This is a genomic window from Thioclava arctica (assembly GCF_040892615.1).
GTDB classification, from domain to species: Bacteria; Pseudomonadota; Alphaproteobacteria; order Rhodobacterales; family Rhodobacteraceae; genus Thioclava; species Thioclava arctica.
This window is the reverse complement of record NZ_JBFRYC010000014.1, coordinates 1-56,329: the sequence shown is the minus strand read 5'-3', so window position 1 is coordinate 56,329 and position 56,329 is coordinate 1. Positions and strand designations below refer to the sequence as shown.

The 56,329-nt window shown below is 61.0% G+C and carries 54 protein-coding genes and 3 pseudogenes (1 of these 57 cut by a window edge); 27 read left to right on the top strand and 30 right to left on the bottom strand.

What is annotated here, in order from left to right:
* The 3 genes and pseudogenes from AB4874_RS17060 to AB4874_RS17050 all read left to right on the top strand — a co-directional run.
* Window positions 1-421: the 3' end of an MFS transporter gene (locus tag AB4874_RS17060; protein WP_295529947.1), read on the top strand. The gene continues 818 nt to the left of window position 1, outside the view; 421 of the gene's 1,239 nt are visible here — the last part of the coding sequence; its start codon lies beyond the left edge, outside the window; it ends in the stop codon at window positions 419-421.
* Window positions 422-512: 91 nt separating this feature from the next.
* Window positions 513-783: pseudogene (locus AB4874_RS17055) on the top strand (transposase); the annotation flags it as partial.
* A gap of 27 nt (window positions 784-810) precedes the next feature.
* A complete protein-coding gene (locus AB4874_RS17050; RefSeq protein ID WP_295530229.1) occupies window positions 811-945 on the top strand; it encodes a hypothetical protein in 135 nt (44 codons plus the stop codon).
* Here AB4874_RS17050 and AB4874_RS17045 read toward each other — a convergent pair.
* A complete protein-coding gene (locus tag AB4874_RS17045) occupies window positions 942-1,736 on the bottom strand; it encodes an inositol monophosphatase family protein (protein WP_368392879.1) in 795 nt (264 codons plus the stop codon). The two genes, AB4874_RS17050 and AB4874_RS17045, sit on opposite strands and share 4 nt — an antisense overlap.
* A 60-nt stretch (window positions 1,737-1,796) precedes the next feature.
* Between AB4874_RS17045 and AB4874_RS17040 the strand changes: the two genes are divergently transcribed.
* Entirely contained in the window at window positions 1,797-2,462 is a 666-nt protein-coding gene (locus tag AB4874_RS17040; RefSeq protein ID WP_368392878.1) for an HAD family hydrolase, read from the top strand.
* Window positions 2,463-2,532: 70 nt separating this feature from the next.
* Here AB4874_RS17040 and AB4874_RS17035 read toward each other — a convergent pair whose 3' ends face one another.
* From AB4874_RS17035 to AB4874_RS17005, 7 genes are all read right to left on the bottom strand, one after another.
* Window positions 2,533-4,584: a CDP-glycerol glycerophosphotransferase family protein gene (locus AB4874_RS17035; RefSeq protein ID WP_368392877.1), complete on the bottom strand. Its 2,052-nt coding sequence runs from the start codon at window positions 4,582-4,584 to the stop codon at window positions 2,533-2,535.
* Between the two features lie 154 nt (window positions 4,585-4,738).
* Window positions 4,739-5,458 carry a phosphocholine cytidylyltransferase family protein gene (locus tag AB4874_RS17030; protein ID WP_368392876.1) on the bottom strand — a complete coding sequence of 240 codons (720 nt, stop codon included), beginning with the start codon at window positions 5,456-5,458 and terminating at the stop codon, window positions 4,739-4,741.
* A gap of 17 nt (window positions 5,459-5,475) precedes the next feature.
* Entirely contained in the window at window positions 5,476-6,630 is a 1,155-nt protein-coding gene (locus tag AB4874_RS17025) for an iron-containing alcohol dehydrogenase family protein (RefSeq protein ID WP_368392875.1), read from the bottom strand.
* Window positions 6,630-8,171 carry a xylulokinase gene (locus AB4874_RS17020; RefSeq protein ID WP_368392874.1) on the bottom strand — a complete coding sequence of 514 codons (1,542 nt, stop codon included), beginning with the start codon at window positions 8,169-8,171 and terminating at the stop codon, window positions 6,630-6,632. Before AB4874_RS17020 ends, AB4874_RS17025 begins: the two co-directional genes overlap by 1 nt.
* The gene (locus AB4874_RS17015; protein WP_368392873.1) at window positions 8,171-9,010 is read right to left on the bottom strand and encodes a class II fructose-bisphosphate aldolase; all 840 of its coding nucleotides are present in this window, start codon (window positions 9,008-9,010) and stop codon (window positions 8,171-8,173) included. Before AB4874_RS17015 ends, AB4874_RS17020 begins: the two co-directional genes overlap by 1 nt.
* Window positions 9,010-9,582: a hypothetical protein gene (locus AB4874_RS17010; RefSeq protein ID WP_368392872.1), complete on the bottom strand. Its 573-nt coding sequence runs from the start codon at window positions 9,580-9,582 to the stop codon at window positions 9,010-9,012. The genes AB4874_RS17015 and AB4874_RS17010 overlap by 1 nt, the downstream gene beginning before the upstream one ends.
* Before the next feature lie 12 nt (window positions 9,583-9,594).
* Window positions 9,595-11,523: a glycosyltransferase family 2 protein gene (locus AB4874_RS17005; RefSeq protein WP_368392871.1), complete on the bottom strand. Its 1,929-nt coding sequence runs from the start codon at window positions 11,521-11,523 to the stop codon at window positions 9,595-9,597.
* 512 nt (window positions 11,524-12,035) lie between these two features.
* Between AB4874_RS17005 and AB4874_RS17000 the strand changes: the two are divergent.
* A pseudogene (locus tag AB4874_RS17000) lies at window positions 12,036-12,179 on the top strand (transposase); the annotation flags it as partial.
* A gap of 152 nt (window positions 12,180-12,331) precedes the next feature.
* Here the strand turns inward: AB4874_RS17000 and AB4874_RS16995 are convergent.
* On the bottom strand, window positions 12,332-13,549 hold the full coding sequence (locus AB4874_RS16995; protein WP_368392870.1) for a response regulator: 1,218 nt from the start codon (window positions 13,547-13,549) through the stop codon (window positions 12,332-12,334).
* A 378-nt stretch (window positions 13,550-13,927) separates the two neighbouring features.
* Between AB4874_RS16995 and AB4874_RS16990 the strand changes: the two genes are divergently transcribed.
* Window positions 13,928-14,893, top strand: a complete 966-nt coding sequence (locus tag AB4874_RS16990; RefSeq protein WP_368392869.1) for a response regulator — start codon at window positions 13,928-13,930, stop codon at window positions 14,891-14,893.
* Between the two features lie 13 nt (window positions 14,894-14,906).
* Window positions 14,907-15,284 (top strand): Hpt domain-containing protein, encoded by a 378-nt coding sequence (locus AB4874_RS16985; protein WP_368392868.1) that lies wholly within the window; start codon window positions 14,907-14,909, stop codon window positions 15,282-15,284.
* Window positions 15,285-15,298: 14 nt separating this feature from the next.
* On the opposite strand, the gene AB4874_RS16980 is transcribed toward AB4874_RS16985, so the two are convergent.
* From AB4874_RS16980 to AB4874_RS16970, 3 genes and pseudogenes are all read right to left on the bottom strand, one after another.
* Entirely contained in the window at window positions 15,299-18,442 is a 3,144-nt protein-coding gene (locus AB4874_RS16980) for a PAS domain-containing protein (protein ID WP_368392867.1), read from the bottom strand.
* Between the two features lie 177 nt (window positions 18,443-18,619).
* The gene (locus AB4874_RS16975; RefSeq protein WP_368392866.1) at window positions 18,620-19,015 is read right to left on the bottom strand and encodes a response regulator; all 396 of its coding nucleotides are present in this window, start codon (window positions 19,013-19,015) and stop codon (window positions 18,620-18,622) included.
* 565 nt (window positions 19,016-19,580) lie between these two features.
* Window positions 19,581-20,489, bottom strand: a pseudogene (locus tag AB4874_RS16970) (IS5 family transposase).
* Window positions 20,490-20,680: 191 nt separating this feature from the next.
* On the opposite strand from AB4874_RS16970, the gene AB4874_RS16965 reads away from it, so the two are divergent.
* The 5 genes from AB4874_RS16965 (at window position 20,681) to AB4874_RS16945 (ending at window position 24,756) form a co-directional block, all read left to right on the top strand.
* Window positions 20,681-22,105 (top strand): flagellin N-terminal helical domain-containing protein, encoded by a 1,425-nt coding sequence (locus AB4874_RS16965; protein WP_368392865.1) that lies wholly within the window; start codon window positions 20,681-20,683, stop codon window positions 22,103-22,105.
* Between the two features lie 111 nt (window positions 22,106-22,216).
* Window positions 22,217-23,620: a flagellar filament capping protein FliD gene (fliD, locus tag AB4874_RS16960; protein ID WP_368392864.1), complete on the top strand. Its 1,404-nt coding sequence runs from the start codon at window positions 22,217-22,219 to the stop codon at window positions 23,618-23,620.
* 2 nt (window positions 23,621-23,622) lie between these two features.
* Window positions 23,623-23,994 (top strand): flagellar protein FliS, encoded by a 372-nt coding sequence (locus AB4874_RS16955; RefSeq protein ID WP_295529843.1) that lies wholly within the window; start codon window positions 23,623-23,625, stop codon window positions 23,992-23,994.
* A 2-nt stretch (window positions 23,995-23,996) separates the two neighbouring features.
* A complete protein-coding gene (locus AB4874_RS16950; RefSeq protein WP_368392863.1) occupies window positions 23,997-24,329 on the top strand; it encodes a flagellar biosynthesis anti-sigma factor FlgM in 333 nt (110 codons plus the stop codon).
* The gene (locus AB4874_RS16945; RefSeq protein WP_368392862.1) at window positions 24,322-24,756 is read left to right on the top strand and encodes a hypothetical protein; all 435 of its coding nucleotides are present in this window, start codon (window positions 24,322-24,324) and stop codon (window positions 24,754-24,756) included. The genes AB4874_RS16950 and AB4874_RS16945 overlap by 8 nt, the downstream gene beginning before the upstream one ends.
* A gap of 15 nt (window positions 24,757-24,771) precedes the next feature.
* Here AB4874_RS16945 and fliP read toward each other — a convergent pair whose 3' ends face one another.
* From fliP to AB4874_RS16870, 15 genes are all read right to left on the bottom strand, one after another.
* On the bottom strand, window positions 24,772-25,458 hold the full coding sequence (gene fliP, locus AB4874_RS16940; RefSeq protein ID WP_295529834.1) for a flagellar type III secretion system pore protein FliP: 687 nt from the start codon (window positions 25,456-25,458) through the stop codon (window positions 24,772-24,774).
* Between the two features lie 3 nt (window positions 25,459-25,461).
* The gene (locus tag AB4874_RS16935; protein ID WP_368392861.1) at window positions 25,462-25,977 is read right to left on the bottom strand and encodes a flagellar basal body-associated FliL family protein; all 516 of its coding nucleotides are present in this window, start codon (window positions 25,975-25,977) and stop codon (window positions 25,462-25,464) included.
* A 63-nt stretch (window positions 25,978-26,040) separates the two neighbouring features.
* Window positions 26,041-26,721 carry a flagellar basal body P-ring formation chaperone FlgA gene (gene flgA, locus AB4874_RS16930; protein ID WP_368392860.1) on the bottom strand — a complete coding sequence of 227 codons (681 nt, stop codon included), beginning with the start codon at window positions 26,719-26,721 and terminating at the stop codon, window positions 26,041-26,043.
* Window positions 26,711-30,181 carry a hypothetical protein gene (locus tag AB4874_RS16925; protein ID WP_368392858.1) on the bottom strand — a complete coding sequence of 1,157 codons (3,471 nt, stop codon included), beginning with the start codon at window positions 30,179-30,181 and terminating at the stop codon, window positions 26,711-26,713. Before AB4874_RS16925 ends, flgA begins: the two co-directional genes overlap by 11 nt.
* Before the next feature lie 13 nt (window positions 30,182-30,194).
* Window positions 30,195-31,415 (bottom strand): flagellar hook-associated protein FlgL, encoded by a 1,221-nt coding sequence (flgL, locus tag AB4874_RS16920; RefSeq protein ID WP_368392857.1) that lies wholly within the window; start codon window positions 31,413-31,415, stop codon window positions 30,195-30,197.
* A 13-nt stretch (window positions 31,416-31,428) separates the two neighbouring features.
* Entirely contained in the window at window positions 31,429-33,369 is a 1,941-nt protein-coding gene (locus tag AB4874_RS16915; protein ID WP_368392856.1) for a FlgK family flagellar hook-associated protein, read from the bottom strand.
* On the bottom strand, window positions 33,366-34,175 hold the full coding sequence (locus AB4874_RS16910; RefSeq protein WP_368392855.1) for a glycoside hydrolase family 73 protein: 810 nt from the start codon (window positions 34,173-34,175) through the stop codon (window positions 33,366-33,368). Before AB4874_RS16910 ends, AB4874_RS16915 begins: the two co-directional genes overlap by 4 nt.
* Window positions 34,175-35,287: a flagellar basal body P-ring protein FlgI gene (locus AB4874_RS16905; RefSeq protein WP_295529819.1), complete on the bottom strand. Its 1,113-nt coding sequence runs from the start codon at window positions 35,285-35,287 to the stop codon at window positions 34,175-34,177. The genes AB4874_RS16910 and AB4874_RS16905 overlap by 1 nt, the downstream gene beginning before the upstream one ends.
* Entirely contained in the window at window positions 35,248-35,919 is a 672-nt protein-coding gene (locus tag AB4874_RS16900; protein ID WP_295529817.1) for a flagellar basal body L-ring protein FlgH, read from the bottom strand. Before AB4874_RS16900 ends, AB4874_RS16905 begins: the two co-directional genes overlap by 40 nt.
* Complete coding sequence (flgG, locus tag AB4874_RS16895) at window positions 35,916-36,710, bottom strand: flagellar basal-body rod protein FlgG (RefSeq protein WP_295529815.1); 795 nt, start codon at window positions 36,708-36,710, stop codon at window positions 35,916-35,918. The genes AB4874_RS16900 and flgG overlap by 4 nt, the downstream gene beginning before the upstream one ends.
* 10 nt (window positions 36,711-36,720) lie before the next feature.
* Entirely contained in the window at window positions 36,721-37,464 is a 744-nt protein-coding gene (locus AB4874_RS16890; RefSeq protein ID WP_295529813.1) for a flagellar hook-basal body complex protein, read from the bottom strand.
* Window positions 37,465-37,466: 2 nt separating this feature from the next.
* Entirely contained in the window at window positions 37,467-38,693 is a 1,227-nt protein-coding gene (locus AB4874_RS16885) for a flagellar hook protein FlgE (RefSeq protein ID WP_295529810.1), read from the bottom strand.
* 5 nt (window positions 38,694-38,698) lie between these two features.
* A complete protein-coding gene (locus tag AB4874_RS16880; protein WP_295529807.1) occupies window positions 38,699-39,373 on the bottom strand; it encodes a flagellar hook assembly protein FlgD in 675 nt (224 codons plus the stop codon).
* A 19-nt stretch (window positions 39,374-39,392) separates the two neighbouring features.
* A complete protein-coding gene (gene flgC, locus AB4874_RS16875) occupies window positions 39,393-39,809 on the bottom strand; it encodes a flagellar basal body rod protein FlgC (protein ID WP_295529804.1) in 417 nt (138 codons plus the stop codon).
* Between the two features lie 4 nt (window positions 39,810-39,813).
* Window positions 39,814-40,173: a flagellar basal body rod protein FlgB gene (locus tag AB4874_RS16870; protein WP_368392853.1), complete on the bottom strand. Its 360-nt coding sequence runs from the start codon at window positions 40,171-40,173 to the stop codon at window positions 39,814-39,816.
* A 275-nt stretch (window positions 40,174-40,448) separates the two neighbouring features.
* On the opposite strand from AB4874_RS16870, the gene fliE reads away from it, so the two are divergent.
* From fliE to AB4874_RS16795, 15 genes are read left to right on the top strand one after another with little or no spacing between them, the layout of a single operon-like run.
* Entirely contained in the window at window positions 40,449-40,751 is a 303-nt protein-coding gene (gene fliE, locus AB4874_RS16865; RefSeq protein WP_368392852.1) for a flagellar hook-basal body complex protein FliE, read from the top strand.
* 8 nt (window positions 40,752-40,759) lie between these two features.
* Window positions 40,760-42,316, top strand: coding sequence for a flagellar basal-body MS-ring/collar protein FliF (fliF, locus tag AB4874_RS16860; protein ID WP_368392851.1), 1,557 nt, complete (start codon window positions 40,760-40,762; stop codon window positions 42,314-42,316).
* Complete coding sequence (locus tag AB4874_RS16855) at window positions 42,313-43,314, top strand: flagellar motor switch protein FliG (RefSeq protein WP_368392850.1); 1,002 nt, start codon at window positions 42,313-42,315, stop codon at window positions 43,312-43,314. The genes fliF and AB4874_RS16855 overlap by 4 nt, the downstream gene beginning before the upstream one ends.
* The gene (locus AB4874_RS16850; RefSeq protein WP_368392849.1) at window positions 43,311-44,690 is read left to right on the top strand and encodes a flagellar hook-length control protein FliK; all 1,380 of its coding nucleotides are present in this window, start codon (window positions 43,311-43,313) and stop codon (window positions 44,688-44,690) included. The genes AB4874_RS16855 and AB4874_RS16850 overlap by 4 nt, the downstream gene beginning before the upstream one ends.
* Window positions 44,683-45,573, top strand: a complete 891-nt coding sequence (locus AB4874_RS16845) for a FliM/FliN family flagellar motor switch protein (protein ID WP_368392848.1) — start codon at window positions 44,683-44,685, stop codon at window positions 45,571-45,573. The genes AB4874_RS16850 and AB4874_RS16845 overlap by 8 nt, the downstream gene beginning before the upstream one ends.
* Complete coding sequence (locus tag AB4874_RS16840; protein WP_368392847.1) at window positions 45,554-45,904, top strand: FliM/FliN family flagellar motor switch protein; 351 nt, start codon at window positions 45,554-45,556, stop codon at window positions 45,902-45,904. The genes AB4874_RS16845 and AB4874_RS16840 overlap by 20 nt, the downstream gene beginning before the upstream one ends.
* A complete protein-coding gene (locus AB4874_RS16835; protein ID WP_295529779.1) occupies window positions 45,901-46,179 on the top strand; it encodes a flagellar biosynthetic protein FliQ in 279 nt (92 codons plus the stop codon). Before AB4874_RS16840 ends, AB4874_RS16835 begins: the two co-directional genes overlap by 4 nt.
* The gene (locus AB4874_RS16830) at window positions 46,130-48,274 is read left to right on the top strand and encodes a flagellar biosynthesis protein FlhA (protein ID WP_368392846.1); all 2,145 of its coding nucleotides are present in this window, start codon (window positions 46,130-46,132) and stop codon (window positions 48,272-48,274) included. The genes AB4874_RS16835 and AB4874_RS16830 overlap by 50 nt, the downstream gene beginning before the upstream one ends.
* Window positions 48,271-48,858 (top strand): sigma-70 family RNA polymerase sigma factor, encoded by a 588-nt coding sequence (locus tag AB4874_RS16825; RefSeq protein ID WP_295529771.1) that lies wholly within the window; start codon window positions 48,271-48,273, stop codon window positions 48,856-48,858. Before AB4874_RS16830 ends, AB4874_RS16825 begins: the two co-directional genes overlap by 4 nt.
* Window positions 48,855-49,664: a flagellar motor protein gene (locus AB4874_RS16820; RefSeq protein WP_295529766.1), complete on the top strand. Its 810-nt coding sequence runs from the start codon at window positions 48,855-48,857 to the stop codon at window positions 49,662-49,664. The genes AB4874_RS16825 and AB4874_RS16820 overlap by 4 nt, the downstream gene beginning before the upstream one ends.
* The gene (locus tag AB4874_RS16815; protein ID WP_368392845.1) at window positions 49,664-50,782 is read left to right on the top strand and encodes a flagellar motor protein MotB; all 1,119 of its coding nucleotides are present in this window, start codon (window positions 49,664-49,666) and stop codon (window positions 50,780-50,782) included. Before AB4874_RS16820 ends, AB4874_RS16815 begins: the two co-directional genes overlap by 1 nt.
* Window positions 50,775-51,053, top strand: a complete 279-nt coding sequence (locus AB4874_RS16810; protein ID WP_295529760.1) for a hypothetical protein — start codon at window positions 50,775-50,777, stop codon at window positions 51,051-51,053. The genes AB4874_RS16815 and AB4874_RS16810 overlap by 8 nt, the downstream gene beginning before the upstream one ends.
* The gene (locus AB4874_RS16805; RefSeq protein ID WP_368392844.1) at window positions 51,050-51,688 is read left to right on the top strand and encodes a FliH/SctL family protein; all 639 of its coding nucleotides are present in this window, start codon (window positions 51,050-51,052) and stop codon (window positions 51,686-51,688) included. The genes AB4874_RS16810 and AB4874_RS16805 overlap by 4 nt, the downstream gene beginning before the upstream one ends.
* A complete protein-coding gene (locus AB4874_RS16800) occupies window positions 51,681-53,015 on the top strand; it encodes a FliI/YscN family ATPase (RefSeq protein WP_295529754.1) in 1,335 nt (444 codons plus the stop codon). The genes AB4874_RS16805 and AB4874_RS16800 overlap by 8 nt, the downstream gene beginning before the upstream one ends.
* A complete protein-coding gene (locus AB4874_RS16795) occupies window positions 53,012-53,413 on the top strand; it encodes a hypothetical protein (RefSeq protein WP_368392843.1) in 402 nt (133 codons plus the stop codon). Before AB4874_RS16800 ends, AB4874_RS16795 begins: the two co-directional genes overlap by 4 nt.
* 4 nt (window positions 53,414-53,417) lie before the next feature.
* On the opposite strand, the gene AB4874_RS16790 is transcribed toward AB4874_RS16795, so the two are convergent.
* Genes AB4874_RS16790 through AB4874_RS16780 form a run of 3 tightly spaced genes read right to left on the bottom strand, consistent with a single transcriptional unit; the run spans window position 53,418 to window position 55,606 of the window.
* Entirely contained in the window at window positions 53,418-54,533 is a 1,116-nt protein-coding gene (locus AB4874_RS16790; protein ID WP_368392842.1) for an EscU/YscU/HrcU family type III secretion system export apparatus switch protein, read from the bottom strand.
* Between the two features lies 1 nt (window position 54,534).
* Window positions 54,535-55,284, bottom strand: coding sequence for a flagellar biosynthetic protein FliR (locus AB4874_RS16785; protein WP_295529745.1), 750 nt, complete (start codon window positions 55,282-55,284; stop codon window positions 54,535-54,537).
* Between the two features lie 28 nt (window positions 55,285-55,312).
* Window positions 55,313-55,606 (bottom strand): flagellar biosynthetic protein FliQ, encoded by a 294-nt coding sequence (locus tag AB4874_RS16780; RefSeq protein WP_295529742.1) that lies wholly within the window; start codon window positions 55,604-55,606, stop codon window positions 55,313-55,315.
* Window positions 55,607-56,329 lie beyond the last annotated feature (723 nt).

Here is a 56,329-nt window from a genome sequence, read left to right as displayed (position 1 = left end):
GACCGTCTTCTCGGGTATTTTATGCGGGTTTCTGGTGGACCGTATCGGGGCGCTGAAACTGTTGCCGTTCTTTCTGGCACCGCTGGCCGTGGCCGCTGCGGCGGTTGCGCTGGTGACGCCTGTTTGGGGGGTCTATGTCTTCATGCTGCTGCTCGGGATCAGCAATGGGTTTACCTCGACGCTGCTGGGAGCCCTTTGGCCCGAGGTTTATGGCGTCGCAAATCTGGGTGGCATTCGAGCGATTGTGGTTGCCGCGATGGTTCTTTCGACCGCGATTGGGCCGGGGTTAAGCGGTCTTCTGATCGATATGGGTATCGGGCTTGCGACGCAGATGCTCTGGATGTCGGGTTGGTGCGTGCTGGCATCGATCGCGCTGACGCTTGCCTCTGGGATCGTGCGCAGACGGGAAATCTTGCGCTAAGGCGCACCAGATGCATGCCAACCCAGCGGCTCTGCTGCACAAATCATGTGAGGGGATTCATCTTGTGAATCCAGCATGACAGCTGGGTCGCATGAACAGGCCGACACCCCCCGACCTACAAGACCCTGAACTGGCCGGCCTACAATGAAGCGCTCCAGCGCCGCCGCGATTTAGACCTGTCTTTCGATGAAAATGCTGTTCGGCATGGCGCTTTGGCAGACGACCGGGTTTGTCGAGAGCCTGCTACGGCTGGTCGGCCTCGACGGGGCGGTGCCCGACTTCAACACGCTCAGCCGCCACCAGAAGACCTTGGCGGTGAATATCCCCATCGTGGTTCTTACGGCCCGCTGCACCTGCTGATCGCCAAGGCAACCTATGTCGGGACTCGGATGGAATATACGGTCACCGCGGCTTTCGGCACGGCTTTCGCCACCGCAGAGGATGTGGGCACCCCCTTCTCAGTCGGCGAGGAGGTCACCATTTCATTCGCAGTTTCAGGCCCGGTTCTGATCTCGAACGATTAAGAAAAAGCCGCCTCGGCCAATGCTTTTGTGGCGTCATAGACGCCGGCCCCGGCCACCACTACCCGGCCTCCATGTACAAGCGCATGCTCGATGTCGACAGGCTCTCTAATGCCCCCGGCTTCTGAAACAAGCAGATGCCCGGCCATGAAATCCCACGCGTTCATATGCTCTTCTACATAGCCAAGAATACGCCCGGAGGCGACATAAGCCAGCGACAGCCCGCCCGAGCCATTGCGCCAAAACATAGTGCCCGCCGCACTGCACAGCGCCACAAGCCGCTGAATGCCGTCGCCATGCGTGCGACCGGAAAAGCCCACGCCCAACGACCCCTCTTGCAGGCTGGTTTTGAGCGAACATCGGATCGCGCGGTCGTTGCAAAAGGCGCCACCCCCCAAAACCGCGTGATGCAGTTCGTTATGCACCGGGTCATGCACGACCCCGATCACCACCTGACCTTGAAAGACGCAGGCCAGGATGACGCACCATTGCGCAATCCCGTTGATAAAATTCGTGGTGCCATCCACGGGATCAATCACCCAAGTGTAGCCGCTCGTTCCAAGAACCGCCGCGCCCTCTTCGCCAACGATGCCATCATCGGGAAAGGCGCTTGCCAATTTCGCCCGCACCGCAAGTTCGACGTTCTTGTCGGCTTCGGAGACGAAATCCTGATGTCCCTTGATCTCAACCGTCAGGTCTGCCCAACTGCGAAAGTAGTCCAGCGCCATTTCCCCGACCTCCTGGGCGATCGCACGGGCGGCAATATAGCGGGTTTCAAGGTCTTGGGACGGCATGGCATTTCCCTTTGAATGCTTTTCTGAACAGACCCTACCATCCAAGGCTTGGGACAAGAAATGACAACTCGAAGCCTTTTGCAGTTTCGCGCCGCGATCTTCGATCTGGACGGCACGCTGGTGGTGTCAGAACCCGCATGGGAATTGGCGAAACGCCGCGTTGTTGCGTCTTTGGGCATTGAGGTAGCGCAATCGGTTTACGACGCTTTCGTGGGGCGCGGCCTGCGTGGGTTTCTAAACCATGTCCTTGGCCCCGATCTGAGTGCGTCTCGCCTTGGCGCGTTGGCCCATCAGATCGGTGCCGAGGCAGACATCCTTTTGCCGCTGATGCGTCAGCCTCTGCCCGGTGCATCACAGGCCGTGCAGCACCTTGCAGATGCCGGGTTGCAGGTCGCGGTTTGTTCATCCTCCCCCCGGCGCCATATCCATGAGGCGCTCGAACAATTAGGGCTGAGTCGTTGCGTTTCGGTCGTCGTGTCTGGGGCCGAACTGGCCAAGGGAAAACCTGACCCTTTGCCCTATCAAGACGCGCTGCGACAGCTTGCGCTTGAATCGCGCGACGCCTTTGCGGTCGAAGATGCGCTTCCGGGCGTGAGGTCGGCGCATGGGGCGGGGTTGATGACGATAGGGATCGGCGCAGAATGTCTGAAACCTGACTTTGAGGCATATTGCAGCTACCGGGTGCCGAACTATCAGGAATTCAACCGGCTATTCCTGACGGGCTGAAAAGCGCAGCAGGGTCACGCCGTCGCGCCGCTGTACACGACGTCGGGCTGGTTGCTGCTTGACCGCGCTGTCAGCCGCCAGTGATGCGCTGCGCCACAACATCCGCGATCCGCTCGCATGATGAGCCTTCCGGGAACAGGTTGTTCTCGGAAATGAGCCGCTGCATGTTTTGCATTTTCGGGTGCTTTCGCTCAGCGACGATTGTTGAGAGCATCGCCAGCAACTCATTTTCAGAGTCGACGGTATAGCAGCCCTCATTGATGAGCGTCTTGCCAAACGGGCCGATCCATTTGCCGTTGTTCCAGACATCGTCTGTCCGGCAGAAAATGATCGGGCGTTCTGTAATGAAAAACTCGGGCACGAGAGAGCTGAAATCAGAAATCAGCACATCAGCCGACATGAGCGCTTCAACATATGAAACACCTTCATTGGCCGGATAGACAACAGCACCGTTCTTTTCAAACGTATCCATGATCGCGTCAAATTCATCGAAGTCATACATGCCGAGAACTTTGAGCCGCGGCCGCAAAAGCGGGTGCGGACGGACGTGCAAAACTACATCATCGCGCTCTGAAAGCTTGAGCATGGTGTCAACATAGCGCGTGAAGTTTGAGGTATGCGTGCCACCGGTCGGGTCTTCCGCCATCTGCCAGTGCGGCGTCCAAATGACATCCAGCTTGTCTTTGCCTTTTACGCGCTCTTCAAACGGCACGGTCTCGAGGCAGGCGCGGAATCTGTCGAATTTAGGGTAGCCGGTTTTGTGCACCCGCTCATCACCGAAGCTGGCGCGAAAAACCCTGTCGCTCACATCACTTTCACTGAACACCATGTCAGCGACTTGAATTTGCGGGTTGTCATAAATGTGCTTTTCCGTGCCTTCGAGCGTAAGCAGGAAGTAGCCATAGTTTACGTGGGCAACGCGGGTGTGACGGGCCACAAATCCGGCCCACAAAAAGAACGGATAGCTCGGCCCGTGCGAATACGGCGTGTGAAAGAATACAACGTCAGCACCTAGCTCATAGGGGCTGATGTTTTCGTTAACATGCGCGCCACCGTCGATGACCGTGATGCGCGGGTTATGTGAATAGGTCTTTGAGAAAAACGCGTAGCTGTCGTCGTAGTCGTTGGCCCGGTTGCGTGAACACAAAATGATCGGCTCAAAGCGCGGGTCTTGCGCCATTTTCTCCAGCAGCGGTGTCAGGTTGTCTGTCTGCGTGATTATCGGAAAAAAGAACAATGGCTTGATCGGACGATCAGCACTGTAGGTGGGCGGCGCAATTGTTTCGCCCGCAAGAACCTTGGCGAGGTTTTTATCCGTTTCCGCAAGCTGGAAGAGGCGTTGCGCGCCTCTGGTTTGCGGCGAGACAGCGCGGCAGCGCACGATCCAGCCAGCAGCGTCTATCATGTCTTGCAGGCCAAAGCTTATGTCGCGCATTTCGCGGTACAGAGCGTCAAATTCTTGCATCAAAGAGCGCGGCTTTTCGGCGTATTGGCTGTCGTGCGCTGCGTTCTTTTCGTGCTGAAACGCGCTCATCACACGCGCACCGGCTACATAGGCGCTCGGCTCTTTCGGGAACGCCTTCTGCATTTGTTCCAACCGGTCGGCGGCAAGCTCCCACTCGCCACGGTCGATGGCAGAGTCTGCCCATAGGTTAAAGTCTGGCGCCTCAGGCTTCATCCGCGACATCTTTTCTTCCAGCAGCCTGTCACAGTCCTCGAGCTGCCCCATCTCGCGATGTGCAACGGCGGCGCGGAAATAGCCCTTCTGGTGTGCGGGAAAGGCCATGCGAAGGTCTTTCCAACGGCGTAAGGCCTCGTCCCAATCCTTGAAGTCCATTGCCGTGTCGGCCATCGTTATAAGGTGCCACGGGCGCAGACCAATGGCTTTGACCGATTTCCAAACCATTGCGTTGGATGCGTCTACTTGTCCGAGCCTGCGCAAGGCCACTGCGGCAAGCCCATAGCCATGTGCAGATTTCGGATAGGCTGCACGAAGCGTTTCACACACAGTCAAGACTTCATCATTCGCTTGGCGCGCCGAGGCGTCATGGGCTTTTTGAACAAGCTCTTCTTCTGAAAATTCAGGATCTGAAGCCATTTCAACGCCACCATAATAAGTCATGCTCGTCAAAGCTATCTCGCAGCGGTTCTGTGTGCAAAAACAATAACGATAAGCAACGCAAGCAGATGCGATTGCGGCGAAAATCGGCTGTATTTCCCAAACCTCGTGCTTCGGGAAGGGGGGTGCAATTAACGTGCATGATAGGGACGTTTGATCATCCGAAGAAACCGCGGGCGGCTTCGTAATCTTCCGGGAAGTCGACCTCGCGCCAAGACAATCCTGTGACGTCACAAACTTCGACCTGAAGCCCATCTTCGTCGATCATGCGTTGTACGGCCATTTCAAAAAAGGACTGCATTGCGCCTTCTTCAAACAGGCGCTCTGCATGGCGGCGCAAACCTTTTGTCTGCTCGCCAGACACACGCGCAAGCCCGAGGAACTCACCATTGCAGGTGCTTGGCTCCATTTGCTTGTTCACATCTGTCACCAAGTTACTCTTGGTTAGAACCTTCATCTCTTCTTCTTCGCACGGGTGATCGTCAACGGCGAAGACCATCTGAGCGGAGCTTGGATGTGCAACTACGCGGGCGATGACTTCGTCGGAGAAGACAGTGTCTGCGTGCAGAAACAGAAAGTCGTCGTCGCCCAAATAGGGCATCGCCAGCCAGAAAGAATAGAGCACATTTGTGCGCTCGAAGTGAGGGTTATAGACCACCTCAAGTGCGCCGTCCCAGTGTTGGCGCGTATAGTCAGCGACCATGTCACGCTTGTAGCCTGTAACGATAACAAGCTCGGTGACACCATGTGCTTTGAAGTGGCCAAGGGATTGGCCCAGCAATGTCGTGTCGCCAAGCGGAAGCAAGCTTTTGGGTGTTTCGACCGCAACATCTGCAATACGGCTGCCTTTTCCCGCGGCAAGAATGACGGCTTTCATAGACTTCTCCTAATGGGTTACAGACCCGCGCCAGACCAAGCGTCTTGATATATTTTGGCGAGATCGTCTCGTGCTTTAAAGCTGGGGTCGGTTTCGAGTTTGCCACTCACTTCCGATGCAAAACGGCCAACCGCTTCTTCGGTTACGCCCAGCTCTTGCAACGTCGGCGTAAGCTCGATCCGCTCCAAAAGCGCAACCGTGGCCCGTGCAAAGTTGCGCGCGCTTTCAGCTTGGTTTTTGCCGCCAACGCCGATCCAGTCGGCACATTGCGCGAGCTTCTCTTCCGCATGCGGGACAAGATGCTTCAACCAAGCGGGGTAAATCGCCGCGAGGCCAGCTGCGTGCGCCGTGTCGGTTTCTGCGCCAATCGGGTATTGCAGGCGGTGCGGCATGCATGTCGTCGAGAGGGCAAGGTTGATGCCCATCATCATGCTGGCATACGAAAGTTCTGCGCGGGCTTCGATGTTGCTGCCATCATCAAACAGCACTGGCAGGTGCTTGAAGACACGTTCAACCGCGCCTCTGGAGAGATCAGTCGTGTAGGGCGTGGCCGCTGTTGAAATGAAGGTTTCAAGCGCGTGCGTGAGCACATCAAAGCCGGTGATCATGGCTTCTGAACGCGGCAAGGAATATGTCAGCTCTGGGTCGACGATCGCGTAGTCGGCCGCTTGGTTGGCCCCGCGCAAGCCCAGCTTTTCTCCGCTCACGGTGTCGGTGAGAATAGCACCATAGCTTAGCTCGGCGCCCGTGCCGCTGGTCGTGGGCATCAAGATTAGTGTGTTGCGGCGCACGGGCAGGCCCGGCTTCAACTTCAAAAGCTCTGCGATGGTCAGCCCCGTGTCGAGCGCCATTGCCGTGGCTTTCGCCTGATCAAGCGCGCTGCCACCGCCGATGCCGACAATATGAGAAATGCCGCTGTCTTTATGGGCTTCCAAGCAGGCGTCGATGTCAGAAACACGCGGGTTCGGCTGCACCTTGTCCCAGATCACAACGGGTCCCTGCGCCTTAAGCGTTGCCACGATGCTTTGCGTCATGTCCCGCTTGAGGGCGCCTGCAGAGGCAACAACCAGCGTTGTTGAGCCAGCCGTCTCGCCAATCAATCCGCCAAGCTCGGCGCGCCTGCCTTCGCCAAAAATGGCTTTGGTGCGTGTCGCAATGTCAAAACTGGCCATCAAAGGTTCTCCACAAACTCACCGACACTGATGCGGTGCTTTTCCATGATCACCTTGCGCTTCTGGAACAGCGGATCCGCTTGAATGCTGAGTTCTGTATAGAGGCCATACATGTCGTCATAGTATTGTTTGTCCTGAGCACGCGGCAAGAATATCTGCTTGGTCGCAACGATCTGCTCACAGGCCTGCTGGTAGCTTTCAAACCGGCCCTGCGAACACATCACAATGATCGCGGCACCAAGGCTGGTGGATTCAAACTCAGCCATGAAGTGATAGGGCAAGCCCGTGATCGAAGCTTTGATCTCGTTTGCGATCCTGATTGTTGCAAGGCCGCCGCTGGCAGTGATCATCTCAGGAGATGTTTCACTTTCATGGAAGATTTCCAGAAAATCGCGGATCGAGAATGCGACGCTTTCAAAGATTGAGCGCATCAAGTCGCCGCGTGTGTGATGGCGTTCAAGCCCGAAGAAGATCCCTCTGGCATCCGAGTTCCAGCTTGGAGCGCGTGCGCCGAGCAAATGCGGCAAGAACACAAGCCCGGTGCGGTTGGAACCAAATGACCCGTCGCCTTCGGTTTCAATTTGCATCTTCTCGTAGGGGTTCTCGTCGCCGGTGTAGAGGCATGTCTTCGCCCACTCGATAAGCCCGCCGCCAAGGTTATTTGACCCGCCAAAAAGGTAGCCGTTGCTAGGTGGAAAATGCTGGCACATGATCCGACCCTTGTCATCATGGAAGGGCTTGTCGGAATACATCCGCACGGACGTCACGGTGCCTGACACGTCGCAAACCTGGCCCGGCGCGCTGACGCCAGTGCCAAAGACAGAGCAGATAGCGTCATAGGTGCCGACTATCATGTCCGGGTCGCTGGTGATCCCCGCTTCCGCGAGCAAGGTTTTGTCGAGCTTGCCAACATTGGTGCCGATGTCGACACGCTCGGGAAGCTTGTCAGTGTCGAGGCCAAACTCGTCATAGAGCGCGTCCGGGTAGCTGCCCGCTTCGGTATCAAAGAAGTTCTTCTCGGCGTTCAGCTGGTCCGTTACGGCCTGCCCGCCCGTCAAGACTGCGGTCAGGTAGTCGTTTGGCGCTAGGAACTTCCAAGTGCCTTCGTAAGCGGCTGGGTCGTTTTCCTTGAGCCACAACATGCGGGAAATCTGGCTGTATTCAGAAGCTTTATAGCCGTATTTCTGCGCCAGTTTCACCATGTTTTCCGATTGCGAGATGCGCGCAGCTTGGTCGCGTGCGCGCTTGTCTGACACCATGATAACCCGGCATTTTGGCACTAGGTTTCTGTCGACAGGGACAAGGCAGCTCGCCGAGCATGCAACGGTGACATATTTGATCTTCCCGCCAAGGCCCGAAACGTCGACCGATTCACGCAGAACTTCCATCAGCTTGGTGCGCCATTCGTGCGCATCCTGCTCAACAAGTTCCCCGTTCAAACGCGAGTTCACTCTGCGGCCCGCATTCGCAATTCGCATACCTTGTTCGTTGTAGATAATGGACCGAACGCTCTTTAGACCAAGGTTTAAAACGATAATCATCAGAGTGTTCCTTCGGTAGGGTTGAATTTATTGATGTAAGTTCCAGCGACGTCGAAGCAGGACTCGAAAATGGCGTCATGCACGGCTGATGGAGCGCTTAGAATTTTTCCCTTCATCTCCGCAGACTCGAGCGCCTGAACATATGCTTTCTTCAAATCAGTCGAGATATTCACCTTGGCTGATTTGGCACGAATAGCGCGGGCGAACTCCGCGTCTGTCAGGCCCGAGCCGCCGTGCAGCACCAAGGGCAAACCCGTCACGTCATAGGCTGCTTCGTAAATATCCCAGCGCAGGTTGGCTTTGGTTTCGTAGTCGCCGTGAACATTCCCAAACCCAACAGCGATGCAATCGAGCCCGCCTTCTGCCACCAAACGTGCGGTTTCGTCTGGGTTGGCGTAGTTGGCATCGGCTGACAGCCCGTCTTCTTCTCCGCCGATACAGCCAATCTCACCCTCAACGGCAACGCCCTTGCGGTGCGCCATCGCGCTGACTTGCTGGCTGAGGTCAATGTTCTTGCCGATCTCAAAGTGAGAACCGTCAAACATAACCATGTCCCAGCCCGCATCAATGCAGTCCGATATCAAGGCGAGGTCCACGCAGTGATCTAGATGAAGGTAGCACTGTGCGCCCCAGATTTTCTTCGCGGTTCGAAACCATTGCCCGACAGCATCAGCTGTGTGCTGTTTCACCAAGCGGGCGGATGTCTGGATAATAACCGGTTTGTCTTGCACCTTGGCCGCCTTTGCGATTGCGGACATCGCGTCAAAACTTGGCGCGTTAAAGGCGGCGAGCGCATAGCCTTTCTCAACGGCATCTTTCATGTGATCGGAAATTTGCATTACATCACTTTCCTTTTGATCCGTCCAAGCAGGCGGCGGACGCGTCCGGGAAGTGATGGCGGCGCAGTCTCTCTCTCAACCATTGGCTTGGCGCCTACGGGGCGTTCAATCTTCCAGAGGCTTGTCTTGGGGATTTCTGCTGAAAAGGTTTCGAGCGACAGTTCGCCCTCTACGAGTGTAAGCCAGGCTTCCTCTTGCGGGCGCAACGCATAGGTGCCGCTGTCTTTGTGCTCATAAAGCCCCCAGCTAGCGCCCTTGTCTTTCTTGGTCGCCGTCTCGCCAAACAGGTGAACGGCCCCGCGTGCGCCGCCGAGCAAATGTGCGGCCTGTCCTTGGTTGTAGATGCGCCATGAGCCGTCTTGCTGAGGGTCAAGATACCAGTAAACACCGGTCCGCCAGTCTTCTGCGGCCTGCTCACGCGTCACCAGCGAGAACGTGCGCTCGCTGCAATTTGCGTCGATCGCTTGCTCTGATTGAGCATTTATCAACAAAACCGGCTCGTGCTTGGATAGATCATCGCCTTTGATCTTCAAAAGGTGCCGTTTGGGAAATAATTTGCGTGCTGTTTCCATTCTGCTCGCATCCTATTCCGCAGCTGCGAGGAACTCAGATCTGGTCAAGATCCGAAGATCGCCTTTCGACACCTCCATCTCGTCCAGCCAGAATGTGCGCCCTGTGGAACGTTCGACCCGCTCACCGTAATGCGCCTTGATCGCGTCATACTCGGCGTCAAATTGGGCTAGGGCCGCATAGAAGGCGCTCAGGGCTTTGGTGAGGGCGGTGAGGTTCTCTTTGTCTTTCGAGCGATAGAGTCTCACTGTCTCTGTATGCGGATTTTCTAGCATAACCTGAGCAATTTCGGACTGGGCTGCGACGGGCATATAGAGAAAGCCGCTCCGAACGATTGGTTGCCCACGCTTCTCGGCCTTCGTAATAACGTCGCGCTGCACTTCCGCAGGCAGGTGCTCATACTCGGCATCAAACTTTTTGAAGAAGCCAAGCTTTTGCACGTAGTGGTCTTTGAAGTTGTGTTCGAGGAACACATCGCGGCTGTTCAGATCACGCAGGACTTCCGTGTAAAGCTCGATCCCGCGCACATCGGAGACGCTTGTGTGCGCAAGCGCTCGCTTTTGGAAGAACGACACGAAGTCATCAGCCATATCCTGCCCGTAGGCCATGTTGATGATGATGCCGTGCGAGATCGACATATACTCTTGCCCGTAGGAATGCGCGGGCTCATGCCAAGCAGTTAGGTTCGGGTTTGACATGATCTTGCCGCCCGAGCGGTTGTGCCGGAGGCTGTATTCGATGTCGTCACCGCGCAAGAAAAACGCGAGCGGAAAGCCGAGCTTTTTAAACTGCGTATAGGGCAGGCTCAAAAAGATGAACGTGCAATATTCCGGGTAGTTCGGCACGGCCAGCTCATCAAGGTGCTTGTAGCCTTCAAACTGGTAGTTGTGGCGGATCAGGCGCGGCGCGATAGACTTTCGGTCGGGCTGGCAATCCGCGTCCAGAAAGCGGCCCCAAAATGCGCCGTCTTCCCACATGCGGCGTGGCTCTGACTTGGTGAACACTGGCAAGGTGAACAGCGTGTTGTCGGTCCGAAACAGCACGCTGGCCCAATGACGGTAGAGCGTTTCCATCGAAATCGACAGGTCGTCATCAAGCAACAGCATTTCGTCGATGCTGACACCCGACCGCTCAACGGCGTCTTCGATCACCAGCAAAATCTGGCTCATATTGCCGCCACCGCCCATGTTCGGGCCTTCAAACGCAAAGCTATCAACATGCTCGAAAGACGAGCACAGGCTATATGATTCGGGTGTCAGACCAGCTGAGGTGTCGAGCACCACGAACTTGATGTTGCGCAGCGCGCGCTGATACGCGGGGTTGCCTTGCGACTGCTCTTCAAAGCTCGTCAGCAAGTCGAGAATGTCTAAGGTGCGCCCAAAGGTGCGCAGCACGACCAGCATTTTGCCATCAACCGTGCTTGGCGCTATCGCATCCCACGATGTGTCAAGGATTTGGGCGTTGTCATGCAGCGCCACACCCGACCAGAACAGACGCGCGTTCTTGCCTGCTTCCCCTTCCAGCCGCACGCGGGCTGTCGTTGTCACTGGCTCGCCGTCTTCACTGCTTTTAATCGTCAGCTTTTTCAGGTTCTTAACGCCAGAATTTGTCGCGCTGCTGAAGAGGGTGACTTCAAAATCACCCCGAGTCACAATGCGAAACTGCACGTCGCGCACATCGGTGTGGCGCGCAAATATAGAGGTGTAGAACGAGTTTCTCAGCGTGCCTGTTTGCAGCTCTTGATAGCCGGCCATTGTAAGAGTGTCTTTGCCACTAAGGCTGGTCAGGTCCAGCCCGCGAGCAAAGAAGATATCATCAATCTGCTCGTTAGAGTTGCTACGATCCGGCATGCTAATCGGAATAGCCTCACGCGCTTGGATAGCTTGGCATCCTTCCGCCCACACCTTCAGGCTCGTCGCAAGCTCCTCAACAATCATTTGCATAACCGTCTTCAAAATAGTTCTAGGCCATCGTCCGAAATTTCTGATCGTATAGCGTCAGATCGTCAGTGACGCTAGTAAGATACAACCAAGGGTTGCTTTTTGCCGCTGAGAGGTGGGATTTCCTGGAACGGCGGAGACGGGTGGAGCGGGTCGTCGCCAAACCGCATCGGCGACGCTCATCTTGCTCTTGAAGCGTTCAATGGCGAGCCAGATTGAACGGCGCTCTCAATGCTCATGAGGCCTTTTTGGCCTATAATTTCTTCGCGTTCGTCCGCCAAAGTGGTCTTCGACAGGCCGCGCCGATCCAGTCAACCAAGAGATCGGTCCAGTTGCGCCTAGAAGTAGGTTTGCGCTTTCTCACGTATCTCGTTTTGTGTTATTTCGGCCACTATCTTGTTCTCGTGGGGAAATCGCCCATAGGTTGCAGTACGGAGGACCAAATGGCGATCCTCCCCAAACCTAAGGGCATGCGGATGCTGAATTTTCTCAGCAAGATACCGGCAGAGATTCTGATGAAGATGACGAGATTTAACGAACCCCAGATCCTTGCGATCCTGCATCAGGCGGAAGGCGCCGTGCCGGTGGCTGAATTGTGCCGCGAACGCGGCATGAGCACTGGGTCGTTTTACAAATGGCGTTTGAAGTGCGGTGCGATGCCCTCTCGGGCTTTTGCTTTGAAAAAGCCTGCCGGGTAAGTTCTAAGACCATGCTCCGTTTAAAACGGGAGGATCACCCAGTGACGCCGCACTCCTCATGAGGTCCCTCCAGATCGCGATAGAAAACGGCGTAGCGAACATGGAGAATACGCCTATCCCAGCAAGCGAAGCGCCGGGGGCGTCCGGTCCGCGCATTTGGAGGCGAACCGCGCCTCGACATTGCCAATTGCCTGCTTGATTGCCATTTCGGCGCGATCAATTGCGCGGGCTTGGGGGTGAACCGACGCACCCACCGAAACATCGAACGCGATCCCAAGATCCGCCCCGAGCTTTGAGAGCTTGTGGTTCAGCATGCGTCCGGTCTCTTGCTCGAAATCGAGCGAAGCGATGTCTCGGGTCTGGCTGGTGACCGTCACGAACGTCCCATTGCCGGAATATGCCATGATGAAACCGTTCGACGCAAAAACTTCGGCGGTTTCGGAGAGAAGCGACATGAACTGCGCCGAGGATGATTTCTGATAGATCAGATCGAGTTGGTCGATCTTGAAGGCCGTCACGCGCGCTTGCGTGGTGGCCGAGACCGACATTTGCCGCAGGTGGTTTTGCAGGGACTGGTGGTCGATAAGGTTCGGCAGGGCGCCATGAACAAGCGTGTCGTAAAGCCCAGCTTTGCCCTTGCTGCCCTGGCGGGAAATGCCGTGGGCTTGCGCGGCCAACTGGTCGTTGCGACGCAAAGTGCAGTGTTTATGTGCAGATTTGAGCCGGTCTTCGAAGGCCGCGATCTCGAAGGGTTTGGTCAGGAAATCGGTTGCGCCCGCCTTGTAGGCGCGACCGAGGCTCTCGATGTCGCGCATGCCGGTCAGCATGATGATCGGGGCGTCGCTATAGGCGGAATTCGTGCGAACACGCGCGCACAGTTCGATCCCGTCCATGCCCGGCATCCGGATATCAAGCAGCAGGCAGTCGAAGGGGGCCGGGCTTGCGGCGATCAGATCAAGCGCCTCTTCGGCGCTCGAAGCTACGGTGATATCCGCAAAGCCAGCCTTGCCTGCGATGACGGGCACGAAATCAAGAATGAAGGGGTCGTCGTCGACGGCCAGAATGCGAATCGCGTCATTGGTACCAAGCCCGTTCATCGGGTCGGTCCCGGTGATCTCGGTGGCTTCCGACGCCGCCTGTTTCGCGTTTCTGCCCAGACCGAATCGGCGCATCACGCTATCAGTCACGAAGAATAGCAGCGCTGCGCTGAGCACAGCGGATGAACCGATCAACATGTAGATGCCAATGGCCGACAGGAAAGAATATCCACGCGCCAATGCTACGAAGAAAGCAATGAGCCCCGCAGCAACGCCAGCAATAATATAGCCCAAAATCAATTTCCTGCTCCTACCATCGACTTCACTGCCTCTAGTCTCTCGCTGCGGTGCAGAACGCGGCACTTTCACTTGCGCCATTCTTGTTTTCAGCCCTGCCCACAAGATTTTGGTAGGGTCGAAATGTGTTCGAAATTGGGCAAAAGGCTTGCAACTCTTGCGTGCGGAGTTATTTTTTCGCATGTGTTGCCATTTTCGGCAAAGCACAGCACGGCGATGAGGCTGTGCCACCGGATTAATGCGCTGGTCGACACAATTCTGCAAATGCGCCACGAATTGACCACATTCGTGGAGCAAAAACACCTCAAGGTTTTAGAGGACATCTTTGATCCACCCTTGTATTGATCGGGTCAAAGCTGAGCGAAAGGTTCAGGCATGCAGATCCTGGTTGTAGACGACGAGCCACTCTTCCTGCGGCTGCTTAGTGCGCAACTGAAAGATCTTGGCTATTGCGACGTCAATACGGCAGGCTCCGGACGTGAGGCGCTTGCGCGTCTTAAGTCGCCACGCGCGCGCTACGATTTGATCATGCTGGATATTCGGATGCCCGAAATGGATGGCGTTACATTGTGCCGCCATATTCGAACCCTTCCAGCTTATCGCGAGACGCCGATCGTCATGGTTACGGCGATGTCGGATAAATCCTTTATCGACGATGCCTTTGCTGCCGGCGCGCTGGATTATATCACCAAGCCGCTTGACCGGGTCGAACTCAAGGCGCGCCTTGGAATGGTCGCGCGCTTGCGGATGCAGGAAAAGGCCGCTGCCGCCGCGAGTGCGTCGCTGTCGTCCTATGCGATCGCTCCGCCCTTTGCCTTCGACGATCCAATTACCCTGCCCAATGTCGATCGCCTTCTAAGTCCGACCGCTTTGGAGAACTACCTGCTGACGCTGGGCCTGGGGCGTATGCATGGCCTGCGCGCCTGTGCCGTGGCTATCGAAAACGCCGATCAGATATTTATGACGAAAACTCCTGGCAATTTCGTGGACATGATTGGCGATGTTGCCACAATCGTTCAGGACTGCCTGAAGACCGAAGATGCCATGATATCCTACACGGGCGGTGGCATATTCTCTTGCGTCTTGCGCGGGGAGAACGGCTATGACGCGGAATTAATGACAGCGACTGCGAATTTCAGCATGAGCGATTTCGAACCGATCTATAGCGATGCAAACATGTCCCTGCCTGTCATCCGATTTGGTACCCTCGCGCGCATGCCGTCGCTGGCCATCGGGCGGCCGACGCGTCTGTTGCAATTGGCCAAGATGCAGATCTATCCTGCCGAATCCCATTCGCCGTTGAAAGACCGGCTGAAGCGCCGGCTCATTGGCAGCCTGTGACGGGAGAGGAGACATGATGGCTATCTCGCAAGCAGACGATTCCTCCGAAAACACCGGCATCGATTTGGTGATTGCGCGTATCCGTAAGGACTTCATCGCGAGGCTCATAGAGCGCAGTCTCATGCTGGAATCCCTCAAGGCAGAGGTGACGTCATCTCAACAGCCAGAGCGCGCGATCTCCGCGATAGGGGAGATGGCCCACAAAATGGCCGGTGTCGCCGCGACCTTGGGGCTTCAACGGCTTGGCAAGTTGTCGATGCAGCTCGACGATCTCATCGGATCGGCGCGCTCCAGCGGACAGGCCGCGTCACAGACATGGCTCATTGCCGAAGGCGCCGTCGAGGATCTGCTCGACGAGATGGAAGCGCTGCTGGATCAATCCGAAAGCTGAGCTGAGGCGCTCTTTCAGGCCTCATCCAGCAGTGCCGCCGCGGCACGACAAACCTGTTTTGCTGAAATAGGTTTGGCGATGGTCACGTCGAACCCGGCTTCGATATATTCGCTGATCTGGTAGGGCATGACATTCGCCGTCACTGCGATTGCATTCGTGTAGGGCCGGCCGCTGCTGGCTTCGGCCTCGCGGATTGTCTGAAGCGCCGTTTTCCCATCCATGACCGGCATGGCGATATCCAGAAGCAGAAGATCGAAATCCTCCTGTTCCCACGCCTGAACCGCCTCCAACCCGTTCACCGTCACGACACTGGTTGCGCCCAGCTGGTGAACGAGATGCTCCAGAACGGTGCAGTTGGTCGGGTTGTCATCCGCGATGAGAATATGGCGCCCCTTGAGGCACAGATCAGACGTTTCAACCTGCTTCGGCGGTACGGGCAGGGCATCATCAACCGGGAGCGGCAGCGCCACCGTGATCTTCGTTCCAGCCCCGACTTCGGACTGGACGGTGATTGTCCCGTGCATCATCTCCACCAAGCTCTTGGTGATCGACATGCCCAGACCCGTGCCGCCAAAGCGGCGCGTGATCGAGGGATCCGCCTGCGTGAAATCGTCGTGGATCTCGGAGATATGTTTCTCGTTCATCCCGATGCCGGTATCGGAAACTTCGATGACGAATGGACGGCCCGGTCTCCCTTTCAGGCTGACGCTCACTTCTCCCTTGTCGGTGAATTTGATCGCATTGCTGATCAGGTTGTTCATAATCTGTCGTATGCGATGGCAATCCCCGATGCGGGGTTTCTGCGCTCCCATGGCAATGCTGACTTCGAAATCAAGGCCTTTTTCGTCGGCGCGCAATTGATGCAGTTCTTCGACACGTGTCGCAAGTTCCGTGGGATCGAACGAGAGGAGCTCCAACTCAAGTTTACGCGCCTCGATCTTGGACATGTCCAGAATGTCGTTGAGAATGTTGAGCAGAGATTCCCCGGAATTCCGAATGGTTCGGATCATCTTTTTCTTGGTGGGGTCCGTCAGCGTATTGTCCAGAACTTCGGCCATCCCAAGCACGCCGTTCAACGGCGTCCTGATTTCATGGCTCATATTCGCTAGGAAAAGGGTCTTGGATTTGCTGGCTTCTTCGGCCTTCAACTTAGCACGATAGAGCTGCGTCACATCCGACCCGACGCCCCTGTAGCCCTGAAACTCTCCGTCAGCGTTGAAGACAGGCGCGCCGTTAAACCGCAGCCAACGCGGTTCTCCATGTGCCTCGGAGTAGAATCCGGAAACGAAATCGCGAAATGGTTTGTGGTCTTCCATCTTCGCCAGCAAGCCATCCCAATCTGCGCTTGCACGCAAGCCTGGACGATCCGCAAGCCATTCCGTCAAGGTGCTGCCCAGCAGCTCGGTCTTGTTCTCGCCTGACATTTCACGAAACTTGCGGTGCGACAGGAATTGAAAGCGCATCTCGCTGTCCTGTTCCCAAAACAAATCGTCACTGACCGCCGCGATATCTGCCAGGCGTTTTTCAGCCGTGTTACGATCATTGAAGGCGCGTTCCAGCTCGGATTTGGCGGCCTGAAGCGCTTCTTCGCGGGCCTTCTGTTCGCTGATATCTATCTGGATCCCTGCGATATACGCCGCGCGCCCGTCGCGGTCCCGTGATACGACCCTCGCCCGATCGAGCAACCAGACCCAATTCCCATCCAGATGGCGCATCCGGTATTCTGCGAGGAGAGAATCCGTTTCTCCCTCGAGGCTACGCTTCGCCTCCTCTTCGACAGCGTCGATATCGTCTGGATGCACAAGAGCGCGCCAGGAATTGTATGTGATCGGACCAATTTCGTCAGATGAATATCCAAGCATTTGAACCCATTGCTGGTTTCCTGTTTGAGTGTCGGCAATCAGGTCCCAGTCCCATGTCCCGATATGCGCCCCCTCGAGAAGGTCCAACAAACGACCTTCGGCCAGCTTGAGGTCTGAAATTTCCAGAAGAACCCCCGACATGACCGCAGGGGCTCCGTTAGAGTCAAAAGCGGCCACGCGCCCTTGGGATTTCACCCACACCAGACGGCCGCTTTTGTGGAACATTTGTATTTCGGCTTCGAATGAATCGGTCTCGCCCAGCAGAACCTTTTCCGACGTTTTCTTTAGTTCTTTGAGAGAATCCGGATGCACGAGACTTTGAAACCGATCGAAAGTCATCGAGCCGAGCTCATTGATTGTATAGCCCAACATCTCCGCCCAACGCGCGTTGATCTTGTGTTGGCCCGTGGACATTGTCCATTCCCAAGTGCCAAGCCCCGCGCCGTCGATCGCAGCCTGCATGCGCGCCTTTTCGATCGGACAACCACCGATATCTGCGCATTGAATGAGTGTCGTCCCGCTGGGCAGCAATCTGATCTTGAGGTCAAGGATGCGTCCATCCGAAATCATGACCCTCTTGTCGTTCGCGTTACTGGGTTCGGGCGCCCCTCTACCCGGAAAGACCAGTTCCAACCTGAGTTTTTCGATCGTCTTCTTTAAGGCATCCAAGGTCTTCAAAGACCCTTCATATTCCTTGAAGAAACGCCTGAAGGGGCCATTGCGAAAGCTGATCTGCCCGCTCGCATCGAAGAAGGCGATGCCCATTTCAACCATATCGGCAGCTTCGACGAGGTCGCTTCGCAAAGAAACTCCACCCAGCGGGGCGCGCCGCAAGACACTGCTGATTGCAAGAAGAACCTTGACGATTTCGTCGTTTCGGATGGCGTCTCGTCGAGCAACGTGTTCACCCATATCAAAGGTCAGAACCACGCAAACATTTCCTGCCACATCTTTCGCCGCCAAGCTTTGAACTGCGGCGGTTTCGTCGCACGCGTCACAGGAATCGGGACTGCTTTGCAACGATAATTTGGCGGTCAAACGGTGGTCTTTTAGCGCGGCCCCATGGGGGGCTTCGTTGCCCAGATGCTGGACCAACTCAAGCTCTTCGCGGGGCGATACGGAAAAGAGGCAAATGGAATCAGCGCCGACTTCACGCTTCAGCAGGCTCAGAACAGTTTCAAGACCTGAGCGGATTTCATGATCCGCCAAAGCTGCGAGCGTTGTTAATGCTTGGGTGAGGATCGAGCTCTCCGGCTCTCCAGCTTGGCCCGTTTGTGTCGCTTCGCTGGCTACCACTTTTGTCTCTTGCCGCATTTGATCTCACCATTTTTCGCTGTTCGGCGCTTGTTTTAGATCGAATATAGAGCGGCAGTCCCCCGAACAGTCCAGCCCCTGAGCGATTCTTCCAGACATTGCTGAATGATGTGACTAAAACAACCCAGAGGAGATTTGCAGATCGGTCGCTCCCGGTAATTAAATGTTCGTTAAAAGCAATTTGATCGTATCGATTAGTTCATTTTGCCGAAGGGGTTTGGAAAGATGAATATTTCTGGAGCTACCTGCGGACGCATCTTTTGTTTGCGTTGTATCGGCGCTGAGGCGGATGACAGGGGTATGAGCGTTGATTGATCCGCTGGCTTGCAGGTGCCGAATGATACGATCACCGGTTATGAAGGGCATATTCTGATCGAAGATCATCAGTTCATACAGGTTGACCGTTGCCGTTTCCAACGCGGCGCGCCCGTCTTTGACAACCATCAGCTCAAGTGTGGGGAGAGCCGACAGATAGGCAAGAATAACCTGTATGTTCGTCTCGTCATCTTCGGCCAGAAGAACCCGGGTGGTCTGACTTGTATTTGGTTTAATCATTGCTGCCTCTCAAGCAGGCCACGTTTGCGCCACGTCAGGCCTGAGTGCTCTGCTTATCGTTAAGAAAAGGCTAAAAATGGACGTTTTCTAAGCAAGACCTGTTCAACTGTGGCCTAAATCTGCCGGTCGGTAGCCGCGCAAACCAATTGTCGCTGTGGTGGCGCTTATCCAGCCTAAGTCTTTTGTGCACATTTAAAGTGCTCATGACATAATTCATTGTGCGTCGTTTTCGCTAAATGTTTGATGCTGCATACTATACATGAAAACGAGGTGAGAATGCAGCGAAAACTGTATGCGGATTGTGCACGAAGTGCGATTTCCCGTATATTGTGTTGAGCGCCATAGGTTTGTCAATATATTGTGCGACCTTGGGGCGGGTAGGAGAGTTGAGCACCGGTACACGGGCTTGCAAGCCGCCTGCGAGCATTGAAGGCATTCAGTTCTTCTGTAGGCTCCAGCATCTAAGGGCTATGCGATATCGATGGCATGCGGTCGCCGGTTGATTATGAAATCAAACAAAGAAAAATGAACGCGGCGGGTGTCTAGGGTCTGGACTCATTGAGGTTCAAAGCCAGTAGATGACGGTTGCCGCGAGGGCGATGGCCGAGAGGAAGACTTTTGGGCATCTGTCGTATCGGGTTGCGACGCGCCGCCAGTCCTTGAGCCGACCGAACATGATCTCGATGCGGTTGCGTCGTTTGTAGCGGCGCTTGTCGTATTTCACGGGCGTATTGCGTTGCTTTCGGCCAGGGATACAGGCGCGTATCCATTTGTTTTTTAACGATTTGTTGAACCAATCGGCGTCATATCCGCGATCTCCGAGTAACCAATCCACGTTCGGCAGGCTGCTGAGCAATGCCCGCGCTCCGATATAGTCACTGACCCGCTGCCCGGCAGGCGATGCAAGCATCGCCGAGAGGGGGCCCTGCGGTCACGAACAGGTTGAGCGGGCCCCCCTGGCTGTCACAGATGGCATGCAGTTTGGTCCCTCTCGGGCCATTGCTGCGCAATGCCCTGCTGGGCAGTGGTTCATCCCGTCCTTGGTTCGGCCAATCAGACGGCCACGCCCCCCTTTTTCACACCCATACTGGTCGCTGTTCGGTGGGCCTTGAGGTAGGTCGCGTCAATCATGACGGTCTTCTCTTCGCGGTGCTCCGCTGCGAGGCCGGCCATGATCCGGGCAAAAACGCCCTTTTCACTCCATCGCTTCCAGCGGTTATAAAACGCCCTTTTCACTCCATCGCTTCCAGCGGTTATATAGCGTCTTGTGCGGGCCATATTCCGCAGGCGCATCTCGCCAACGTAACCCATTGCGATTGATGAAGATAATTCCACTCAATACTCTGCGGTCATCGACCCGTGGCTTGCCATGGGGCTTGGGGAAGCAGGGCTCAAGACGCGCCAGCTGCGCATCGCTCAACCAGAAAAGATCAGATACGGCACTGCTCCGTTTGCGGCGTCGTGAATCACGCAGCGAGCCTGAAATCAATGGGTCCAGACCCTAGCCAAATGCGTCGAGGATCTCCCGACGCATGCGTTTTTCTGGGCGTTCACGGTCTTGTTATCGCGGCTGGTGAAATTATCGGGGGTCAGCGTCGAATATAGTTTCAGCGATCGACGGGAAAGCTGTCGTCGCGGACCCCTCAAAAAGGCAGGAGATTCATAATGTCCGGTGCAATCGGTTCAATTCTTTCTAACAGCGGCGCGCTGACCGCGCTGAACGGCATTTCCGCCGCTCAGCAATCCAATGACAGCTACGAGCAACAGCTCTCGAGCGGTCAGAAGCTCAACAGCCCCGCCGACAACCCGGCGGGTTTCATCACCGCACAGGGCTTTACCAGCCAGATCAACGGTGTGAGCCAGGCCAGCAGCAACGCCAACGAAGGCATCTCGCTGTTGCAAACGGCGCAGGGGGCGGTGCAACAGCAGCTCAACGTGGCGCAAAAGCTGAACTCGATCGCGGTGCAGGCTGCCAACGGCACCCAGACGCCGGAAGAGGCGCAATCGCTGCAAGGCGTTGTCTCGCAGTTGACCGGGCAGGTGAGCACGATCGCCAACCAGACCCAGTTCAACAATATCAGCCTGCTCGACGGCAGCTTCTCGGGGGTGCAGTTCCAGGTTGGCGCGAATGAGGGCCAGACGCTGAGCCTCTCGATCGGCAGCACCTCGGCTGACAAGATCGGCATGAACACGCTCGATGCTTCGGCAACGATGTACAATTCCGGCAGCTCCGCCGCTGTCACGGCGAACGGCGCGGCGTTTACGGCCGGTTCGCTGACGATCCAGGGCGGCAATGGCCACGCCGACGTGGCAGTGGCTGTGGACGAGTCTGCGGCCAGCATCGCAGACAGCATCAACCAGCACACCAACCAGACCGGTGTGACCGCGCAGGCGCGCACCGAGCTGGACCTCACGGCCTCGGGGACTGCCTTCAACTTCACGCTGGGCAACGGCGGCAGCGGATCCCACGCGACCAACACGGTCAATATCTCGGCCACCAGCAAGTCGGGCCTCGTGGATGCGATCAACGGTCATACCAGCACGACCGGGATCACGGCCAAGCAGGACACTGCTGGCAACCTCGTGCTGACCCAGGGCGACGGGAAAAACATCTCGATCACCAATGTGACGTCCGGTGTGCTCAAGAACGGCTCGGTGACGGGCTCCGCGAGCGGCACCGATCTCGTCGCGCAGGGCAAGGTCTCGTTCCAGTCCGATGCTGCCTTCAACGTGAAGAATGCTGGCAATATCGGCTTGCAGGCACAGTCCAACCTCAAGAGCCTGTCCGCGATCGACGTTTCCACCACCAAGGGCGCCAACGAGGCGATCAATGTGGTGAAATACGCGATCCAGGGGCTGAACAACCTTGGCGGCCAGCTTGGCGCGACGCAGCAGCGGATGCAGGCCACGCTGAACAACCTGACGACCACGCAGAGCAATCTGCAAAACGGCCTCTCGACCGTGCAGGATGCCAACATCCCCGAGGTCACGCAGAAACTGACGCAAAGCCAGATCCAGGCCCAGGCCGGTGTCTCGGCGCTCAAGTCGAGCAGCCGTCTGCAGCAGTCCTATCTCTCGCTGCTGCCGTAAGCAGAGCCACCCAAACCGGGGCCCGGCGGAGAAGATTTCGCCGGGCCTGATACCCTTTGACACATGCAAGCGGGCACCGTTCGAAACCGGGCGGCATGCGGGAGAACGAAGTTGAGCAATTCGATATCGAACAGCCTATTCTCGTCGGCCCAGGTGAACTCGATCGTGAGCCGACTTCAGTCGCGCATTCAGGCGCCGATGAAGCTGGAGCAATATGAAATCACGACCGACAAAACGCAGATTTCGGCGCTGGGACAGGTGCGTGGCGCGCTTTCCTCGCTCAACGGCGCGCTTGGCGATCTGACCGACCCGGCATCGCTTAGCGCGATGAAGGCGAGCACCAGCGCAAGCTCTGTCGCCACCGCGACGGCCGCAGACAGCGCAGCGAGCGGCGCCTACACGCTCTCCAATATTCAACTCGCCCAGAGTCAGGAAATCTACTCGGCCTCTTATGCGTCTGCGAGCGCCGCCGTCGGTGCGGGCTCGGGCACGCTGACCTTCCAGTTCGGCAGCGGCGGTTCGGCCTCGGTCTCCATCGCCTCATCGGCGGACACGGTGAGCGGTGTTGCGGACGCGATCAACGCGGCGAATACCGGCGTCACCGCCACTGTCGTCAATACCGCCTCTGGGGTCCGGCTGGCACTGCAGGGTGCCGAGCCCGGCTCTGGCAAGTCCTTTTCGGTCAGTGGTTCGGGCGCGGTGGCGGGGCTCTCCTATGGCAGCGGCTCGGCCACGATGTCGCTTGGCCAGTCTGCCCGCAACGCCACGTTCACGCTGAATGGCGTGCCCGTCTCCGAGACTTCAAATGACAGCGTGTCGCTGGTGAAGGGGTTGAGCGTCGATCTCGTGGCCTCCGGCTCGACCAAGATCTCGGTCGACAAATCCCATAGCTCGCTCTCCTCCGCGCTCTCGAGCTTTACCAACAAGCTCAACGATGCTGTGGACGTGATCGCCACCCAGACCGCCTACCAGCCCGGCTCCTCGGCCTCCGCTGGCAGCACCGGCAAGCAGGCGAAATCCGGCCCGTTGCTTGGCAACGTGCAGGTCCAGCAGCTCAAGCAGGATCTGCTTTCGGCGATCTCCTCGGCGGCGAGCGGCGGGCTATCGTCCAACGCGCTTGGCTTTTCGATCTCCTCGAGCGGTGCGCTCTCCTTCGACGCTGCGACTTTCGACACGCTCTACGGCTCGAATCCTACGGGGGCCGACTCCCTCATCAAGTCAATCGAGACCCATGTCGGCTCCATCCTCACCGGCGCGATCGGCACCTCGGTCGATTCCGGGTCGGCCAGCGCGGCGGGGCTTGGGATTGGGAGCGGCTTCATCGGGGCCGCGACGTCTGATCTCAAAACGAACATCTCTTCGCTTCAGGACCAGATCAAGATGCAGACCAAGATCGGGAATGAGCAGATCGCCAATCTCGAGGCGCAGTTCACCTCTGCGATTAGCCAGTCCAACACCGCTTCCACCACCCTTTCCTATCTCTCGCTCCTGAACGGATCGAGCAGCAGCAGTTGAGTATGATCATGTCTGAAACCGCCGCCCTCTACAGAAACGCCGCCATGATGTCCGAGGAGCCCACGATGCAGACGCTCGTGACGGGGCTTCGCGGGCTGCGCACCTATCTCGCTCGGGCCGCGCGTGCGCTTGAGCTGGACAACAACGCCGCCAAGATCGCAGCCGTCACGCGCGCCACCGAGCTTTTGACCTTCATGCAGGGCATCACGCAGCCGGAGGGTGAGGGATCGCTGGGAGCGACGCTTTCTGGACTCTATACCGGCTTTCACCTAGGGATGACGCGGGCCCACGCGGCGAATGATGTCGCCGAATTCCGCGCGATCGCAACGCAGATCGCGCAGCTCGAGGACGAACTCAAGAAACTGGCGGACTGAGAATGATCAAGATTTCCGGCGCAACCAGCGGATCCATTCCGCTTGACCAATCGACTTCCGCGGTCGGGCCTGCCGCAGAACCTGCCGCGCCCGAGGCCGGTGAAGGAACCAACCCCGTCCAGTCTGGGGAAACTGTCTCGCTTTCCGAGCGCGCCACCGATGCCGCGGCGCTTTACAAAGGGGTGGCCGCAGCCGATCGCCCCGAGGGCGACCCCCAGATCCAGCAACTCATGCAATCGGTGGCGGAGGGGAGCTATCGCCCCGACTCGTCCAAGGTTGCCAAGGCGCTGCTCTCTTTCGAGCGGCTGGTCGCGCGGAAGCTTGGTAGTGACTGACCCGAGCGATAAGAGAGATTTCGCTGCGGCGCTCAGGGAGGCGCTCGATTCTGTGCGCAGCCTGCGCGGCGAGGCCGAACGTCTTTCGTCCAGCCTCGAAAGCGAGCGCCCGGCGACGATCCGCACCACGAGCCGGTCCTTCGAGAGCAGCGCAGAGTCTGCCCGCTCGGTCTTCGAGCGCCTGCTTGGGGTGTTACGCGACGCAAACCACCACACGCTCGAATCCGCCTACCACGCGCTTGTGGAGGCCCCCGGCCGCGAAGAAGAGGCGGCCCGGATGCAGGAGCTGATCCATGAATACAAGCGCACCCGCGCGATCATCTCCAAATCCGAACGCCAAATCAGCGACGCGCTGCTCGAAATCACCGATCAGCGCCGGGGTGAAGACCCAGAGGATGACAGTTCGGGCCTGCACGCCGAGGCGTGACCCGGTTCGGACGTGTCACTGCGCCACGCTTCTTGCGACCGAACTAAGCAGCAGCGACCACCCCCCGATCGAGACGAAGAGCAGCAGTTTTATCGGCAGCGAGATCAGCGTGGGCGAGACCATGATCATCCCCAGCGCCATGAGCACCGCCGCCACCGCGAGGTCGATCAGCGCGAAGGGGATGTAGATCAGAAAACCAATCTCGAACGCGCTTTGCAGCTCCGAGGTCACGTAGGCAGGGACCAGGGTGAGCAGAGGGACATCGTCGGGCGTGGCGTAATCCCCCGCGTGGCCAGAGAGGTCCACGAAGAGATGCAGGTCGCGCTTGCGCACCTGCCGCATCATGAAGGCGCGCATCGGGGCTTCGGCGGCCTGGACGGCGTTCTCGAACGAAATCGATTTGGTCAGGTAAGGCTGGATCGCGTTGTCATTCACGGTCTCCAGCGTGGGCCGCATCACGAAGGCCGACAGGATCAGGGCCAGCGCGATCAGCACCATGTTGGGCGGTGTCGTGCTTAGCCCTAGCGCCTGGCGGAAGATGGCCAGCACCACGACGAAGCGGGTGAAACTGGTCATCAGCAAGATCAGCCCCGGCAGGAAGGCCAGCAGGGTGATGATGATAAGCGTCTGGATGTCGAGCGAGAGGACGCCGGTGCCGCCCTGGCCCGTGACGCTCGCCAGAGGAGTTACAAGATCCGCCATGATTTATTGGATGACGAAGGTGGTGATATAGGCACCGAGGAAAGGCGTGCGCCCGAGATCGCTGTCGGCTTGCGAGACGGTGCGATTGGCGAGATCAAGGCTGTCCGTTGTGATCTTGTGCCGGAACTGGGCGGACTGGCTGTCGGGCGACAGGCCCGAAGCCATGATATCGCTGATGATCGCCGACTTGATGATCGGCATGAGCTTGTTGAAATCGTCTATCGCCTGTTTTTTCTCGGTCAGGAAGGACAGCGAAAGCTGGAGATAGACCGAGCCGCCGCCCGCCTCCTGCGAGCCCGGGATCGTGACGACGAATTTTGGGATCTCGGCGAACAGCGCCTTGCCGGCGGCCGGCTTGCTAGGGGGGTTCGGTGCGTTTTTCGCTTCGGCCGGCGCGGTTGTCGCCGCAGCTGCGGGGCGCGCGCGTTCCTTGAGAAAGGCGACGACGCCCAGCCCATCGCCCACGGCCATCGTGCAAAACACGATCACCCCGAGCCCGATCAGGAAATATTTCTTCATTGCGAATGAGCCTTGTTCATGGGGCTTGCTTTGGCCAGTGGGGAAGGAGGCGTGTCACGGCCATTACTCGGCGGGGGCGACGAGGTAGACGCCCGACCGCTGTGGGGCTGAGCGCACGATGATAGCGCTTAGACGGCGATGGGACTCGGCATTCTCGACCGCGACCGAGTCGCCGATTGCCCCGTCCTGCAGCGCTTGGCCCGGGGCAGAGACGACAAGCCCCCCCTGGTTGACGCGCAGCACCACCTGTTGTCCGCTGTGGACCGAGCGGGTCAGGTCGGTCATCGACCGAGTCACCGGTTCGCCCTCGGGGATCGCGCGTGTCGCCTTCACCCCTTCGGCTAGTACCTGCGGGCTAAGGAGCGCGCCGTGCACGTCCGAGAGGGCCACCTCGCGCGACGCTGTGTCGGAGCTGTCGATCACCTCGCCAGCCGCAATCGCGCGCGAGGCCACCAGCGCGACGTGGCGCTTCACGATGCGGACCCCCGCATAGATCGTCCAGGATGGCGAGGGGCAGGTAACGGAGGCGGTGCGGAAGGTGTCATCCTCCGAAGGCAGCCAACTTACGGAGAGCTGCGCCTGGCAGGCGGGCATCATGGCGCCGCCATTGGACATGATCTTGCCCTCCGCACCGTCGAGCTGTGACGCGATCGCGGCGGTAATCGCCGAGGCTGGCTCGAGCGGTGCTGCCTGTGCCGCGCTGCCCGCTAGGAGCATGAAAGCGACGAGAAGCTTATGCCGCATCGGTATGGTCCTCGCGTGCGCCCCCCGAGAGGAGCGTGGCAAGGCTGTCGCCCCCTGCCTCCATCCAGGTCTCGGGCATCTCGAGCAATCGCTCGCGCGCGCTGCTGTCGGGGCCGGTTTCGGTGATCGCCTGAAGCGCCGAAACCCAGCGCGCCACCCCGTCGGAGGAGAGCCGCTTCGTCACCAGTGCGGCGATCTCGGGGGGGATCTCGGCCTCGCGCCCGGCGATCACCCGGCATCCACCGGCCAGTGCGACCCGGATCAAGTAATCGTCGCACCAGTTGGCGCCGGGCGTGGGCCGGAGCAGAACCGAGGCGCCGGTCTCGGAGAACAGTCGCACCCAGTCTTCCTCGAAGATCGGTATCGCCCGCCACGCAACGTTGCCGGGCAGGTCCCGCTTGGTACGTGTGACGAGGGTCCAGGCAACCCGGTCGGCAGTCTGCGCGATCGCCTGCTCGATCCAGGGAACCTCGATGCCGGCCTCCTCGACCCAGAGGGCCACGGGCTTCTCGCGGGCGGGTTTCGGTGTGAACGCCGCCCAGGCCTCACGGTTCAACCGGGGAACCCGCAGTTCGACATTGCGTGCGCCCATCCCGCGCAGCCGTGCTGCGAGCCCGCGCGAGGTGACCACGTTGCGATCGGCCGAAAGAACCAGCGGCCGGCGCTCGGTCGGCGGCAGGGTGGACCAGACGCTCAGGTCAGAGGGGATGTCGCTCACTGTGCCGGGGTGACAGATACGCGAGGTCGGATTGATCCGCACCCAGCGCCGCCCCTGCTGGCGCGCGCGCAGCACCGAGAGCGCATCAATCGGCTCGGAGACGATTCCCGCCTGCAGCCCATCATGCTGGCGGGCAAACCGTGCGGCGTTGATGAACTTAGCGTCATCGGCGGGATCCGAGGTCGTGATGAGCGTTGCGGCATCGTTGTCCACCAGACCGCTGCGCCCCTCGAGCATCAGCGGCGATCCCTTGATCGTCATCGCCGGGTGATGGTGGTGGCCGCGATAGGCGATCGCGCGCGCGGCGGCGACTTCGCAATCCGCCTCGGTGCCGGGATCAGGGATCTCAACCTGCCGATGCGGCGTCCAGAACGCGGCCGACTGCGAGGGGCCATTGGGGTCCGAAAGGCTGGCGCAGAGTTCGGACCAGGTGACAGCCTGTGCATCGAAGGCGATGCCTGCGCGGGCCATGACAACCGGGCCATCCACAGCATCCACCGGTTGTGTGGTCGCGAGCCAGCCGCCCGGCCCGGGCGAGAGCGCCTCGTAGCCGGCCCCGATCCTGGCTTGGGCGCCGAACAGCAGCGGGCCTTTCAGACGCGCCGTGCGCTCGCCATCGCGGAAGAAGGTGAGCGGGGCGATCACGCCCGCCTCGGCGTGAGCATCGAGCAGCGCGGCGAGGGCGCCGAGGATATCTTGGGCCGAAGGGACCGAGATCGGATCGACGATCGCGACATGGTTCTCGGGGCGCAGTTGCATCAGCTGCGCGAGTGTCCCGCCCAGCTGCGGCGCGGTCTTCATGACCGAGACCGAGGGATGGCCCGGCGTGATCTCGGCTGTGACCTGATCCAGAAAATGGGTCATCGTCTCGTCGAGACCCTCATCGCGCAGAAACACGATCCGCGATGTGGTGCCAGTGTGATGAGGCAGCAGAGTATTGGCGGTATTCTTCACCAGATCGGGCGCGATACCGGGGCGACAACGGATGCCAAGCGTCACCGCAGGGTCGGTTTCGAGGACATGGTCGATCACGAACAGACCGGGCAGGGTGCCGGGGCGCGCCGTTGCGGCGATCTGTGCCTGCGCAAGATGGGCCGCTATCGCGGCACGCGCGCTCTCGGTGGCCTCTTCCAGAGGCACGCCGTCGCGTCGCGTGTTCTCGCCGCGCACAAAGAGTGCCTCGGGAATGGTCCCGACTTGCTTTTCCGCGCTGACAAGGCGGATCTGCATGTCCTGCTCCTCGGCGCCCGGATAAAGGCCGGGCCGGAACCCGCCGAGCTCAGCGATTGTTGTGGCCTTGTACCAGACCCAATCCCCGACAAAGCAGGATTCGAGCAGCCGGGACGCGGACATCGCCGGCTTGGCGCGGATCCAGGGGCCACCGGGGCTTTGGGCGATTTCGTCGCAATAGAGTATATCCGCCCCCGAAGTCGCCGCACGCAGCGTGAACCGCGCGATCGCATCCGGCTCCAGCATGTCGCCTGCGTTGATGATCGCGGCGTAGTCGGTGCGTGCCTCGGCCATTGCGGCAAAGAGCGACGCTGTCATCTCCGCGTCGCTCCCGAAATGATGCTCCATGCTCAACCCGTTCTGCGAGAGATCGAATTGCGGCTTCGTTGCGTAGGCGAGTTTGATAGCGGGCGCGGTCCAGTTTTGCGCGATCGAGTCGAGCGTGTCCCGGACCTGCTGCGCGCTCGCGCCTTCTGGACAGGCGATCAACACGCTCACTTCGGGTAGCGTCCCATTTTGCGCACGCAGCGCATCGAGCTGTGCCAGAAGCCGGGTGCGTTCGGCCGGATCGCCGCGCTCGGAGGGGCGCACGGGATGGGCTTTGGTCGCTCTGGCAAGGTTGATCGACCGGCCCGCCGGGGTCGAGACGATCAGGCCGTGGCCGACGCCAGGAGCCGCGCGATTTCCCGAGCGCCCCAGCTCTTCAACGAAACCCGCCAGATCGGCACTGCGCGCGCGCAAATCGTCCCAAGTCTGCGCGTCTGCTTTTTCGTGGATCGCCACCTCAATGTCGCGCACCAACACTGCGAGCGGCGCAAAGAGCCCCGCTGTATCCGCCTCGTCTGAGCGGTTGAGCGCTTTGGTGATGAAATCGACACTGCGACCGCGCGGGGTCTCGATGTTCAGCGTGTCCAACGCCGCGCGCACCGTGGCATCCGCGTCGTTGAGAAGGTCTGGATAGTGAACCCAAGCTCGCGGCACCCCCCGCGCGAGATGCTCGGCCGAGGTGATGTAGCTCGACCAAAGGGCGAGGGCATGGGCGCGGGTCATCTTGTTCTTGGTCGCCTGACTCGTGGCGACGGCGTAGGGCGCGCGATGCGTGTGAATCACCTTTGGGGCGTAGCCGAGATCCTCGGCCGCCCGAAGGTAGAGCGGCAGAAGCCGACACAGGTGCGGGTGCTTCACTGCGACGAGCGGCGCCTCGGCGAATTGGCGCGAGAGGATCTCCGAGAGAACATCACGTTGAAGCTGGATATCGGCGCGTTCGATCCAGCCTTCGGGTAGCGGCGCGAGATCGGCCCAGTAGGAGCTCATCAGATCGAGCACGCGGACGTCGAACCGGATCAGTTCGGTCGATTCGAAGAACCCTTTGGGATTGGCCTCGTTGACCTGAGAGTCGCTTTTGATCTGGACCCCCAGATCGGCCAGCGCCCCGCACAAAGCGGAGGTTCCGCTGCGGTAATAGCCCGCGACGAAGATGGCCTGCTTTTCGGCATTCCGTAGTTCAGACATCGGTATTCCCGTCTCAGAGGTATTTGAACAGCGTCAGCTGCGAGGCGACCGAGAAGGCCTTCATCGCAGCCTGCAGCGCAGAGGTGCGGTCCTGCAGCTCGGTCAGCACTTTCGGAATATTCGCAGAGACCAGATTGCTGGCATCAGTCTGGGCATTGGTGCTGGCCTGAGTATTCGCGTTCGCGGCGGTATTGGTCGCCTGCAAGATGACGCCGACCTTGGCCGATGCGCCGGAAATCTGGTGCTGGTAGCCGGTGAGGCTCCCCAGTGCGTTGCCGAGGATCTGGTGGGTCTGGGCGCGTGCCGCCGGCGTAGAGCCCGGTTCAGCCAGCGCGGTCCGGATCTGCTTGACCAGGTCGAAGATCGATTGCGGGCGGGCCGGGGCAATGGTGAAGCTATCGCCGTTTGCAGGTTGCCCTGAGAACGTGAATTGCACGCCCTCGAGCGTGAGGGTCGTGTCGGCGCCTTCGGTGTCGTCCACCGGGCCGGTCGCGATCGTCGTGCCGCCTGAGGTCGCGGTGTAGCTCTTGCTTCCGTCCGCTAATGTCGAAAAGCCGACCGTGATCGGGCTGGTGCCATCATGGAAGGCCATTGCCGCGCTGGCATCCACAACCCCGCTCGCAACGAGTGTGGATGCCCCTGAATTGCTGCTCGTAGCGGAGACCGAGGCATAGCCGTTGCCGGTCGAGACCTTGGTAAAGATCGACCCGCTTAGCGCGGCATTCACCGTCACACCCGGAGAAATCTCGACCGAGGAGGTGCCGTCATTGCCGACATAGTTGACCGATCCCGACGTGGTCTGGATAAAGGGTTGGGTCTGCTTGGCGGTGCCGGAAAAGACGTAATTGCCGTTGCTGCTTTGGGTGTTTGCCAGGCTGAGGATTTGGTGCAGCCCGGCTTCGACCTGATCGCCCAAAGCATGGAAGTCGGCACCGCTGGTCGTTGCGTTCATGGCTTGCAGCGCGATGCTATTGATGTGGTTGAGCGCAGTCGAGACATCACCCAGCGCGGTGGTTGCGCTGCCCAGCGTCTGCTTGATGTTGACCTGGCTCGCGTTCATTGCGTCGAGCTTCTGGACGGTCGAGTTGTCTTCTTGCGCGCCGGTATAGGCCGCGGGATCTGCCGCGGCTGTGTCGACCTTGCGGCCCGAGGAGAGCTGTTGTTCGAGTTCGGTGATCCGGGTTTCCTGAGCGGTGAAGCTTTGGCCGGACATGGCATAGAACGTGGTATCCATCTGTCGTGGTCTCCTAGATCGCCTGAAGCAGGGAGTTGAACATCGAGTGGGCGGTCGAGATGACCTTGGCCGCCGCCTGATAGGCCTGCTGGTATTCCGTAAGCAGCGTCGCCTGCTGGTCGACATTCACCCCCGCGGCGCGGGTCAGATCACCCTGTGCGTTATTGAGGTTCGAGGCGGTGTTTGAGGCCAGCGTCGTCGCTTGTGCCGAGGCCGCCCCGGTCTCGCCGATCAGCGAGAGCACAGAGCCCTGCATCGAGCCGCCGGGCAGGGCGCTATCGGTCCGGGTCCACAGGTCCGACATCCGCTGCGCGTTCGAACCGCTATTGAGCCCGCCCGGCGTGAGGGTCGCCACGTCGCCTGCGCGGGGCGCGCCGGTCAGGTTTACCTGCCAGTAGTGTCCTGCGGCCGAGCTTGAGGCCGGGTAGGCCACCGCGAGCGTGGTGGCACCGCCAGCGAAGCTCCCGGTCGAGACGGTGGTGCCGCTGGCCTTGTCGATCACGTCATAGGAACTTGCGGTGGTGAATTTCAGCTCCAGATCTCCGCCGAACGCGCTTCCCGGAACGACGGCCGCACCGGTGGCGGGCGCGGTTGTGACCGTGTCCTCACCCTCGTTGATCGTTCCGGCATTGGTGTTGCTCACGGCCCCCGAGCCCGAGATCGTTCCCGCGACCAGAACGTAGGGGTCGGCCACGGCCAGCTCGCTCGGATCGCTGGACGTCAGACGCAATGCGGCGGCCGCGCCGGGATCGGGGGCGATGCGGAAGCTGTCGCCCGGCGCAGGCGTCCCCAAGATTGCGATGTTCATGCCGTTGAGCGTCAGCGGGGTGCTGGTTCCCAAAGCCTGGCTCTGGCCGCTGCCGGGCACTGTCGCGCTCCAGCCCGAGGTGGAATAGCTCAACGTGTAACCTTGGCCGTTGGCGGGCAGAGCGCTGGTATCGGTCACGCTGGCGTTGAGGGTCGCGCTGCCCGTGTTGCTTTGGGCTGGCGTCGCGTTGGGCTGCGGCCGGGAGAAAAGCGCCTTGCCCGCGCTGCCATTTGCGGTCAGGCCCTCGGCCTGCGACTGGTTCACGAGATCCGCGATGGTGCCGGCGATCCGGTCAAGCCGTTTTCCGGCATCGTCCGTGGCCTTGAGCCCCGAGAGTAACCCGCCCAGCGAGCCGCCGCGATCCGACAGGCGCAGGGGTTGTTTGTCGGGGCCTGCGGTCAGCTCCGGTATGTCGTTGATGCTTTGCATATCGAGCGTTTGCGCCCCGGCCTGGTCTACCAGCACCGAGCCGCCGGTCATCACCGCGACCGCGCCGGAGGACCCCAGTGGCAGCGTATTGATGTTGAGAAACGAGGACAGCTTGCCCAGTGTCGCCTGTTGCTGATCTAGAAGCGTCGGTTCCTCGGGTGAGGCCATGAGTTGCTTGTTGATCTTGGCAAGTTCACCAAGCAGCGTGTTGGCCTGCCCGACTTGTTGCGAGATGCGCGTGCCGATCTGCCCGGTCTGACTGGTCAGCGCGCTTGCAGCCGAGTTGAAACCGCTGGCCAGCGCCTGTGCGTTCGCGAGAACCGTGCTGACCTGGGCCGCGTTGGTTGGGTTCGAGGCGAGCGTGCCGAGGCCGGAGAAGAAGGTGCTTGCCGCGCTTTCGACATCGCCGTTGCCGGTGAAGGCCTGATCGATCGCTTTCAGCACGGAGGCGCGGGTGCTGGCCGCGCTGTTGGCAGCGGTGGCTGCGTAGACGTTCGACGCCTCCATCGCGTCCGAGGCGCGGCGCACGAGGGCCGGGTCGACCACGCCGCCGCCCGATTGGCCCGCGCCGCCTGCCGTGGTCTGGATTTCGACGCTGCGTTCGGCATAACCGTCGGTGGACTGGTTCGCGATGTTGCTGCCGACCGTTCCGATGCCTTCGGAAAATGCGTCGAGCCCGGAGAGGGCGGAGGAAATCGCGCTGTTGAGGCCTGTCATGTGTCATCTCCTTCGAGGACGTTTAGGACCGACTGCATGGTCGGCGATTGCGCGGTATCGACGATTTTGCGGGCATAGCTGCTGTCGGTCGCGTAGCCACCGTGCATGAGCGCATCGGCATATTGCGCAACCGAGGTTGTCCCGACCGCATCTGGGTAGACGCGCCGGATCAGCCCGGTATAGGCGGAGGCGCAATGCGCCCCGGAATCGTAGTCTGCGAAGGTCGCCTGCGTGGCTGTCATCACGCCGTCGCGCTCCTCCTTGGTGGACGCTAAGGTGCCGCTCTGGCCGTGAACGGCCTTGATGCCGAACAGGTTGTTGCCCGGCGTCGAGGCGCCCCAGCCGGTCTCGAGCGCAGATTGCGCGAGCAGCGCGACCGGCGGCACCCCAAGTTCTGCCGCGCTTGACTTGATCGCGGGCCAGACCGATTTGGCGAAATCGATCGCGCGGTCGAGATGGCCCGCGGGGGCCGAGTGCGCAGATAGCATCGCGGGATGTGCCGCGAGCGCCTGCAAAGTCGGCGTGGGCGTGGCTGCACCCTGCGTGGCCTCGCCCCCGAGCTGCTCGACGATCTGTTTCGTGAGTGTGGCACTGGTCGTCGCGAACATCTTGTCTGACAGCGCGCGCGTGATCATCCCGTTATAGAGCTGCGAGCCGGTGCCCAGAGAGGCGCCCGAGAACGCCGTCTTTGTCATGCAACTCAACACCTGCTGCCAAAGCAGCGCCTCGAGTTTCTCAGCCTGGGCGACCATTTCGACGCCCTGCGTTCCGGTCTCTGCGGCGGCGGGGCCTTGTGTTACCAGCATCAAACCACCTTCACTTCGGCTTGCAGCGCGCCCGCATCCTTGAGCGCTTGGACGATCGCGATCAAGTCGGTGGGCGTCGCCCCGATCTTGTTGAGCGCGGCCGCGATCTGGTCGAGCGTGGTTGCTGCGGGCAGCGCCACCACCTTGCCCTGCGACTGGTTGGCGCTGATCGAGGCGTTGTTCACGCCAGCCGTCTGGCCTTGCGAGAGCGGATTGGGTTGGCTGACCGCGTTCGTCGCCTGCACCGAGACGGTCAGGTTGCCGTGAGAGACGATTGCGGGAAGCAGTTTCACGTTGCCGCCCATGACGATCGTGCCCGACTGGGCATCAACGATGACAACTGGCGGCGGCGCTTGCGGGGTCACTTGGACGCCAAGAACCCGCGCGATGAAGGAGACATGCGAGATTTTGCCGCGAAGCGTCACCTCTACTACGCCGGGCGAGGTTGCCTGCGCGGTGTTGCCTCCCAGTTGCTTGTTGATCGCGGTGGCGATCCGGTCGGCATTCTCGTAGCTCGGCGTCTTAAGCAGCAGCCGTGCCGAACCGTGTGGCGACCAAGTGGATGTCGCGATCGCGCGCGACATCACCGCGCCGTTGGGGATCCGGCCCACTGTGGGCGTGTTCGAGCGCACCGAGGAGCCGGACTTGGCGGCCGCAAATCCACTTACGAGCAGCGCCCCCTGCGCCTGGGCGTAGATGTGATCGTTGCTGCCCTTGAGCGGCGTCGGGAGCAGCACCCCGCCGGCGAGCGATTTCGCGTTGCCCAGCGCGGCCACTGTCACGTTGAGATCCGAGCCCGGCTCAGAATAGGGGGGGATCTGCGCCGTTACCATCACCGAGGCCACGTCGTCAGGCTGCATGAAGGCTGTTTTTGGTAGGGTGATCCCCTCATGCGAGAGCATGTTGGTGATGGCTTGCTGGGTATAGGGGATCTGGGTCGTCTGGTCCCCGGTGCCCGGCAACCCCACCACCAGCCCATAGCCCACGAGTTGGTTGCTCGGCGCCCCGGCAAGGGTGACGAGTTGCCCGACTGGCTCGGCGCGGGCTGTCGGAGCCGCCAGCGCGAGTCCGATCAGAAGGGTGAATATTTCGAAAGTGTGCTTTGGAGCCATGGGACATGATCTGCGGAGTTGATGTCGCCGATACCGACATATTGGATGTTGGCGTCGGCAAGCTGCGAGGAATCGAGCGTGTTGTTCGGGCCGATATCGCGGGGCCGGGCAAACCCGGTGACCTCGATACCTGTGACGTTGCCGTTGATGTTGACATTGGTGCGCCCGCGCAGGGCCAGCACGCCGTTGGGCTTGATGTCGATGACGACAGCGGCCAGTTCGGTCGTCACCGCGTTCGAGCCGCTGACCGAGCCGCTGCCGGTGAAGGATTGCTTGCTTGAGAGGCCCAGCGAGGGCGAGTAGCCAAGGATATGCGTCCCTGAGCTGTCATAGGTGCTGTCTTTTTTGAGCGCGCCATCGCCCTTGTTCTGCGCCGTCGTCGAGAACGAGACATTGACGGTCACGACATCGCCTTTCTCCCATACGCTCTGGTTGCCATAAAGCGAGCCGGTCGCGTTTGCAGGCACGATAGAGCCGTTCTGCGCGTCGGGCGGGCTCTCGGCTTGCACGGGGAAGGGGGCAGGCTGGACGAAATACCGTTTGGGTGGAGCCTTGGTCGCGCAGCCCGACAGCAAGACAGCGACCGCCGAAGCGGCGGCCGCGAGCTCCCGGATGGGACGTTTTGGGATCATGCGCTTGAGGCCATCGACGAGAGCTCGCTCAGCGTCCGGCCCGCTGCCGAGGCGGCATTGGTACCCAGCTGGTAAGCGCGTTCAGCTGAGATAAGGTTCACCATCGCGTCTACCACGCTCGTGTTGGATTCCTCGAGATGCTTCTGCGAGACCGCGCCAAGCCCGTTCGAACTGGGCGTGCCGGTGACTGCGGCGCCGCTCGAATTGGTTTGGACATAAAGGTTGTTGCCGATCGGCTGCAGCCCCTGCGGGTTGACGAAATTGGCGAGCTGCACTTGGCCAACCTGGGTCGCGTTGGACGAACCCGGCACCGTGACCGAGATCGTTCCATCCTGTGCGATGGTCACGCTCGTCGCATTTGAGGGAAGGGTCGTGCTGGGCAGCACCTGAAAGCCGTCGGCGGTGACCATGTGACCGCTCTGGTCAAGCTGGAAGGCCCCGTCGCGGGTATAGGCGATCTGGCCGTTGGGTTGCAGGACCTGGAAATAGCCCCCCCCCTCGATCGCCATATCGAGCGGGTTGTTGGTCTCTTTCAGGTTGCCCTGAGTGAGCACCGGCACCGTAGCCGCGACCCGCACGCCCGTGCCCATGTTGTAGCCCGAAGGGTAGAGCGTTGTCCCGCTCGAGGCGGCGCCGGGCTGGATATGTTGCTGATAGGTCAGCGTCTCGAATACGGGGTCCGATTTCTTGAACCCGACCGTGTTTACGTTGGCCAAGTTGTTCGAAATGGAATCGATCTTCACCTGCTCGGCAGAAAGCCCGGTTGCTGTAGTGGAAAGTGCGGGAAGCATGGTATCTCCGTCAGGTCATCAGAATTTGGTCGAGCTCGGTTTGGGTCTGGGCCGACTTGCCCATTACCTGCGTCTCGAGCTGGTAGGTCCGTGAGACCGAGATCAGCTGCATCATCGTTTTAACTGAATCCACGTTGCTGCCCTCAAGGGCACCCTGCTGGACCGACGCGCTGGCCGAGGGTTGGGCCGCTGTGCCTTCGGGCAGGCCATAGAGCGAGTTGCCCAACGGCGTCAGACGACCTCCGGTCGGGGTCTCCGCAAGCATCAGCTTGCCGAAATTCTGTGCCTGAGCGCCCGGCGCTCCGGCCGGGATGCCCGAGATCGTGCCGTCATGCGCGATTGTGAGATCGCGAAGCTGCGGCAGGCTGATTGGGCGCCCCGAAGGGCTCAGTACCGGTTCGCCCGAGGCGGTCGTCAGCAGGTTTGCGGCGTTCTGCAAAAGGTGTCCGTTGCGCGTGAGCGCCTGCCCGCCATCTGGGGTCTGCACCACGAGCCAGCCGCCCTGAACCGCCACGTCGAGCGGCGCACCGGTCTCTTCGAGCGGGCCGTCGCTGGTATCGGCGTTTTCCCCCAGCGCGATCACGTCCGCGCCGGGCAGCGGGGCGTCGCCCGCATAGGGAAGCGCCATCGCCTCGGTCTGCTGGGCGGCATAGCCCTGCGTGTTCGCGTTCGCGAGGTTCTGAGCAACCGTCTCGAGACGTTCCGAAGACGTCTCGAGACCGGCCATCGAGGTGTAAAGACCACTAAGTGCCATGCTCAGCTGATCTGCAGTAGTTTTTGGACGTCCTGCTGGGCGCCTTGGATCACACTGGTATTGGCTTGGTAGGCCTCTTGATAGTTGATCAACTCAACCAGTGAGTTCGAGGTCTCCACATTCGATTTCTCGAGCGCGCCTGCAACCAGCGAGCCGTTCACTCCGGCACCGGACTGGTTGACCACCGCGGCGCCGGAATTCGTCGAGGCTTGGAACAGGTTGTGGCTGGTTGGGATCAGGCCCTGATTGTTGATGAAGCTCGCCATCGCCAGCGTCGCAACAGTCTTGGTGCGGCCGTTGGAATAGGAGACGTTGACATCCCCATTCGCGCTGACCTTGGTCCCGGTATAGGCGCCCGGCGCGAAGCCGTCATTGGTCAGCGAGTTGATCGCGAAGTCCTGATTGCTCAGGGCAGTCCCTCCGAAATCGAAAGCGATGTTCGAGGGGGCCGCGCCATTGCCCCAGTTCACGTTCAGCGTCGCCTGAGCACCAGAGGTGAGCGTGCCGTCGTTGCCGAAGGACAGGGTGGTGAGTGCCTGCGCCGAGCCCACGGTCGTGCCCGAGGCCGCCTCGGGCTGGGCATAGATCGACCAAGGGCTCGGAGTGGTGGCCGAGGCCGAAGCTGCCTGACGTGCAAAATAGAGCTGGATACGGTTGGCATTGCCCAGCGAGTCAAAGGCGGTGACCGAGGTTGCCTCGTCGAACGTGTTCGAATCCGTCGGATCGAAGGGGGTGGCATTCACCGGGTCGGCCGAGTTGAGCGCCGCGTTCAGGCTGATCTGCGCGCTAGCTTGGGCCGGTTCGGGCGAGGTCGAGATAGAGACCGGGCCAAGCAACCCGTCCGCCTGTCCGTTAGCCTTGATGCCGAAGCCCTGCACCGCAGAGCCGTTGCCGTTCTGAAGCTCGCCGGTCGGGCTGAGCTGGAACCCTCCGTCGCGGCTGTAGCTGGTCGTGCCGTTTTTCTCGGTAATGAAGAAGCCGTTGCCCTGAATAGCGAGATCAAGCGCGTTACCGGTGCTCGTCAGGTCGCCTTGCGAAAAATCCTGAGACGTGAAGCTCGCGGTCACGCCTTGGCCGACGCCGTCGCTGCCCCCCGCGGGATAGGTGTCGGAGAAATGCGCAGTGCCTGACTTGAAGCCGACAGTGCTGGCATTGGCGAGGTTATTCGAGACGACATTGAGGCCGGTTTGGGCACCAAGAAGACCGGAAAGGGCGGTATTGAGTGACACTGGGTTCAGCCTCCGAGAACACTTACGATTTGCGATAGATCGACCGGCTGGGTGGCACCGGCGAGCGAAAGGGTGGGGGCGCCACCGGACAGGTTGACGGTCCGGACAGTCGCGTTGTGATAGGTGGTTGCGGCGACCTCCGAAGAGCCGGACGTGGCCGCGACATCGTAGGCGTAGGCGTAGCCCGCGCTGCCACCGGTCCAGCTAAAATTGCTGAGGCCCGCAGGCAGGTCGTGCAGCGTCAGCGTGTGCATCACCTTGCCGCTCGCGGGGTCGGTGATCTGCACCTTCACCGTGCTGGCCGGTCCCGAGAGGCTGAAGCCGCCCGTCACCGTGCCGTCGGCATTGGCCACCGCGCTTGAGCCGCCTGCCACGGCCACCGTCTTGCCGATCAGGTTGGACGCCTGCCCCAGTTCGGCCGCGCCGGCAATGGCGCCGAGCGAGTCGACCTTGGCGTTGAGCGCGTTGATCCCGCTGACAGTGGAGAGTTGGGCGAACTCGTTTGCGAGATCCTGCGGCTTGGTCGGCGAGGTCGGATCCTGATTCTGCATTTGGGCAGTGAGAAGCTTGATGAAATCGGCCTGCGTCAGGCCGCTCAGTCCGGCGCCGTCGGCTCCGGACGTGGCCGGAGCGCTGCTGGTTCCTGCAGCGACACTTGCAGCGGCGGAGGTGTTGGTCATGGCGGTTCCTCGTTCCCGATCAGTCGATGAAGCTTTGCAGCATCGCTTGGTCCAGCCGCGTCGATTGCTGGAGGACCGCGATCTGGGCCTTGTAGCTTTGTGTGGTGCTGATCAGGTCGGTCATCTGCTGCACCTGATCGACATTGGATTGCTGAACGTATCCCTTGTCATCCGCGTAGGGGTTGCCCGGGTCGTAGACCAGCTTGGGCGGCGCGTCGCTTTCGACCACTTCGGCCACGCTCACGCCTGCAGCGGGCGAGCCTTGCAGCACCGGCTCGGCTTTAAAGACGGGTTCGCGGGCTCGGTAAGGCTCGCCGCCGGGCGTCGTGATCGAGTCTGCGTTGGCGACATTCGACGCGATCAGGCTCAGGCGTTCGCGATTTGCCAACAAGCCGGAGCCGATAATGGTTGAGACGTCGGGAATGGGGCCAGTCATAAGGTCAGATACCGTTCGGATTCGGGCGCAGCGCGGTGATCAAATCCTTTGTGGATTGATGCAGATAGGTCACCTCGGATTTCATCGCATTTACGTTTTTCAGGGACTCGAGTTTCTCTGCAGTCAAAGAAACATCATTCCCGTCGAGATTAGATGGATTGCCCGCTTTGTATTGAACTTCCCCAAGGCTATTAATTCCCGATTTCAGCGCCGAAGACAGGCTGTTTTCAAAATCGATATCAATTGCGTGATATCCTGGAGTATTCGCGTTTGCCACATTCGATGCGATGAGGCTTTGACGCTGTTCACGCAACGTCAGGTCTGCCTGGGCAAAAGAAAGAAATACAGGGCTACCAGCGGCCATTTTAACTCACATTCTTAGGTTGTGGTGGACGTTATTTCAGCCTGCGCCTAGCCGCAATGTGCAAAGATGTAACAAATGCGTGCGGTCGTCGTGATCTTAAGAAAATTCAGTAAAAACAATTGTATATATGAATATATACTCATTTTCTGGGGTGTGTCTTTTCGGTAACGTTTCAAAATTTCACACACGTTTAACGTTTAAACGATACCGTGAGTTGACCAGTATGGCTCAATGCCATTAGAGGGCATCCCAAACGTAAACGCGCGAGGATTCCGATGTCTGTATTGCCTCTATCTTTAATTGGCTTTTCGAACGGACATTCCGTTACCGAAAAGGCGTCGGACGGTGCGAGCGGAGCATCCTTTTTAAAAACTGTAGAATCGGCTCTCAATGCTGTGAGTGATGCTCAGAGTTCTGCAACGTCCGCAGAAAATGCGGTTGCTGCGGGCAAGCCCGGTGCGTCGCAGGCAACTGCTCTGGTTCTCTCCGATCGGGCTGAAATTGGGTGGAATGGCGTGGTGGCTGTGAGAAACGAGGTCGTTTCGGCCTATCAAACGCTCTCTAATATGCAGATCTGACGGACAATATGACTTTAAAGGATGCGCGGGCGTTTGGTTCGAACCTGTTAGCCCGGCTTAAAAACCTACCGCTTTCCATAACGCTCGTCGTGGCAACAGTCGTGCTCGGCATCGCCGTTCTGGCGGCGTTCGAGTTTTCAGGCGAGCGCTACACCGTTCTGTTCGACGGGCTGTCGCCTGCGCGCGGCGGCAAGGTGATCTCCGCGCTCCAGAAAGAGGGTATCCCATATCGCCTGAGCCAGGATGGAAACGTGATCTCGGTCCCCGAATCCGATTTCGGGCGCGCGCGGTTGCGGTTGGGCGTGGCGGGGCTGCCTGAGACCGGCAGCGAGTCAAGCTGGCAGGCGCTTGAGAAGTCATCGGTCACCACCAGCCAGGCCGCCACCCAAGCGTTGCAGTTGCAGGCCACCGAACACAGCTTGCAGGAATCGATCACGGCGCTGTCGGGAGCGAGCCAGGTGCAGGTGCTGCTGGCCGAACCGAAGGATACGCCGTTCCTCGCCGATCAACCGCGACCGAAGGCTTCGGTGATCCTGACTGCCCCTCCCCAGGCGGACCAGGCTATCGGCATGGCGATTGCCAAGGTCGTGGCCGGCGCAGTGCCGGGGCTGGACGAGGCGGATGTCGTCGTGGCCACCAGCGGCGGCATGATTCTTTACCCTCAGGGCGATGTCGGCGATATCGCGCAGCAGCTCGCCGTGTTGAAGCGGATCGAGGCGGCTCAGGAGGCCAAGATACGCAGCCTGTTGGCGCCGATCCTCGGGGCGGGGAACGCGCGCGTCACTGTCTCGGCAGATATTGATTTCGCCGCGACCGAGGAACAGTCGGTTCGTTACGGGCCCAATTCCGTCTTACGCTCAAGCGACGAGCAGTCGCAGACGCGCAACGGCAAGGATCCTGTCGCGATGGGGATCCCTGGGGCGCTGTCGAACCAGCCGCCGGGCAAGACCACCGCGCCGCTGAATGCCAATGGTCAGGGCGCGCAGCCCGCCAACGGCCAGCCGCAGAGCGCGTCGCAACATACCCAGAAGGACTTCGTCGTCGACAAGACCTCGACAACCCGGCGGCCTGCTGCGTGGTCGGTCCGTAAAGTCAGCGCATCGGTGGTGGTGAACAAGGCCGCACTTGGATCGACGAGCCTCGACCAGCTCAAGGCGATGATCGGCTCGACCATCGCGGGACCAGTGGGCCAGATTCAGGTAACGAGCGCGAATTTCGTAACCGGAGCCGAGGCTGTCGCGCAGGCGCCTGACGCGCAGATGTCGCTGATCGTGCAGGCTGGGTTGCTACTCGTCGCGGCCCTAGGATTCCTGTTCGGCGTGGCGCGCCCGCTGGTGGGCTGGTTGCGCAAGCGACCAGTGCGGCCTTGGGCCCCGGCACCAGCCCCCGTGGTCGCGATGCCCAAGCCGGCCCTCGAGGACAGTATGGACGTCGTGCATCTAAAGCGGATCGCCGAACAGGTGGGCGAGGCTGGCAAGGAGCGACCTAAGGCGATGGCCGGCGTGTTGCAGAAATGGCTGTCGGGAGATGTCCCGAGCCTCCAACCGGAGGAGGACGGCGCATGATCGAGCCGGATAGCGGGATGAGCGGGGCAGCGATGGCTGCCTATGTTGTGATGTCGATGGATGAAGAGGCCGCGACACAGGTACTGCGCCACATGGACGAGGCCTCTATCGGCATTCTGACCGCCGCAATGTCGGAGATGCACGAACCTTCCCGCGACGAGGGCGTGCAAATCTATGCCCGGCTGATGGCGGAGCTCGAGGCTGGCGGTGCGATAGCATCAGGCGGTTTCGATGCCTTCGAGTCGCTGCTGTCGCGCGCATTCGGGGACAAGCGCGCCCATGACATGCTTGAGCGGATCATTCGCACCAGAACTTCCGATCTCGACATCCTCTCGAAGATTGACGGACGAACCCTTGCCGATCAGGTCAAGGACGAACGACCGCAATTGCTGGCCGTGCTGCTGGGGCAGATGACTCGCTCGGCCGCAGTGGAGTGTCTCAACGCCTTCGATGAAGAGCTGGCGACAGACCTGATCCATCGCTATGCGCGGCTCGAAACGATCCCCAGTGTCGCGCTCGCCGAGTTGAAAAGCATGCTCTCGGACCATCTCGGCACGCAGATCGCGACACAGGCCAGTTCGACCGGGGGCGTGCGTCAGGCCGCTGACCTGCTCAACGGTATGAGTGCCGGTGCCGCGGAACGGGCGCTGTCGCGGATTCGCGAAGAGGATGCAGATCTTGCGGACCAGATCCGCGCGAACATGTTCACCTTCGACGACCTGCTGGGGCTGCCGGACCACTTCCTGCAACAGGTCATCTTTGAGGTCGGGCCCGAGCGGCGTTCCCCCGCGCTGCGTAGTGCCACGGAGCAGACCCGCGAGCGTTTCTTCGCGAATATCTCGCGCAAGGATGCGGCGATCCTCAAGGACGATATCGAGAACGGCCCGATGGTGAAGCGCGCGGATTCGCAGGCTGCCCAGCACGAGTTCGTCGAGGCGGCGATGCGACTGTCGCGAGAAGGTCGGATCTCGCTCAGCAACGAGGAAGATATGGTATGACCCGGACCCTGACGCACGCTCTCCTTCCGTCCAGCGCGGCCGTACCGGTTGACCGGGCCGCCCGCGCAGATGCGCATCAGGCGCGTGCCTTTGACTCGGCCTGCTCCGAGGCCTGTGCCGTGCCCCGGACTGGCGCGCGGGACGATCACACCCGAACGGATCAGGGAGCCGATGTGGAGCGCGCGGGCGCGACGTCGAAAGAAGCGTCGCCGGATGCGCAGACACAGAGCGACACTGCGCTGGTGACAGGGGTTGAGGAAACAGCGCGGGATGACGCCCGTCCGATCGCGTCTCGTGACGCGAGTCGTGTGGCTGATCGCAAGGATATCTCGTCGCTGGACACGATGCTCGCACGGGCCGCCCCTGGTTCGGGACCTGCGGCTGCGGCGACGACAGTAAAGAGCGACAAGGCGAGCTCGGTGGGTGAGCCGGGCGCGCAGCAGGCGCATGCGATCCCTTCAAACCGGAACGCCACGTTGCCGCCCCTCCCCCGCGATGTGGACACGACGCCGGTGAAGCCGGCACAGGCTGAGGATCTCGCAATGCGGGCGGTCTCGATCGCCCCTCGCAGACAGGCCGCAGAGATCGGCGCCGACGGGATGGATCGGTCTGCGCCCGGTGCGGAACAGCTACGCGCGCCGGGGGGGCGGCGCATGCATGATGACAAGCGTCATGACCCTGCCGTGGATGTGATGCCGACCCAGTTGTCGATTCCGCACGGCATCCCGCAAATCCTGCCGCAGCCTGTGACGCCGCACAGCAACCGCGAGACGGAACGCGACGCAGGCGCCGTCGCTGCGCTGGCCGCATCCTCCGCGCCCCAGCCCGGCGCGCTCGGCCCAGTGACCGGACTGGCCCCTGTCCAACCCCTTCCGACAGAGCCCGAAACCCAGCCGCAATTGCTGCATTCCGCGCTCTCTCTGGCCTCGGACGGGGGTGGCTCGGCCAAGATAACCTTGCATCCGCAATCTCTGGGCACCGTGGTGGTGCGGGTGGACGTGACTGCGCAGGGGGTGACGCACATTCACCTGAGCGCCGAGACCGATGCCGGCTACCGCGCGCTCGCGGCGGAGACGGGGCATCTGGCTCAGAAGCTTGCGCAGGGAGGTCTGAACGTGGGCTCGGTGCAGGCCGCGATGGCGGGCATGCCGGGCGGCACCAATGTACTGACGCCGCAGCCCGGAGTGGCGGGGGGGGCTCAGGCGCCCCAGTCCGGATTCGCCGATGCAGGGGGCGCGGGCGGTTTCGCAGGCGATGCGCAGCACCAGCATGCAGGGGGCGACCAGCATCGGCCGCACCCGCAAGACACCCCGTGGGAGGCGCCTCTTCCGCCTGCAGGAGAGAGCGACGACAAGACGGTGAAAGCCTATGCCTGACACCCCCGAATTCGAGCCCATCGACCTGATCAACCCGACCACGGTCTTCGTCAATCGTCTGCCCGACATGTCGGGCGTGGTTGAACGCTTGTTCCGCTATTTCCGGACGCAGCTGTTTCAGGAATTTCGGTTCGGCGTCGAGATCCAAGAGGGCAAGTTCCAAATCGTCAACCACGACGCTTATCTCGCGCCGCGCGACGGTTACCACCTGTTCGCCATCCTCAACCTCTCGCCGATCCGGGGGCTGTCGCTGGTGACGTTGGACGGTGCGCTTCTGGCCGCGTTGGTCGATGACCTGTTTGGCGCCGATGCACCCGCGCCTGAAGACAAGCTGCAGCCGCAGATCTCGAACATGGAAGCCCGGATCGGCCGCCGGCTGATTGAAATGATAGGGCCTGCGATCAGTGCCGCCTTCCAACAGTATTTCGTGGTCCAGCCCGAGGTCGTGCGCACCGAAGGCTTCGCCGCTCTGGCCTCGGTGGGCGACGCGGTCGAGCCGTTCTGCAAGATGTCGGCCCAGGTCAGCTTGCCTGCGGGCGGCGGGACGATCTCCATCGCGATTCCCTATCGCGGGCTGGAACCCTACCGTGAGATCCTCGGCTCGCCTGCTGGTGGCCAGGCCGAGCTGGAGGCACGCAGTAGGTGGACCGACCACCTGTCCGAGGCGATCGAAGAGGTTCCCGTCGAGATCGGCTTCGAAATCGGTACGGTCTCGATGTCGGCGGGCGGTTTGTCCGCGCTGGCCGTGGGCGACATGCTTCCATTGACCTTCCATCGCAATGCCCGCGCGGTGATCGGCAAGACCACGATCGCAGACATTTCCTATGGGGCTGTCGGCCCGAATTACGGAGTTTTCTTTGAAAATGACCAACAAAAAAAATGAGCCCTCCGATCAGGCGCCGGTTCAGGTCGATCCGCTTGAGCCGCCGGTCGACACCGCAGGCGCTGCGCGTGCGATCCCTGCAACCACGGTCGATTCCGTGCGCGTGACCATGGTCGTCGAGATCGGTCGCGTGAACATGACGATCAAGGAACTGCGCGGCACCCGGCAGGGCACGGTGATCCCGCTCGATCGTGCAATCGGCGAGCCGATAGACATTCGTGCCAATGGTAGCCTGATTGCGCGAGGCGAGGTGGTCTCGACCGAGGGCCACAAATACGGCATCCGGGTAACGGAGATCGTTGGAACGGACGACTCGGATCATCCGGCATGACGGTGCCGGACTGGTTCAGCTTAGGCGCTGTGAACACCTTCCTCGCCATCGCGGGGCCGGCGCTTGCGACCTGCCTACTGCTTGGCGTTGGTGGCGCGATTTTGCAGACCACGACCCAGGTTCGCGAGGCTGCGCTGGGCTTCGTGCCCAAAGTGATCGGGCTGCTGGTCCTCGTGGCGCTCGGCGGCGGCATGATGCTGCGCTTTGCCGAGAACTATACCACCCATGTTTTCCAATCGATTCCCGAAATCGTTCATGCCCACGCCAGCCGTTAAGCCAGCCATATCACTTCCGCGGCCGTCGATAACCTCGTGGCTGGCCGGCCCCGCCATCGTTGGCGCGGTGCTGACGATGTTGATTGTGCCTCTTTCGCCCCTGGCGATCTCGTTGATGTTTGCGGTCAATATCGCCGCCGGGCTGGTGATCCTGGCCGCCGCGATCTATGTCACCGAGGCCTCCGATCTGCTCTCCTTCCCCTCGATCCTGTTGGCGACCACGCTGATGCGACTGGGGCTGAACGTCGCGACGGCCCGTGCGATCCTGCTCAACGGCTATACGGGGCCGGGGGCGGCGGGCTCGGTCGTCGAGAGCTTCGGTCGCCTCGTCGTGGGCGGCAATTACGTGATCGGGATCATTATCTTTTGCATCCTGATCGTGATCAACTTCGTGGTCATCACCAAGGGGTCGAGCCGGGTCGCCGAGGTCTCTGCGCGTTTCATGCTCGACTCTCTGCCCGGCCGTCAGATGGCGATCGACGCGGATGTGAATGCCGGCACGCTGAGTGCGAAAGAGGCCGAACGGCGGCGCGGTCAGCTGCGCGCCGAAGCCGATTTCTTCGGCGCAATGGACGGCGCGTCGAAATTCGTGCGCGGCGATGTGGTCGCGGCCATGGTGATCCTTGTCGTCAATCTTGTGGGCGGGCTGTTGGTGGGGATGCTCCAGCACGGGCTGCCGCTTGCGGTCGCGGCGCAAAGCTACACGCTGCTCACGATCGGCGACGGGGTGGCGGCCCAGATCCCCTCGCTCACGATCTCGATTGCTGCCGGTCTGATCGTGACGCGGGTGTCCAACGGCCAGAACATCTCGAACCAGATTGTTGGCCAGATCTCCAATCATCCCGAGGCTATGCTGGTCGCGGGTGCGCTTTTGCTGATCCTTGGGCTGGTGCCGGGCATGGCACATCTACCCTTCCTCGGCTTCGGCGCGATCTTGGGTGCGACGGGACTGCGCGGGGTGCAACGCAAGCGGCGTGCGCAGGAGGCGGAAACCGCCGAGCCTGCTCCCGCGGCGGCCGACCAGAAGCCGGCTGCGGTCGATGTCTCGAGCGTCCAGACGGTGGATCCATTTGGCCTAGATATCGGCTTTGCGCTGGTGCCGCTAATCGGCGAGCAGGCTCCGGGCAAACCGACCCTGATGACCCGGCTGACTGCCATCCGCACCCGCTTTAGCAAGCAGATCGGCTTCGTGCTGCCCAATATCCACATCCGCGATTCCGAGCAGGTCCGGCCGCAGGAATACCGCTTCGTCATCCGCGGCGGCGTGATTGGCCGCGGCGAGGTCTTTCCCGGCCAGATGCTTGCGATCGAGACCGATAACATCATCGACCGGATCTCCGGCGGGCGGCCCGCGAAGGAGCCCGTCTTCGGCACTGACGCGCTCTGGATTGGCGAGGCGATGGTGGCCGATGCCGAGACCGCTGGTTACACCGTCGTTGATCCCTCGAGCGTCATCGCGACGCATCTCGATGCAATGCTCAAGCGGCATGCCTGGGAGATGCTCGGCCGCGGCGAAGTCGAGGAAATCGTCGGCCATTACGCGCGCAGCCATCCGAAGCTTATCGAGGACCTGCGTGCGCGCTACCAGATGGGGATGGTGCGTCAGGTGCTCTCGGGTCTGGTCGCCGAGATGGTCCCGATCCGCGATTTCGAACGGATCGCCGAGGCCATGGTCGATGCGCCGGAAGCCGCAACGCGCGATCCGGAAATGTTGCTTGCCGCCGTGCGCCAGCGGATCTCGCGGCTTCTCATCGCGCCCTATCTGGGCGAGGGGCAGGTACTTCAGGTGCTCGCGCTCGACCCCGAATTCGAGGGGATCGTGATCAAGTCGATCGAGACAGCGCGCGCCCAGAACAGCTCTGCGATCTCCGAGCCGGGCATCATGCGGATGCTGCGCGCGGCTGCCGCCTCGGGCAAAGAGCTGGCGGCCTCGCGGGGCGTCAAGCCGGTGCTCGCCGTGCCTGGGTCTTGTCGCCGGGCGATCGCGCGCGTGATTGCAGACAGCTTCGCGGTGATTGCGCTCGAGGAGATCCCTGATAACCAGCCCACGACCGTGCTCGGCGTGATCCGCCCGCCCGAAGAGGCCGCACAATGAGCGCCCCGCAGCAAGACCCCAGTCCGGGCGTTCCCGAGCCCGAAGAGGTGCTGGTCCAGAGCGGTAAATGGATCACGCGCACCGCGTGGCGGCTGCATGGCCGGATGCCCTGGGCCGAGGTGGACGACATGGTCCAGACCGGTGTGTTGACCGCGCTTGAGCTGCGCGACCGCTTTGATCCCGCGCGCGGCGTGCCCTTCCCGGTCTTCATCAAGCCACGGGTGCTGGGCGCGATGATCGACATCTCGCGCCGTGCGGGCTCGATAAAGCGCCGCGAGGAGGCCTATGTCGCCGAGAGCGAGAGTGTCACGCCCGATGACGCGCTTGACCTGATCATCGGTTGCGAGAGCGCCGATATCCTCGCAGAGGAAATCGAAAAGCTACCTGAGGATGAACGCACAGCGATCTCGCTGTTCTACCTTGAGGAGCTTCGTAACAAGGATGTCGCGGGGATCATGGGGGTCACGGAAGTGCGCGTCGTGCGCTACCGCGAACGCGCCCTCACGCGCCTCGCTGCGGCAATCCATCAAAGGACCTTCATGACCGACCAACAATTCGAAGAAACCGCGGGAGAGAGTTTATGAGTGCCATTCTGGGAATTCTCCTCGGGATATCCGCGATCATCCTGACCAGCCAGCTCGAAGGCGACCCGTTGCTGGCGCTCTTCAAGGTCGATGCCGCCGTCATCGTGTTCGGCGGGTCGATCTCGGCATTGCTCGTGCATGCTGAATGGCGCTCGATTGTGAACGCGGTCAAGCAGGCAAGCTGGCTCGTCAAACCGCCGCCAACCGATACCGTGAAGCTGATTGGGGACATGTATGATTGGGCGGGCATCATGCGCAGCTCCAGTGCGCTCGCGCTTGAGGATGCCGCCGATGAGGTCGACGATCAGTTCCTTAAGGTCGGACTGGGTCTGATCGTGGCTGGCCAGAGCTACGAGGAGGTGCGCGACGTTCTCTATACGCTGGGCGATATCGAGGATCGCGAGAATGGCCAGGGCGGCGAGATCTGGGAGGCTGCCGGAGGCTACGCGCCCACGATCGGCGTGCTGGGCGCCGTGTTGGGGCTGATCCACGTCATGCTGCGGCTTAACCATCCCGACGAACTCGGTCCGGGGATCGCTACCGCCTTCGTCGCAACGATCTACGGGGTGGGGGCGGCAAACCTCGTCTTTTTCCCGCTCGGCAACCGTCTGAAAGCGATCGCGGGCGGGCGTACGACCTATCGCGAGATGGCGACCGAGGGGCTGTTACAGCTTTCGAAGGGGACGACCAACCCGATGCGGCTGCGCGAGCGGCTTGAGAACATGCTCGAATCGCGTCGCCGTTCTGGCCTTGACCAAGAGACCGAGGCCGAGGGTGAGAACGTACAGGACCAGAAGGCAGGCTGATGGCACACAGAAGCGGTGACTTCCGCCGATCGCGGCGGGATACGGGGCACAAGCCGAACCACGAGCGCTGGATGATCTCGTATGCGGATCTCCTGACGTTGATGCTGGCGCTGTTCATCGTGCTCTATGCGACCTCGGCGCAAAATACGTCGAAAATGAATGCGATGGCGTCGAGCATGATGGTTGCATTCTCGGGCACGCCACCGTCGCTGATCCAGAAACCGTCTTCGCCGCATGGCCCCAAAAGTCAGCTTCCGAAGGCCAAGACCCTTCCGGTCGAGGCACCGCCAATGCCCAAGACGCCTGCAGTTCCGCAGAACGTCCATCATCTGGACAAGGTGTCGTCGCTGCCGGTTGACCGATTGACGCAGCAGGAGCAGCGCGACCTCCAGCCTTCGATCAAGGCGATCAAAGCGTTGCGCGATAAGCTTCATTCGCTGTTGCAGCCTGAGATCAAGGCCAAATCGATTTCCATCGATTCCACGCCACTTTCCATCAATATCCAGCTCAACGCGAAGATCTTGTTCGGCAATGGGGCGGCCGATTTGACAAAGGGGGCGGTCAAGATACTCACGCCCCTGGCTCAGACGCTCGGCGCGATCCCGAAAGGCTATCGTATCTCGATTCACGGCTATACCGATAACCAGCCGATCCACACCAAGGAGTTCCCGTCGAACTGGCAATTGTCGACGGCGCGCGCGCTCAGCGTGGTGCTGTTGTTCGTGGACAATGGCGTGGCCGGTGAGGCGCTTAGCGCCGAGGGGTTCTCAAAATACCACCCGATCGCGAGCAATGACACCGCGCAGGGACGCCAGCAGAACCGCCGCGTCTCGATCGTGATCTCCGCGCCCAAGCCGGGGCAAGAAGGCCCGTCCGCGCAGTCCGGCGACCCCGCCAGCAAGCCTGCGCCGGAACGTAGCGGGCTTTCGACATCGGTCGGGAACACGGCGGGTCCGGAGGCGGGGCCGCCGAAACCACCCCCCGCGGGTATCTCTGGTCCCGCGGGCGCGCTTGCGCCGGACCCGGCAGCAAGACCGATCATCAAGCCGAAGCCAGGGCAGGGGAGCCCGGACCAGACACCGAAATCACAAGCAACGGCGGACGCGAAGCATGGCTAAGACGAAACAAAAAGGCGCAGGAAAGACCGCCGACGCTCCCGCCGCCCAACGGCCGATCCGCCCCTTCTTCGCAGGTGTCAGCATTGCGTCGCTCTGGGGGGCGCTCCATGTGCCGGTGTTCCTGCGGGTCATGATGATTGGTGGGTTCGCGGCGAAGCTGTTGGCCATCGCCATCGTCGCGAGCGGTGTCCTGATGGCGCTGATGGAAGCCGCAGTTTTGGTAGGGCGTCAGCTGCCGCAACTGCGGGAGGCCCTGTCGAGGTTGCCATGAGACACCCCTTTCGCATCCTGTCCGCGCCCGAACCTCCCGCCGAGACGCCTGAGGGCGAGGCCTTGGAGCAAAGCCTTCAACGCCAGCGCGCGGACGCGGCCGAGGCCGCTCGAGCAGCCGAGGCGGAGGAGCGCGCCCAGCTGCGCAAGAACGCCGCGCAGGAGGGGTACGAGGAAGGGTTGCGGCGAGGTCGTGCCGAGGCGCTCGAGGCCATCGAGGGCGCGATTGGCCCGGCGGTGGAACGGTTGCAGGCGGCCACCGAGCGCCATGATCGCGAATGCGACGCGGTGCGCGCAGCAATGGCGCGAGCCGCAATCACCCTTGGCCAGACCCTAGCCGAGACACTCGTGGGCGTCCCCCGGCCCTTCGACCGCGAGTCGTTGCTCGCGGGGATGCTCGAAGAGGCCCGCGAGGAGGGCGTGCAAGAAGCCACCTTGGTTTGCCGCGCCGCTCCGGAGACGCTGGCTGAGATCGGGCAAGCCTTTCCCGATGCGCTCACGATGCGCGAGGACCGCGAGATGCGGCCAGGGGGCTTTGTGATCGAGCTGAACGATGACGGGGCCACTATCAATCGCTGGGATGCCTCGATCGAGCGCATGGAGCGGGTCATCCGTGAGCTGAGCTCCGATGTCTGAGACTGCGCGCGAGATCGAATTGGCCGCGCAGGCGTGGCTGGCAGGCCATCTGCCGAGGCTGGAGCCGTCCGAGCGCAGCGGCGCGGTGCTGCGCACCGAGGGCGAGCTGATCACGGCGAGCAATCTTGCAGTGCCGATCGGCTCGCGCTGCACGATCGCCACAAGGGTCGGCCCGATCGGGGCCGAGGTGGTGGGCTTTGACGGGCGCCTCACGCTTCTGATGGCGGATCGTTCGCTCAAGGGGTTGCAACGCGGCAATCGGGTGACCGCCGTGCCGGGTGGCGTCTCTGTGACGGTGGGCGCGGGGCTTCTGGGCCGGGTGCTCGACGCCTATGGCAACCCTCTCGATGATCGACCGCCGCCTGCGACCGGGCAGAGCTGGCCGCTTGAGGGGGTGCCGATAAACCCGATGCATCGTCAGCGTCTGACACAACCGCTTGACGTGGGCGTGCGCGCGCTCAACGGGTTGACCACATTGGGCCTCGGGATGCGCACGGGGCTTTTTGCGGGCAGTGGCGTGGGCAAGAGTACGCTTTTGGGGATGATCGCGCGCCATGCCAAGGTGGATTGCTGCGTTCTGGCGATGATCGGCGAGCGTGGGCGCGAGGTGCGCGAGTTCATCGACGACCACTTGGGTGAGGCGCTTGCCCGATCTGTCGTGGTGGTCAGCGCCGCCGACACGCCCCCGCTCGCGCGGATGCTGGGAGCGCAGCGCGCGGCCTCTATCGCGGAAGGATTCCGCGCCGAGGGGCGGAACGTGTTGCTGCTGGTGGATTCGCTTACGCGTCTCGCGATGGCGGGCCGCGAGATCGGGCTGTCGGTGGGCGAGCCGGCCGCGACACGCGGCTACCCGCCTTCGGTCTTCGCCAAGCTTGCGAGCTATGTCGAGCGCGCCGGGATGGGCGGGCCGGGGCAGGGCTCGATCACCGGGCTCTACACCGTGCTCGTTGAGGGCGATGACCATGTTGGCGACCCAGTGGCCGATACCGCGCGCTCGGTGCTTGATGGGCATGTCGTGCTTTCGCGGCGTATGAGCGAGGCCGGGATCTACCCGCCCGTGGATATATCGATGTCGCTCTCGCGTCCGATGCCCAGTCTTGTCGAGCGCGATCACAACGCGGCCGCGATGCGCTTTCGTTTCCTGTGGTCGCGCCTGCAGGAGAAGCGCGAGCTGGTCGATATCGGGGCCTATGCGCCCGGCCGCGACACGGTGCTTGACGATGCGCTTGCGCGTGCGCCGCAGATGGAGGCATTCTTGCGGCAGGGCTCACACGAGAACATCCCGCTGGGCGACGCCGAGGCGCGGCTGCGGGAGATCCTGTCATGACGCTCTCGCACAAAACCCTGCGCTTGCTCACGGTACTCTCGAATCGCGACAAGATTCGCGCCGAACAGGCGACGGCAGAGGCCGCGCAACGTCTCGCCGCGCTCGACAGGCAATCGGCGACTCTTTCGGGCTATGTCAACGGCCTCTCGGAGCGGCTGGCGGAGGCGGGCACGCGCAGCGGGATCGAGCTGCGCGCCTATGCGCAGTTCATCGAGATGGGGCTGCGGGCGCGGGCGCAAAACGAGCAAGCGATCAGGGCCGGGCAGGCGGCGCAGACGGCCGCGCTCGACACGCTGGCGAGCGCCACCGAGAAGCACAAGTCGCTTCTACGCGCTGTGGAGCGGGGGGAGGCCGCCGCCGAGATCCTCGCCGAGCGCACCTCCGAGCGGCGCGAGTGACAGCCTATTCGGGCGGCATCCCAGTCGCCTCGAGCGCATCGGGGAAACGCGGGTGCTCGGGCTTGTCGCCGCCCGCCGCCCGCCACGTATCCATCCGCCAGACATAGGCCAGAACTTCGGCCACCGCGCGGTAAAGATGGCCGGGGATCGGACGATCGACCTCGACCTGCCGGTGAAGTGCGCGTGCGAGCGGCGGTGCCTCGACCAGTGGCACGCCATGGATGCGTGCCTGCTCGATGATCGGCATGGCGTTGATATCCACCCCCTTCGCGACGACCATCGGCACGCCGTCACTTTCGCGTCGATAGCGTAAGGCAACCGCGTAATGGGTGGGGTTCGTCACCACCATCGTCGCGCTCTTGACCGATTGCACCTGCCTTGCCTGCGCGGCCTTGCGCATCAGGGCGCGGCGGCGCGCGCGCACATGCGGGTCGCCGTCGTTCTTCTTCGCCTCGTCCTTGATCTCCTTGTCGGTCATCTTGAGCTGGCGCCGGTTCAGCCATGCCTGAATGCCGATATCGGCTATGGCGAGCACCAGCGCGCCACCGGTCGCGCCTAGGATCACGTGGAAGGCCGGACCGCCTAGGGTCGCCAGCGAGATCTCGCGCAGGTTAGCCAATGCGAGAAGCTGGAATTTCTGGTTCACGTAGGCGGCCCAGCCTGCGCCGCCAATCACGATGATCTTGACCGCCGACTTGCCGATCTCGATCAGGTTCGAAAGCGAGAAGATCTGGCCCCAAGATTTCCCAGGGTCGACCCGCTCGAGCTTGGGCATCAGCAGCATGAAGGACATCATCCAGCCGCCCGAGCCGAGGCCCGCGAGGAAGGCCAGCGCCCCGGTTGCCGCCAAGAATACGCCCAGCATCATGGCGAATTCGAGATCGAGCGCCGCGACCGATCCGGGATCGGCGGTGCCCACCGCGCGCAGACTGGCCGCCAGCCAGCGTGACGCGAGCCCGGAGAGCGCGCCGCCGCTGATGAAGACGATCAGGATCGTGCCGAGCGTGATGGCGGCCTTGGGCAGGTCATTCGAACGCTTGATCTGGCCCTTTTCCCGCGCCTTTCGTAATCGCTCCGGTGTTGGGTCGTGTTTTTTCTCGGCGTCGCTGTCTTCGGCCATCTCAGAGCCCCTTGCCGATCAGCTGCGATAGCGCGTGCGCCCCCGCGACCATCAACTGGCCCACCATCGGCTCGATGAAGAAGATGGTGGAGCCGATCACCCAGATGCCGCCGAGAAAGAGAATCGGGAAGCCGACCGAGAAGATATTGAGATTGGGCGACAGCGCGTTGGCCAGCCCGATTGAGAGGTTGAGCGCGAGCGCCGCGGCCAGTGCGGGCAGGGCGAGGATCGTGCCCGAGCTGAGGATCACCCCGGCATAGGAGGCCAGCTCGTGCAGCGCGATCTGGCTTGGCAGCCCCGAGGGGAAGCTACGGAAGGAATGGGCGACCGCGAGGATTGTCCAGAACATGCCACCCGCGCCGAGATAGACCAGCAGGCCGGTCATGTTCAGGATGTTGTAGAGAACCGGCGGCTCTGAAGAGAGGTCGAGCCCTGAGGTGCGCGCGAAGTTCGACCCGATCGCCGCGCCCGCGATCTCGCCCGCCGCGCCGATGGTCGAGACGATGATTCGGCCCACCAGCCCGAGTCCGGCGCCGAACGAGATCTGCACGAGCCCGGCATAGATAATAGCGATCACGTTGTCTGGCAGTGGCGGCCATGGCCCGCCCCAGGCCCCGAGGCAGGCGGCGAAGAGGGCCGACATCAGCACCCGGTGCAGCACGGGGATGTTGCGCGAGCCCAGCACCGGTGCGGTGAGGAAGACACCTGTCATGCGCAAGAACGGCCAGAACGCGGCGGCGAGCCATGCCATGATCAGGTCTTGGGGAACCTCCACCATCTCAGTGCCAGTCCTGCGCAACGAGTGAGGGGATCGCCGCGATCCAGGCATGGGCGAGATGGGTCAGCGTCTCGTAGATCAGCATGCCCGATGAGCTCGCGAAGACCAGCACGATTGTCAGCTTTGCCCCCATCGCAAGTGCCCCGTCCTCAATCTGGAGCGCGCCTTGGACCACTGCGATGAGAATACCGACCAGAACGATCCCCGCGATCAGCGGAGTCAGCGCGTAGGCCAGCGTGATGAGCGCGTGATGGAGCAGCTCGAGCGGGACAACGTTCTTGGACGCGCCGCTCATGCTGGAAAACTCTCTGGAATGTGCCAGCTATACGCAACGATCAGGTTCAAGGCCTCCCCCAGTGATTTCGGGCGCGCCGGCGGCACGCCTGGGACAACAATGGTTCACAAGACGGGCACTCACACAGATGATCGGGTCTAGAACAGCGCGTGACAGGGCTCAAGGCCGTGTCGGGGGGCGAGTGGGAAAAACTTACGCCGATTCGTCCCGGATATGGGCTGGGCTACTCTGCGCGTATCCGGGGCGAATCGGAACGCCAGCGCTTGAAACCCCCTTTGCTCCCAAGTCGAATGCACGAGGGGCCTTGTCTGCAAAACCTCGGGGAACGGGCCCCGTCCTGCGCATCGATGAGTATCCGCACCGCGCAGCCCGTCCAAAACGATCCTGATTCTATCTTCGGAGGGATGCAGCTTGCGCCCCTCTCATCGATACTGCGTATCAACTGTCGGGCCGCGGTGGCGCGCTTGTTATCTTAGACAATCTTCTCGCCGAATCTTTTGGGTGCCTTTCTGATCGTCCATCCCTCAGTGGTTACGATGCGCCAGAAGCTTTCTCCTCTCAAATTGCCCTATTTGGACCCATAGGTGCTGGCGTTAGAAAGTTTTTTTAAAAAAGTGGTTGCGGAGGTCGGGGAGTATCCGTAGAACCCCCCTCACCGAAGCAGCAAACGACGCAGCGACGGTAGCCGGAAGTGCTGCAAGGTGCTGAAAAGCGAAACAAAAT

Coding starts and splice junctions, on each gene's coding strand:
- flgA (WP_368392860.1), bottom strand. CDS start 26,721: ATGCGGCATAAGCTTCTCGTCGCTTTCATGCTCCTAGCGGGCAGCGCG.
- AB4874_RS16900 (WP_295529817.1), bottom strand. CDS start 35,919: ATGATCCCAAAACGTCCCATCCGGGAGCTCGCGGCCGCCGCTTCGGCG.
- AB4874_RS16825 (WP_295529771.1), top strand. CDS start 48,271: ATGAGCGCCCCGCAGCAAGACCCCAGTCCGGGCGTTCCCGAGCCCGAA.
- AB4874_RS16915 (WP_368392856.1), bottom strand. CDS start 33,369: ATGACAGGCCTCAACAGCGCGATTTCCTCCGCCCTCTCCGGGCTCGAC.
- fliE (WP_368392852.1), top strand. CDS start 40,449: ATGTCTGTATTGCCTCTATCTTTAATTGGCTTTTCGAACGGACATTCC.
- AB4874_RS17030 (WP_368392876.1), bottom strand. CDS start 5,458: ATGAAAGCCGTCATTCTTGCCGCGGGAAAAGGCAGCCGTATTGCAGAT.
- AB4874_RS17040 (WP_368392878.1), top strand. CDS start 1,797: ATGACAACTCGAAGCCTTTTGCAGTTTCGCGCCGCGATCTTCGATCTG.
- AB4874_RS17050 (WP_295530229.1), top strand. CDS start 811: ATGGAATATACGGTCACCGCGGCTTTCGGCACGGCTTTCGCCACCGCA.
- AB4874_RS17035 (WP_368392877.1), bottom strand. CDS start 4,584: ATGACTTATTATGGTGGCGTTGAAATGGCTTCAGATCCTGAATTTTCA.
- AB4874_RS16890 (WP_295529813.1), bottom strand. CDS start 37,464: ATGGCACTTAGTGGTCTTTACACCTCGATGGCCGGTCTCGAGACGTCT.
- AB4874_RS16820 (WP_295529766.1), top strand. CDS start 48,855: ATGAGTGCCATTCTGGGAATTCTCCTCGGGATATCCGCGATCATCCTG.
- fliP (WP_295529834.1), bottom strand. CDS start 25,458: ATGGCGGATCTTGTAACTCCTCTGGCGAGCGTCACGGGCCAGGGCGGC.
- AB4874_RS17005 (WP_368392871.1), bottom strand. CDS start 11,523: ATGCAAATGATTGTTGAGGAGCTTGCGACGAGCCTGAAGGTGTGGGCG.
- AB4874_RS16905 (WP_295529819.1), bottom strand. CDS start 35,287: ATGGCTCCAAAGCACACTTTCGAAATATTCACCCTTCTGATCGGACTC.
- AB4874_RS16990 (WP_368392869.1), top strand. CDS start 13,928: ATGCAGATCCTGGTTGTAGACGACGAGCCACTCTTCCTGCGGCTGCTT.
- AB4874_RS17020 (WP_368392874.1), bottom strand. CDS start 8,171: ATGATTATCGTTTTAAACCTTGGTCTAAAGAGCGTTCGGTCCATTATC.
- AB4874_RS16805 (WP_368392844.1), top strand. CDS start 51,050: ATGAGACACCCCTTTCGCATCCTGTCCGCGCCCGAACCTCCCGCCGAG.
- flgL (WP_368392857.1), bottom strand. CDS start 31,415: ATGGATACCACGTTCTATGCCATGTCCGGCCAAAGCTTCACCGCTCAG.
- AB4874_RS16790 (WP_368392842.1), bottom strand. CDS start 54,533: ATGGCCGAAGACAGCGACGCCGAGAAAAAACACGACCCAACACCGGAG.
- AB4874_RS16785 (WP_295529745.1), bottom strand. CDS start 55,284: ATGGCATGGCTCGCCGCCGCGTTCTGGCCGTTCTTGCGCATGACAGGT.
- AB4874_RS16840 (WP_368392847.1), top strand. CDS start 45,554: ATGACCAACAAAAAAAATGAGCCCTCCGATCAGGCGCCGGTTCAGGTC.
- AB4874_RS16955 (WP_295529843.1), top strand. CDS start 23,623: ATGATCATGTCTGAAACCGCCGCCCTCTACAGAAACGCCGCCATGATG.
- AB4874_RS16965 (WP_368392865.1), top strand. CDS start 20,681: ATGTCCGGTGCAATCGGTTCAATTCTTTCTAACAGCGGCGCGCTGACC.
- AB4874_RS16780 (WP_295529742.1), bottom strand. CDS start 55,606: ATGAGCGGCGCGTCCAAGAACGTTGTCCCGCTCGAGCTGCTCCATCAC.
- AB4874_RS16880 (WP_295529807.1), bottom strand. CDS start 39,373: ATGACCAACACCTCCGCCGCTGCAAGTGTCGCTGCAGGAACCAGCAGC.
- AB4874_RS16855 (WP_368392850.1), top strand. CDS start 42,313: ATGATCGAGCCGGATAGCGGGATGAGCGGGGCAGCGATGGCTGCCTAT.
- flgC (WP_295529804.1), bottom strand. CDS start 39,809: ATGACTGGCCCCATTCCCGACGTCTCAACCATTATCGGCTCCGGCTTG.
- AB4874_RS16835 (WP_295529779.1), top strand. CDS start 45,901: ATGACGGTGCCGGACTGGTTCAGCTTAGGCGCTGTGAACACCTTCCTC.
- AB4874_RS16850 (WP_368392849.1), top strand. CDS start 43,311: ATGACCCGGACCCTGACGCACGCTCTCCTTCCGTCCAGCGCGGCCGTA.
- AB4874_RS16815 (WP_368392845.1), top strand. CDS start 49,664: ATGGCACACAGAAGCGGTGACTTCCGCCGATCGCGGCGGGATACGGGG.
- AB4874_RS16830 (WP_368392846.1), top strand. CDS start 46,130: ATGTTTTCCAATCGATTCCCGAAATCGTTCATGCCCACGCCAGCCGTT.
- AB4874_RS16925 (WP_368392858.1), bottom strand. CDS start 30,181: ATGTCTGAACTACGGAATGCCGAAAAGCAGGCCATCTTCGTCGCGGGC.
- AB4874_RS16800 (WP_295529754.1), top strand. CDS start 51,681: ATGTCTGAGACTGCGCGCGAGATCGAATTGGCCGCGCAGGCGTGGCTG.
- AB4874_RS17015 (WP_368392873.1), bottom strand. CDS start 9,010: ATGCAAATTTCCGATCACATGAAAGATGCCGTTGAGAAAGGCTATGCG.
- AB4874_RS16975 (WP_368392866.1), bottom strand. CDS start 19,015: ATGATTAAACCAAATACAAGTCAGACCACCCGGGTTCTTCTGGCCGAA.
- fliF (WP_368392851.1), top strand. CDS start 40,760: ATGACTTTAAAGGATGCGCGGGCGTTTGGTTCGAACCTGTTAGCCCGG.
- AB4874_RS16935 (WP_368392861.1), bottom strand. CDS start 25,977: ATGAAGAAATATTTCCTGATCGGGCTCGGGGTGATCGTGTTTTGCACG.
- AB4874_RS16795 (WP_368392843.1), top strand. CDS start 53,012: ATGACGCTCTCGCACAAAACCCTGCGCTTGCTCACGGTACTCTCGAAT.
- AB4874_RS17045 (WP_368392879.1), bottom strand. CDS start 1,736: ATGCCGTCCCAAGACCTTGAAACCCGCTATATTGCCGCCCGTGCGATC.
- AB4874_RS17010 (WP_368392872.1), bottom strand. CDS start 9,582: ATGGAAACAGCACGCAAATTATTTCCCAAACGGCACCTTTTGAAGATC.
- AB4874_RS16950 (WP_368392863.1), top strand. CDS start 23,997: ATGATCAAGATTTCCGGCGCAACCAGCGGATCCATTCCGCTTGACCAA.
- flgG (WP_295529815.1), bottom strand. CDS start 36,710: ATGCTTCCCGCACTTTCCACTACAGCAACCGGGCTTTCTGCCGAGCAG.
- AB4874_RS16870 (WP_368392853.1), bottom strand. CDS start 40,173: ATGGCCGCTGGTAGCCCTGTATTTCTTTCTTTTGCCCAGGCAGACCTG.
- AB4874_RS16810 (WP_295529760.1), top strand. CDS start 50,775: ATGGCTAAGACGAAACAAAAAGGCGCAGGAAAGACCGCCGACGCTCCC.
- AB4874_RS16910 (WP_368392855.1), bottom strand. CDS start 34,175: ATGCTGGTAACACAAGGCCCCGCCGCCGCAGAGACCGGAACGCAGGGC.
- AB4874_RS16985 (WP_368392868.1), top strand. CDS start 14,907: ATGATGGCTATCTCGCAAGCAGACGATTCCTCCGAAAACACCGGCATC.
- AB4874_RS17025 (WP_368392875.1), bottom strand. CDS start 6,630: ATGGCCAGTTTTGACATTGCGACACGCACCAAAGCCATTTTTGGCGAA.
- AB4874_RS16845 (WP_368392848.1), top strand. CDS start 44,683: ATGCCTGACACCCCCGAATTCGAGCCCATCGACCTGATCAACCCGACC.